The sequence below is a fragment of the Reyranella sp. genome, from assembly GCF_004297265.1.
Taxonomy (GTDB): Bacteria; Pseudomonadota; Alphaproteobacteria; order Reyranellales; family Reyranellaceae; genus Reyranella.
Genome location: NZ_SCUT01000026.1, coordinates 1 through 53,547, shown reverse-complemented (window position 1 = coordinate 53,547; position 53,547 = coordinate 1). Strand labels below are relative to the sequence as shown.

Here is a 53,547-nt window from a genome sequence, read left to right as displayed (position 1 = left end):
CTGGATCTCGTCGATCTCGGGCGGTGCGACCCTGAAGGCGAGTTGCACCGAGGCCGAGCCCGCAGGCGCGCCCGGCCCGTCCTGGAAGACGCCGTCGAGGCTGCGCGGCCGCAGGCAGAGCAGACCGGACCCGACATGGAAGCTCACCCAGCGCGGCGTCTCGCGCTCGACGCGGAACTTCATCACGTCGAGATAGAATTGCCGCGCGCGAACCAGGTCGTCGCAAAGCAGGACCACGTAGTCGAGGTTGCGGATCGAGCCGAGGCCCATGCCTCACACCAGACGCGTGACCGGCGCGAAGCTGCGGCGGTGATGCGGCGTGGGTCCCAGCAGCGACAGCGCCTCGAGATGCTCCTGGCTGCCATAGCCGCGATTGGTCTCCCAGCCATAGCCGGGATAGGTCCGCGCGAGCGCATGCATGTAGCGGTCGCGCGTCACCTTGGCGAAGATCGAGGCGGCGGCGATCGAGTAGGAATGCGCGTCGCCGCCGACGATGGTCTCGGCGCGGCAGCCCAGTTGCGGCGGCGCGCGGTTGCCGTCGATCAGCACGACTTCCGGCTGCTCGGTGAGCGCCTGCACGGCGCGTCGCATCGCCAGATAGGTCGCCTGCAGGATGTTGACCCTGTCGATCTCCTCGACGCTCGCCTCGGCGACGGCGAACTGCACGACGCCCGAGGCGATCATGGCCTCGTAGGCCTCCTCGCGCTGCTCCAGCGTCAGCTTCTTGGAATCGTCGATCATGCGCAGCAGCTTGCGCGCCGCCCGCGCACGATCGATCACGGCCGCCGCCGCATAGACCGGTCCGGCCAGCGGGCCGCGCCCGGCTTCGTCGACGCCGGCAACACGTCCTTCACAACGCAGTTCGAATCGAAAGCTTGGCACTATCCCCATCGAGGCCGGCTAGACTGGGCCATGTCCCTCATCGCCCGCATCATCGCAGAAGACGCCATCGCGATGGAACAGCTTCGTGCTGTGCGCAAACTCGATCTGCCGGACTGGTGTATTGCCGCGGGATTCGTACGCAATCGCGTCTGGGACCATCTGCACGGCATCGTGCCGGCGCGACTGCCTGTGGATATAGATGTCATCTATTTCGACGCGGACGACGTTTCAAAGGAAAGCGAGGCGGCCTTCGAGCGACGGCTCGACGCGCTCTTGCCCGGCCTGCCCTGGCAGGTGCGCAACCAGGCGCGCATGCATGTCTGGAAGGACCTGCCGCCGCATCGCGACACCGCGGACTCGATGGTCTACTGGCTGGAGACGGTGACGGGGGTCGGCGTGCGCCTCGAGGCCGACGACACGCTCACCGTCATCGCGCCGCTCGGCACCGACGATCTCCTGAACCTGCGCTGCCGCCCGACCCCGTTCGGCCGCACCCGGCGCCATGAATACGATGCCCGGGTAGAGGCCAAGCGCTGGCGCGAGCTATGGCCCCGGGGTGGAGTTCCTCGACTAGACTCCGGGCGAGATGATCGCTGCGTTCCTGCCTCTGGCCGCCATCGCCCTGCTGGGCGCCCTGCTCCGCCACTTCATTCCCGGCATGGAGCAGACCCGCCAGTCGATGAACAGACTGGTCCTCTATGTTTTCCTGCCGGCGCTGGTGTTCCGCACGGTCATGGACGGCACGATCAGCCGCCTGTTCCTCGAGATCCCCGCGCTCGCGGCGATCGGCACGCTGTCCTGCCTCGCCGTGGGCTTCCTGGTCTTTCACTTCCTGCCGATCCCCGGCCCGACCAAGGGCGCGATGATGCTGGGCGCGGCGTTCGGCAACGTCACCTATCTCGGCCTGCCGGTGCTGCTGGGCGTCTTCCCCGGCCAGGCCGACCAGGTTTCCGAGGTCTCGGTCCTGTTCGAGGTCACCAAGTCGTCGCTCAACCTGACGATCGGCGCCATGATCGCCATCGCCTATGGCAGCCAGGAGCCGATCACCTTCCGGCGGACCGCGCTGGAGGCGCTGAAGCTGCCGCCGATCTGGGCGCTGGTCGTCGCCATCCTGTGGAAGGTCTCGGGCGTTCCCTGCCCGACGATGGTCATGGATGCGGCGTCGATCCTCGCCGTGGCTGTCAGCGGCATCATGATGCTGTCGCTCGGCATGGCGCTGCGCTTCTCGGCCACGAAGCTGATGGCGCTGGCCATCCCGGTCTCCGCCATCAAACTCGCCTTCGCACCGCTGGTCGTCTTCGCAGCCGTCACGCCGCTCGGCCTCTCGGGCGTCTACGCCAACGCAGCCATCCTCGAGGCGGCGATGCCGAGCCAGCTCCTGTCCTTCATCATCGCCGGCAAGTTCAAGCTCGACGAGGAGACGCTGGCCTTCGTCATCATGGTCGACACGGTGCTGGCGTTCGTGACCCTGCCGCTGGTGCGCACGCTGCTGCTGTCGTGACGACCTGAATCATTGGAGCGCGCCACTCCAGTGGCGCTCGGAAAGCATGAGCGCCACTGGAGTGGCGCGCTCCATTGAGGCCACTTGCTAACTCGGCCTGAACGCTTCTCGCCTGGAAAAGCTTCATATGCCGTGCGTCGCGCCGCCCCTTCAGCTCGACGGAGCCAGGGAGGCCATGATCTTCGCCCCCTGTTCCTGCGCCCGCACGGACGCCGGACGTGCGATATGGCGTGCGACATAGGCTTCGAACACCGGCCGCTTCTCGACGCCGCCGAACATCATGCCCCAGTGCAGGAAAGACGCCATGTAGAGATCGGCCGCGGTGAAATGGTCGGCGGCGATGGTCGGGCGCTCCGCAACCGCCTGGGCCACCGTCTCCAGGGTGCGGTCATAGGAGCCGTAGCCGAACATCACCTGCAGCTTGGGCGTATCGGGACTCCAGCCGGCGGCCTTGTCGGCAAGGGCCGGCTCGCAGCAGCCGGCGGTGAAGAACAGCCAGCGATAATAGGCGCCGCGCTCGCCGGGCGGCGGCGCGAGCTTCGCTTCGGGAAACAGGTCGGCGAGGTAGCAGAGGATGGCGCCACTCTCCGTGACGACCGTGTTGCCGTGGCGCAGCGCCGGCACCTTGCCCATCGGATTGATGGCGAGATAGCCGGGCGACTTCATGTCGGGCCCGAATTGCTTCACTTCGAGCCGGTAGGGACAGCCGATCTCCTCCAGCATCCAGTGGATCATCGCGCCACGCGACTGCGGATGGGTAAACAGGATCAGTTCGTCGGCCATGATTTCTCTCCTCTAAAACAATCTCATCTGCCTTGCGTCGCGCCGGGCATCGACCAGGGCCGTGCGCGCGGCGGCGGGGACGGCGAAGCGCATCGTGTCGAGGCGATAGCGCACCCGGTTGAGGTCGAGGCGCTTCACCGAGGCCGCGAAGCGCTGGCTCAGCAATTGCGCGATGGGCCCCTCGCCCTTCATGCGCGTACCGAACTCGGCCTTGTAGAGCGCGCCGCCGCGCATCTGGCGCACCAGCGACAGCACGCGCTCGGCGCGGTCGGGCCGATTGGCGCGCAGCCATTCCTCGAACAGGTCCTTGATCTCGAGCGGCAGGCGCAGCGCCGTGTAGCCCGCGCGCGTGGCGCCGGCCGCCGCCGCCGCGTCGAGGATCGCTTCCATCTCGTGATCGTTGAGCCCGGGAATCATCGGCGCCGTCATCACGCCCACCGGAATGCCGGCCGCGGCCAGTTCGCGGATTGCGTCGAGCCTGCGATGCGGCGCCGAGGCGCGCGGCTCCATCGTGCGGGCAAGGTCGCGGTCGAGCGTGGTCACCGACAGGAACACCTCGGCCAGGTTGCGTTTGGCCATGTCGGCCAGGATGTCGATGTCGCGCGTGATCAGGTGGTTCTTGGTGACGATGCCCACCGGATTGTTGAAGTCGCTGAGCACGCGCAGGATCTGGCGCGTGATCTTGAGGTCGCGCTCGACCGGCTGGTAGGGATCGGTGTTGGTGCCCATCGCCACCACGTCGCAGCGATATTTCGGCGAGGCGAGTTCGGCCGTCAGCAGCGCCGCCGCATCCGGCTTGAACAGGATCTTCGTCTCGAAATCGAGGCCGGGCGACAGGCCGAGATAGGCATGGGTCGGCCGCGCGAAGCAGTAGATGCAGCCATGCTCGCAGCCGCGATAGGGATTGATCGAGCGGTCGAACGGAATGTCCGGCGAGCTGTTGCGCGCGATGATGGTGCGGGTGGCATCCTTCGTCAGCGTCGTCCGCAGCGGCGGCAGCTCGTCCTCGATGTCCCAGCCGTCGTTGGTGCGGACGCGCTTCTCGTCGTCGTAGCGGCTCGACGCATTGCTGAGCGCGCCCCGCCCGTTGTGCTGCGGCTCGGCGATCTGGTCGTCCGGATAGAGCGGCGGGGCGGGCTCTTTCATGTGCCGAGTCTTAGAACAAAAAGGGAACGAGTCAAGCCACTGTCCCTAGGGGTTCATTGTTTCCCGCTATGACCATCCCTAGAGAGAAGCCATGCAAGCCATCGAGTTACGCACCGCCCGCCCCGAAGACCGCGACTTCCTGTTGAGCCTGTCGCCGCGCCTGGCCGGCGTCCCCGGCCCCGCCTGGCACGACCTGGCCGCCATGGAGGGCTTCCAGGACCGCTACATGGAAGCGACCTTCGCCACCGTCGATCCGGCCGCGCAGACGCTTGTCGCCTGGTCGGCCGAAGGCAAGCGCCTGGGCTACATCCACATGCGGCCGTTCAAGGACGGGGTGACGGACGAGCCCTGCGGCTACGTTTCCCTGCTGGCGTTGGCCGAGGAGGCCGAGGGCCGGGGCATCGCGCACCTGATGATGCAGGAAGCCGAGACCTGGGCCCGCGCGCGGGGCTACCGCTTCCTCTGCCTCGACGTGTTCGCCGACAATCGCCACGCCGTGGAGTTCTACGAGCGCCGCGGCTTCCAGACCGAGACGCTGCGCATGGTGAAGCCGCTCTAGCCACTCGGCACATTTATACCATGGGTTGTACCCATATTGGATGATACAATCTAATGTGAGTGCTGACGCCTATCTTTTTGGGAGACAGCAGATGGCAGATATTGAGGTCAGGACTGCGAGTCACGATGACATCGATTTCATCGCCAGGCTCGCGCCGCCGGAGGATGAGGAGCTCACCTCGCAAGCCCGTCTCACCGTGGAAGGGGCCTCGACGGCCGATAATTCGGCGATCTTCATCGCCGTGGGCGGCGATGGACGGCGCCGGGGCTACATCCATTTATTCCCGGAGAGAGACGACTCAGAAGAAGAGCCTCGCCGCTATGTCATGCGAGTCGCCTCGATATATAACCCGGAGTACGACGTCGTGAGAGGCCTCCTCGCCGAGGCCAAGGCCTGGCTGAAAAAGCGCCGCGGTTCGCCGGTTCAGGTCCTGGTACACTCCGAGGACGAAAGTAGCGCCGCGTTCAAGGCGGAAACCATCAACCCTCCGAGGCCGTCATAGCCACTCGGCGCGAAGGGCGCGGATGGAGCCGCGGTCGAAGCACTGGTCGATCCGGGCCTGCAGATGGACCTTCATGGCAGGCTCGAGACCGGCGTCGCTCCATTGCGAGGGATCGGACGGATCGCGCGGCGCTTCCGTCTGAACTTTCCAGCGCGCCATGAACATGATCGTCCGCAGCCAGGTGAGCCGTCGCATCGGCTGCAGCCAGGGCAGCAGCTCGGCGGCGCGTATCTCACCGATCTTCGCGAGATAGGACTCGTAGAAGCCTTCGACCTCGGCTCGCGCGAGAATCTTGCCGACATCGGGATGCCAGACGGTCGACGTCGGTAGCGTCGCGTGCGCGAGGTCGATCGCCGGCGAGCCGACATGAACCTTTTCCAGATCGACGAACCAGGCGAGGCCGTCGCCATCGACGATGAAGTTGCCGGGATGCGTGTCGGCCAGCGCGATCGACAGCGGTTGCGGGCGACGCGCCACCGTCGCGGCCATGCCCCGCATGAGTTCGAGTTCTTCGACGATCTCGGAACGGGCGCCAGGGTCGGCAACGGCCTTGTCGAGAAAGCGCTGGGTCCCCTGCTCGACGACATCCAGCGTCGCACGGAACGGATTGTCCTGGCGCGGGATCGGCGAGCCCGCCACCGGCAACGGCAGAAAATGCAGGCGCGCCAGCGTCTCGGCCATGGCGTCGAGTTCGTCCGGCAGGCGCGGCGCCCGGCCCTCGATGAAATCGACGATCAAGGCCCCGCCGGGCAATCCGAGCCGTGGCTCGATCACCTCATGAAGCCTTGGCGTGCGCCCGGCCGGCGCGAGATGACGAAACGCTTCGGCCTGCAGGTGCAATCGCGCGGCAGCCGTCGGATCGTCTTCATAGGCATAGGCGATGCGCGCGAGCCGTCCGTCCTTCAACCGCACATGTCCATGCGCCGTGCCGGTCGCCGGCAGCGCCTCGCCCTCGCGCAAGGCTGCGAGGAGGTCAGCCACTGCGTGGCATCTTGCCTTCGTTGAGGCGCGGCATCAGCTCGGCGAAGTTGCAGGGGCGGAAGCGGATGTCGAGCTGCTGGCGCAGGATGTCGTCCCAGCCGTCCTTGCAGGCGCCGGTCGAACCGGGCAATGCGAAGATGTAGGTCGCGTTGGCGACGCCCGCTGTGGCCCGGCTCTGCATGGTCGAGGTGCCGATCTTCTGGAAGCTGATCCAGCGGAAGGTCTCGCCGAACCCCTCGATCTTCTTCTCGAACAGGGCTTCGAGCGCCTCGGGCGTCACGTCGCGGCCGGTCACGCCCGTGCCGCCGGTGGAGATCACGACCTCGATGCTTGGATCGTCGATCCACTTCTTCACCTGCGCGCGGATCAGCGCGATGTCGTCGGTGACGATGGCGCGGTCGGCCAGGACATGGCCGTCGCGCGCGATGCGCTCGACCAGCGTGTCGCCCGACTTGTCGGTCTCGAGCGTGCGCGTGTCGGAAACCGTGAGAACGGCGATGTTCACCGGCTTGAATGGCTTGGTTTCGTCGATGCGGTTCATGGGCTCACTATACCTCCGGAATCAGCAGCCTGCGATGTTTGCCCGGGCACGATCGGCAAGCTCGACGAATTTCATCTCGCTATAGCTCCAGATCTGAATCGAACTGCCCTTCCTTAGGATGGCGTGGACGAAGAATTGGGGCCAGGCGCCTGCAGCCCCCATCGAGTCCAGGAACGAACTCTGGCGCGAGCAGTCCGGGGCAATCTTAGAGATCGCCGCCTGCATGAGATGGCTGCGCCGCGATTCCGCCCAGACGAGGAACACACCGCCGAATATGGAAAGGAACACCGCCAGATGGACCACGAGCGGCGCGCGCCGGGCGATCACCCCGACCAAGCCGGCACAGATCACGGCAACACCCACCGCGCCAAGAAGAGGCGGACCGAGAAAATCGATATGTCTTTCAATGCCGTTGGCGAGGCCCCGCAGGGCAAAGACGAAGGCGCCACAGATCGCGAGGCCGACGACAGCAAGACGCATCCTCGCCGGTGCGCGCCAGAGGAACACCCCGATCGCCACGATGAGAACGGCTGCGATTCCGACGACACTTGCGGGCGATGGCAAGAAGGAATCCACCGCGCCGACGCGGAAGAGAGCGGCGAAGGGAGCGAGGACCAGAATGAGTCCCAGCGTCACGACCAGTGGCGCAGAGACGTTCAGGACGACGAGCACAGACCAGAAACCCATGCAGACGGCCAATACGCCCTTCCAGTCGAACCGGCGAGGCGCGCGTTCCTGGCTCCGTGAATAGAGCAGCCAGCAGATGACGACGAGGTCCGGAATCACAAATGCCGCCAAAGGATTTTTCCTCTTACCGCCGGAAAGGCATCAGGACTTTCCATTGACTCTCCAAGATGGAGATTTAGTGATTGCCCGCTGGAAATCAGCCGCAGAATCCCCTCATTGCTTCCGAACATCGACCACGGAAGCTGACATTCAAAGCTCGGAGACATCATGACCGGCCCCACCGACTGGAAGCACGACGGCGTGCGGGTCATCCCCGCCGGATCGCTCGACACCAACACCGCCCAGACCCCGGGCATGAACCGCGCCGCGGCGATCAATTTCGCCCGCGTCGGCGCCCAGAAGCTGTGGGCCGGCACGGTGACCATCCACGCCCACGCCAAGACCGGCGCCCACCATCACGGGCACCTGGAGAGCGTGATCTACGTCGTGAAAGGCCGCGCCCGCATGCGCTGGGGCGACCAGCTCCAGTTCGTGGCCGAAGCCGGTCCCGGCGACTTCATCTACGTGCCGCCCTACGTGCCGCACCAGGAGATCAACGCCTCGGACACCGAGCCCCTGGAATGCGTGCTCGTGCGCTCCGATAACGAGGCGGTCGCGATCAACATCGACATCACCCCGGCCGAGAAGGTCGAGGAAGTGTACTGGGTCGACCCGACGCATCCTCATCCGCACAAGCATTAGCTTGTGAGGATGGGCGGGCGGCAGCGCTTGTCATCAAGCGCGAGAGCCCGCTCCGCGCAGAATGGATAAGAACTCTTCCCGAAGGCGGCCCTAACCGGCCGCCTTCTTCCGTTTCGGCCACAGCCCCGCGATCAGAAGCCCGACCGCGACGATCGCGAAGCCTGTCGACAGATAGCTGTGCAGGAAGATCATCGGATCGCCGTCGGAGATGGCCAGGGACTGGCGCACCGAGCGCTCGAAGATGGGCCCCAGCACATAGGCCAGGATGACGATGCCGAGGTCGAAGCCGTGGCGGCGCAGGCCGTAACCCACGAAGCCGAAGATCACGGCGATCACCACGTCGGCGGGGTTGCCGTTCGACGAATAGACGCCGATCAGGCAGACCGCGAGGATCATGGGCGTGAGATAGGCGCGCGGGATGTCAAGGATGCGCACGAACAGGCCGATCAGCGGCAGGTTCAGGATCAGCAGCATCACGTTGCCGATATACATGCTGGCCACGACGCCCCAGAAGATCTCGGGCTGACGCTCCAGGATCGTGGGGCCGGGCGTGACGCCGTGGATGATGAAGGCGCCGAGCAGCAGCGCCGTAACGGCATTGGCGGGGATGCCCATGCAGAGCAGCGGCACGAAGGCCCCGGCGGTGCCGGCATTGTTGGCCGATTCCGGCCCGGCCAGTCCCTCGACGGCGCCCTTGCCGAATTCCTCAGGGTTCTTCGAGAGCTTGCGCTCCATGCCGTAGGACAGGAACGAGGCCAGCACCGCGCCGCCGCCGGGCAGCAGGCCGACCAGGAAGCCCATGAAGGTGCCGCGCACGACGGGACCGACCGACCGACGCGCCTCCTCGCGCGAGGGCATGAAACCCAGCAGGTGCGAGGGCGGCGGCAGGACCTTCATGTCGTCGGGCTTCTGGCGCGCCATGAACAGCACTTCGGAGAGGCCGAACAGGCCGATCGCCAGCGGCACGAGGTTCACGCCATCGCCCAGCGCCAGGATGCCGAAGGTGAGGCGCGGCGTCATGTTGAGCGGGTCGCTGCCGATCGTGCCGAGCAGCAGGCCGAAGGCCGCCATCAGCAGCGCGCGCGGCAGCGAGCCGCTCGACATGTAGGTGACCATGGTGAGGCCCGCGAGCATCAGCATGGCGTACTCGGCGGGTCCGAACTTGATGACCAGCTCGGCGAGCGGCGGCGACAGGAAGGAGATGCCGATGACGCCCACTGTGCCCGCGAAGAACGAGCCCAGTCCGGCGATGCCGAGGGCGGCGCCGGCGCGGCCCTTGCGCGCCATCTCGTAGCCGTCGAGGCAGGTCACGACCGAGGAGGCCTCGCCCGGGATGCGCATCAGCACCGAGGTCACGGTGCCGCCATAGGCCACGCCGTAATAGATGCCCGACAGCATGATGATGGCCGAGGTCACGTCCATCTTGAACGTGATCGGCAGCAGGATCGCGATGGTGGTGAGCGGCCCCAGTCCCGGCAGGATGCCCACGACGGTGCCCAGGAAGGCGCCGACGAAGCAGTAGAACAGGTTGTCGAGGGTCAGCGTGGTGGCGAAGCCACCCAGCAGCGCTTCCATGCTCCGGGCCTCAGCGAACGTAGGTGTAGAAGGTGCGCTCGATCGGCCCTTCCGGCAGGTCGACGCGCAGCAGCCAGCCGAAGCAGACGAGGCCCACGGCGGCGCAGGCGATGCCGTAGCCGATCGCGGAGAACCACGAGCGGCGTTCGGCGAAGCGCATGATGACGACGGTCACCGCCACTGTCGTGACGACGAAGCCGGCATACATCGCGCCCAGCGCAAACACCGCGAAGGTGGCGATATAGATCGCGAAGGTGCGGTTCGATTCCCTCGTCGCCTCGACGTCGTCGGTGTCGCCGCCCTCGGTCTCGCCGGCCTGTCCCGGGAAGAACAGGACGGCGAGGGCGAGCGCCACGCAGATGCCGGCCATGAGTTGCGGGAAGAAGCCGGGGCCGGGACCGTCGAAGCCCCAGCTGTCCAGCTCCAGCGCCTTCCAGAGCCCGACCAGCGCCGCGGCCAGCAGGCCGAGCGCGGCGATCCGCGTGCCGCTCAGCTGCATCACGCCGGCTTCTTGGCCATGCCGGTTTCCTTGAGGATCGGGACGAGTTCCGTCTCGATCTTCTTCAGGAGCGCGCCGTACTCCTTGCCGTCGCGATAGATCGGCTGGATGCCGAGCTTGGCGATCTGGCTGGTCACGGACTCGTCCTTCATGACGTCGGCCAGCGCCTTGTCCATGCGCTCCTTGATGGCCGGATCGACACCGGTCGGGAAGGCATAGCCGAACGGCCCGTTGCTCACCGCATCGTAACCCAGTTCGCGCAGCGTCTTGACGTCGGGATAGTCGGGCCAGCGCGCCTCGGCCGCCGAGGCGAGGAAGCGCAGCTTGCCGGCCTCGATCTGCGGCCGCATCTCGGCGACCGTCTGGATGACCGCGTCGACATGGCCGCCGATCGCCGCCGTCACCGATTCGACGCCACCCGGAAACACGACCCAGCGGAACTTGGCGCCGCTCAGCTTGGCCAGCTGGAACATCGCCACAACGTTGGTGACGTTGTTGGAGCTGTAGGTCAGCTGCTTCTGCTTGCCCTGGGTGACGAGGTCCTCGATCGACTTGATCGGGCCGTCGGCGCGCGCGCCGATGCCGTACCGAAGTGCGGCGACCTGGCCGATGATGTCGAACGCCTTCCACGGATCGTAGGGCACGTTCATCATGTTCGGCACGGCAACGTGGCTCGAGATCGCCACCAGGCCGATCGTATGGCCGTCGGGCGTCGACTGGGCGAGCGTCGTCGGTCCCAGCGCGCCCGCACCGCCGACCACGTTCTTCACGATGACGGTCGCGTTCAGCCGCTTCTCGAGCGCCTGCGCGATGATGCGCGCGGTCAGGTCGGTCGAGGCGCCCGGGGCGTTGGGATTGATCAGCGAGATCTCGCGCGCCGGCCACTTGGCTGACTGGGCGATGGCCGGCGTGGCGAGCGAAGCAGCGGTCAGGGCGGTGCCGCCCTTCAATACGGCTCGACGAAGCATCCTGTTTTCCTCCTTTTTCATGGAGGGCGACAGTGCTTGCCGGGTCCGCTTCAGGTCAAGGGAGCCGTGCCGGTACGCGAACCCTCAGGAAGCGGCGCGGACCTCGGCCGAGCGATCCCAGATGTTGGGCTGCTCGCGGTTGGTGTAGCCCGACACGAAGAGGTTGGGCTGGCCCGTCTTCACGTCGAAGGTGTGACGACGCACCGCGCCGATGTTGCCGCCATACACGTGAATGCTGATCGAGCCGCGATCGTCGAGCGCGTTGGTGACCTGATGGATGTCGCCCTTGGGGTTGCGCGGCGCCGGCACCAGCACCTCGACGTCGCCCGGTTCGAGCTTGGCGAGCTCGCCCGGCACCAGCACGCCGGTCTCGGGATCGCGCGTGAAGGCAAGCGAGGTCTCGGAGCCGCGCAGCATGCCGACCAGGCCCCACATCTCGTGGTCGTGCACCGGCGTGTTGGCCCTGGGCGCCCAGACGAAGCTCACGACGCAGAAGCGCTCGAACGGATCGCACCACAGGAGGTTCTGCGCATAACCGTGCGCCGGCACCTTGGCAGCCTGTTCGGGCAGCCAGTCGTCGTGCTTCACCAGCTCGCCCAGGAGCTTGGCGCCCACCTCGACGATGGCGTTCTCGTCCTTGTCCTGCCAGGCACCGCCCGTAAGAGACGTCATGTCGCCGATGAAGCGACGCAGGCGATCGATACTCATTTCGCGGCCTTTTGCTGGAAGGTGGTTCCGAAGACGTCCTCGGTGTCGGCGCCGAGCGCCGGCGGATCGCGTCGCTTGGAGATGTCGGTGGCGGAGATCCGAACCGGGCTGCCGAAGGTCTTGGTCTTCACGCCGGAGGGAAGCTCCATCTCCTCGACCCAGCCCATGTGTGCAACCTGCGGGTCGGCGAGGATCTGGCTGTAGGTGTTGATGCGGCCCTGCGGGACGCCCGCGGCCTCGAATGCGCCCAACCAATGGTCGACGCCGTTCTTCGCGAACTCGACTTCCAGCAGGTCCTTGAGCGCCCCCTGGTTGGCGGCGCGCGACTGGGTCGTGGCAAATCGCTCATCGGCCAGCAGGTCGGGGCGACCGACGACCTTGGTGACGGCCTCCCACAGCTTGTTGTTGCCGGCAGCGATGACGAAATGCCCGTCGGCCGCCTTGAAGGCCTGGTAGGGCGCGTTGCGTGGATGGGCCGAACCCAGCTTCTTCGGGTCGCGCCCGGTGCCGAAGAACTCGCTGGTCTGAAGTGCTGCCATGCCGAGGCTGCAGCCCAGCATCGAGGCGTCGATGTGCGCGCCCGGCCCGCCGCCCGCGACGCGGCGCAGGACCGACACCACGGTGAGCGCGGCATAGAGGCCGGTCCCGGTGTCGGAGACCGGCACGCCGCATTTCACCGGTGCGCCGTCGGGCTCGCCCGTCACGCTCATGATGCCGCTCATCGCCTGCACCGTGACGTCGAAGCCGCCCTCGCCCGAGCGCGGACCGCTCTGGCCGAAGGCGGAGATCGAGCAGTAGACGAGACCGGGCTTCTCGGCGCGGAAGGATTCGTAGCCGAGGCCGAGACGATCCATCACGCCCGGCCGGTTGTTCTCCAGCACGACGTCGGCCGACAGGATGAGCTGGCGCGCCGCCTGCTTCTGGGCCGGATCCTTGAGATCGAGCACGACCGAACGCTTGTTGCGGTTGATCGACGCGAAGTTTTCGCTGTAGCCCCCCTCGGAGCCTTCTGTGATCGGCGGCCACTGCCGCATCATGTCGCCTTCCGGCGGTTCGACCTTGATCACCTCGGCGCCTAGATCGGCCAGCAGCATTCCACAATAGGGACCGGCCAGGACCTGGCAGAACTCGACGACGCGTACACCTGAAAGCGGCAACATACTCAGCGGGTTCCATCCTGTGGGGTGTAACGGGGCCAGTCGTGCGAGGCGATCTGGTCGAGCGACGGTGTCGGCTGTCCCAGGCGAACCTGATAGATCCAGTAATTTGTCAGCACGCGCTGCACGAAGTCGCGCGTCTCGTGGAGCGGGATCAGCTGGATGTAGAGAAGCGGATCCTGCGAGGCATTCAGCGAATTGTCCCAGCGCATGACGTTGCCCGGCCCGCCATTGTAGCCGGCAGTCGTGCGGACGAGATTGCCGTCGGTCTCGTTCAGCAGCATCGAGATATAGGCCTCGCCCAGCGACATGTTGACCGACGGATCCCACGGATTGGCGCCCGCCGTCTCCGGCGCATAGCGCGCCGAAACGGCGCGGGCCGTCGCCGGCATGAGCTGCATCAGGCCCATGGCGCCGACCACGGAGCGCGCCTTGGGATTGAAGGCCGACTCCTGGCGCATGAAGGCATAGACCAGCGCGCGGTCGACGACCGCGCCGCTGGACGGCTGCCACGGCGGAATCGGATACATGCCGCCGTCATAGCCCTTGATGTTGTGGCGCTGGTCCCAGTTGGCGTTGCCGACGCGCACCGCGAGCGCGGGCAACTGCGCCTTCAACGCCAGCGCCATCACCGCCTCGACGTAGCGGGGATCGTTGTCGATCGACGCGGCGAACAGCTCGCGCTCCGCGGCCGTCGTGGCACCGAGCTGCAGCAGCGCCAGCGCCCGGCGTGCCGCACGGTCGTTGCGCAACAGGTCGGCGCGGCGCCGGTCGAGCGGCGGCACCTCGAAGTCGGGCTGGATCTGCATGCCCAGCGCCTTCTGGGCGACGAGCCCGTAGAAGGTGCTGCCGTGCAGCGCGGCCCGCTTCAGGTAGGGCGCGTACTTCTGCGGATTGCCGGCCAGCAGGTTGGCGCGGGCGGCCCAGAACGAGCCGGCGGCCAGGGTCCAGGACGACGCCCGGTCCGGCGAGGCATCGGCCACCAATTCGAAGCGGCGGGCCGCTTCCGCCATGTCGCCCCGGGTGAAGGCCGTCATGGCGGCAGTCCAGTTGGCGTCGGGCGGCATGCTGGCCTCGACCGGAACCTGCACGCTGCGCTGCGGATCGGCTTCGAGCTGGCGGGTGCGCAGGCGGCCGCGCCACAGCTCGACTTCCTGGGGCCCCAGGATCTCGGTCGACGACTTGCGGTCGAGCAGGACGAACGCGGCGTTGAAGCCGCCATCATCGGCCATGCTCTGCAGTCGCGAGCGCAGCTCGGCCGCGCGGCCGCCATCGGCGCCGTTCACGGTGCGGGCGGCCGCGAAGTTGGGCGAGCCCTGCGTGAAACCGACGAAGGTGGCGGGCGTCAGTTCCGTGCCGCCCGCCGGACGGCGCGCCAGCGCCAGCCGGTAGATCGCGGGCGCGTCGGGATTGTCGTTGTAGTCCTGCAGCCAGGCGGCAAGTTGCTCGTAACGCGCGGGATAGTTCGGGCTGAGCAGGCGCTGGGCGCCGACATACCCCATGAGGGTCTTGTCCGAGAGCTGCCGGATCTCGTCGTCGGCCTGTGCCCAGGCACCCGACTGCTGCGCCTGGAAGATGCGGCGATAGCGGTCGCGCGTCTCATTATCCAGAACGGTCGGCAGGTCGGCCACGACCGCGCGCTCGTCGAGTTCGACGACGGGCGGCGGCGGCACGTAGACCGGAGCGCGCGCGACGGGTCGTGCGGCCGGCCGGGCGGCGGGCCGCGTCACGGCGGCCTTGGTCGTCGCAGGCTTGGTCGCCTGGGTCTGGACTGGCTTCTTGGCGGTCTGCGCCGGGGCCGGGCCCGAGACCGCCATCAGGGCGGCTGCTCCGATCAGGACGGCGGGAAGGGTTGTTCGCATGGCGCACCGTAGTTTGACTCTGGCTGGGGCGACAAGACCCGGTGCGGCTATACTGCAGGGAACGGAGGACCGGAATGAACCTGCATCAAGAGCGTGCCGCGGCCGTGCGGCGTCTGATCGACGAGGCCCGCGCCATCGAGAAGCAGGGCGTCAACTACGCCAATCTCGACAGGATCGGCGGGCTTCTCTCGTCGCTGGCCCGCCGCACCGAGCTCTTTCCGCAGGAGGAATTCCCTCTGGGCGCCGACGGCGGGATCTATCGCCTGAGCGAGGATCCCGACCATCGCTTCGCGCTCTATGCCTCGGCCGGAGGCCCCGGCAAGAAGGTGCCGCCGCACAATCACACGACCTGGGCCATCATCGCGGGCGTCCACGGCGCCGAGCGCAACGTGGTCTACGAGCGGCTCGACAACGGGGCGCAGGAAGGCGTCGTGCGGCTGCGCGAGGCGCCCTCGAAGGAGAAGACGCTGAAGCGCGGCGACGTGATCGCTTTCCTGCCCGACGACTTCCACCACATCGAGACGCCGGTCGACTCGGGCAATGCGCTGCACCTTCATTTCTATGGCCTCAGCCTCGAGCATCTGCCCGACCGCGTGACGGTCGACATGGCCACCGGCACGGCCAGGCGCTTCATGGCCAGGGCAAAGATCCTGACGCCGCTGCTCACGGTTCAGCAGGTGAAGGAAATGCTGAAGTCCGGCGAGGTCTTCGCCTTCTTCGACGTGCGCGAGGAAGGCGAATTCTCGACCCAGGGCCATCCCCTCTTTGCCACGCCGCTCCCGCTCTCCCGTCTGGAGCCGCGGGCGCTCGCCCTGCTGCCCGATCCGCACACGCGCATCGTGCTGATGGACGAGGGCGAAGAGGGCCAGACCGGCCGCGCCAACCGGGCCGCCGCGAAGCTGTCTGGGCTGGGCTACACCAACCTCGCGGTCATGGCGGGCGGCCTGAAAGCGTGGCGCGACGCGGGTTATGAGGTGTTCACCGGCGTCAACGTGCCCAGCAAGGCGTTCGGCGAGGTGGTGGAGCACGGCAACGACACGCCGCGCATCGATGCCGCGGACGTCCAGAAGCTGATCGACGCCAAGGCCGACATGGTGATCCTGGATTCGCGGCCGCTGCCGGAATTCACCAACATGTCGATTCCCGGCGGCATCGACTGCCCCGGCGCCGAGCTGGTCTATCGCGTGAAGGACTTCGTGACGCGGCCCGAGACGCTGGTCGTCGTCAACTGCGCCGGCCGCACTCGCTCGATCATCGGCGCGCAGTCGCTGATCAACGCCGGCCTGCCCAACAAGGTGATGGCGCTGAAGAACGGCACGATGGGCTGGCATCTGGCCGGTCTCAAGGTGGCGCGCGGCGAGACCAAGAGCTTTGGCCCGCAGGGACCGGAGGCCGCGAAGTTCGCGAAGGCCGCCGCCGCGAACATCGCCGGCAAGATGGGAATCCGGAAAATCGACAAGGCCGGCCTTGCCGCGCTGGAGAAGAAGGGCGGCCCGCTCTATCGCCTCGACGTGCGCGACCCCGCCGAATATGCGCAGGGCCATCTCAAGGGCTTCCGCCATGCCGCGGGCGGCCAGCTGGTGCAGGCGACCGATCAATATGTCGGCGCCCGCAATGCCACGATCGTCCTGCACGACAATGACGGCGTGCGCGCCACCATGACGGCGCATTGGCTGCTGCAGATGGGCTGGAACGAGACCTATGTGCTCGACCATAAGCCCGCTGCCGCCGAACTCACGACAGAAGCCGAGCCGCGCTACCCGGCGGGCTTCACCGTGCCGAAGGTCCCGACCGTGGCCGCCGCTGACCTGCACAAGTCGCTGGCGACCACCCTGGTCGTCGATCTCGACACCAGCCTGAAATATCGCGATGGCCATGTGCCGGGCGCTTGGTTCGCGGTGCGCGCAAATCTCGCACGCACGCTGCCGGAAATGCTGGCCAAGCAGGCCGGCGTCATCCGGATCGTCATCTCAGCGCCGGATGCCGAGATCGGTGCCCTGGCAGCGGCCGAGGTCGCCGATCTGGCCGGTGCCCTGCCGGTTTCCGTCTTGGCAGGCGGCATGAAGGCGTGGCGGGAGGCCGGACTATCGCTGGAGACCGGCCACGTCCGGATGGCGGACCCGCCGACCGACGTCTGGTACCGGCCCTACGACTTCAAGGAGGATGTCGAGGCGGCCATGCGGCAGTACCTGGACTGGGAGGTCGACCTGGTCCCGCAGGTCCAGCGCGACGGCGACGCCCGGTTCTCCGTCCTGAAGCGGTAGAACGCGGAACGGCTTGCATTTCAGAGCCTTGTCACATCGTCGCGTACGCTTGACACCCCGCGGGCCTGCCCATAGGTTCCGGCGCGTTTTTCATTGTGACCGCATCGTGTTGGTGGGGTGGCGGTGGAAAGCCCGGAGCGGAGCATCCGGTTATGGCTGAGGACGATCGGAAATCGACGCCTGACGAGCTGGATCGGCGCCTCAAAGGCGTCCGGCAGGCCTACCAGGCGGGAACGGGACGGTCGTCGAGACCCGCAACAGGCGGCGCCGGTGGCGAAAAGCTCGGTGTCGGCATGCGGATCGCAGTCGAACTGGTGGCGGGCGTCGTTGCGGGGGCCTTTCTCGGCCTGATGGCTGATCAGTGGTTGGGTACGAAGCCCTGGCTGCTGATCGTGGGGTTCGTACTGGGGTGCTGTGCGGCGTTCTTGAACGTCTACCGGGTTGCGCAGGCTGAAGAGCGGCGCAGCAAGGCAGCCCAGGATGAAAAGAAGAGCTGATTTGGGGATAGAGTAACGTGGCCAGCCCGCTCGAGCAGTTTGCTATCCAGGACCTGACCGCCCCGCTGTTCAGCATCGGTGGCCACCATATCGCCGTCACCAACTCCGCCGTCTTCATGATGGGCGCGGTGGTCCTCTCCTCGGGCCTGCTGCTCGCGGGGGCTGGCAAGGGAGCGATGATCCCCGGCCGCATCCAGGCGATGGCCGAACTCTTCTACGAGTTCATCGCCAACATGATCCGGGACAATGTCGGCAGCGCCGGCAAGAAATTCTTCCCGTTCATCTTCTCGCTCTTCATCTTCACGCTGTTCGGCAACATCCTCGGGATGCTCCCCTACGGCTACACCTTCACGTCCCAGATCGCCGTCACCTTCTTCATGGCGATGGTGGTGTTCCTCGGCGTGACGCTGATCGGCCTGTTCAAGCACGGCCTGCACTTCTTCTCCCTGTTCTTCCCGCACGGCGCGCCGCTGTTCACCGCGCCGATCCTGATCCCGATCGAGCTGGTGTCCTATCTCAGCCGCCCGATCAGCCTGTCGGTTCGACTGTTCGCCAACATGACGGTCGGCCACGTGCTGCTGAAGGTCCTGGCCGGCTTCGTCATCGCGCTCGGCTTCTTCGGCGTCATCCCCCTCGTGGTGCTGGTGGCCATTACCGCGCTCGAGCTGCTGGTCGCGCTGCTGCAGGCCTACATCTTCACGATCCTCTGCTGCATCTACCTGAACGACGCGCTGCACCTGCACTGATCGCGGCGCCCGTACTCATCAATCCATCACGTCAAAGCCAAGAGAAAACAGGAGATAGAAATGGACGCTTCAGCCGCCAAGTTCATCGGTGCAGGCCTCGCCGCCATCGGCATGATCGGCGCCGGCATCGGCGTGGGCAACGTCTGGGCGAGCTACATCACGGCCCTGTCGCGCAACCCGGCCTCGAAGGCCGAAATCGGCGCCAACATCTGGATCGGCTTCGCCGTCACCGAGGCCATCGCGCTGTTCGCGCTGATCGTCGCGCTGATCGCCCTCTTCGCCTGAGTTCGATCGTGCCCGTTCAGGCACTCCGGACTTCGGTCGCCGCGGCAGCCCTGATCGGGCTGCCGTTTGCCGCGCAGGCGGCCGGCATGCCGCAGTTCGACCTCACGAGGTTCCCCACCCAGATCTTCTGGCTGGTGGTGTGCTTTGCCGTTCTGTACTTCCTCATGGCCAAGGCCGTCCTGCCGAAGATCGGCAAGACGATCGAAAGCCGCGAGCACAAGATCCAGGCGGACCTCGACGCGGCCCAGAAGGCCAACGATGCGGCCCGTGCCGCGGGTGTCGAGCAGGACAAGGCGCTCGCCGAAGCGCGCGGCCAGGCCTCCGGCCTGATCCGCGAGGCCTCGGAGGCCGCCGCGGCCCAAACCTCGGCCAAGCTGCACGAAGTCAGCGACCGGTTGGGTGCCGAGATCGCCGCCGCCGAAAAGCGGATTGGCGAGCAGCGCACGCAGACCCTCGCGGGCCTCGGCACCATGTCGACGGAAATCGCCACGGCCGTGCTGGGCAAGCTGGTGGGATCTGCCGATCCCGCGCAGGTCGCCCGCGCCGTCGACGAGGCAGCAAAGGCAGGCAAGCCATGATCGGTACCGCATGGGCAGCCGATGCACACGGCGGCGGCGGAGGCTTGTTCTCCGATCCGACGTTCTGGGTGGCGGTCGCCTTCTTCCTCTTCCTGGCGATCGCCGGCAAGCAGATCGTCAAGGGGCTGACCAAGCTCCTCGACGACCGCACCGCGCTCATCGCGCGCACGCTCGGCGAAGCCGAGAAGCTCCGCAACGAGGCGCAGAAGGCGCGTGACGATGCCCAGAAGAGCCTCGCCGACTCCGCCAGGCTCGCCCAGGAGATCGTGGCCCAGGCCAAGCAGGAGGCCGTGCGCCTCACGCAGCATGCCGCCGAGGAGCGCGAGGCGCTGATCGCCCGCCGCGAGCAGCAGGCCAAGGACCGCATCGCCCAGGCGGAGGCCCAGGCCTCGCGGGACGTGCGCAACATGGCCGTCGACGTGGCGCTCGCCGCCACGCGCACCCTGCTCAAGGAGCAGGTCGGCGCCGGCCGCACGCAGGCGATGATCGACGACGCCATCGCCGAACTGCCGCGCCGTCTGCACTGACCTTCAGAAAATTTGGGATCGCCCGCAAAAAACAAGAGCGGGCAACCTGGTGCCCCCGCCGCAAGGCGGGGGCTTTTTCTTTGCGCCGATGTATCGGAAGACCTCCCCATTCATTCAGATGGGGAGGTGGCGGCGTCTTACGCCGACGGAGGGGTCAATGGTCTTGAGGCGCCCATGACCCCATCGCCCTCGTAAGACGAGGGCACTTCCCCTTTGCAGAGCCCGCAAAGGGGAAGGGTTCGAACCTGCTATTCCGCCGCCTGCTTCAGCGGGTCGGTGCCCGGCGGATTGTTCGACGGCTTCCAGCGCAGGACCGGCTTGCGGGCCGCCAGCGTCTCGTCGAGGCGGCGGCGCGGCGCGTAGAGCGGAGCCGCCTTGAAGTCGTCGGCGGCGGTGCCGGTCCTGGCTTTCGCCGTGAGCGAGCGCAGGGCGCCGATGAACTGGTCGAGATCCTCCTTGGCCACGCTCTCGGTCGGCTCGATCAGCATCGCGCCATGCACCACCAGCGGGAAGTACATGGTCATCGGGTGATAGCCCTCGTCGATCATCGCCTTGGCGAAGTCGAGCGTGCTGACGCCCGTGTCCTTGAGGAAGCTGTCGTCGAACAGCGCCTCGTGCATGCACGGCCCCTCGAAGGCCGGGCTCATCACGTCCTTGAGCGCGGCCATCACGTAGTTGGCGTTGAGCACCGCGTCCTCGGCGACCTGCCTCAGCCCGTCGGCGCCGTGGCTCATGATGTAGGCCAGCGCGCGCGTGAACATGCCCATCTGGCCATGGAAGGCCTTCAGGCGGCCGAGCGGCATGCCGTCCACCTTCGCGCCGTCCTCGGCGATCTGCCACTTGTCGCCGTTCTTCACGATCCACGGATAGGGCGCATAGGGCGCCAGCGCCGCCGACAGCACCACAGGACCGGCACCCGGCCCACCGCCGCCGTGCGGCGTCGAGAAGGTCTTGTGCAGGTTGATGTGCATGCAGTCGACGCCGAGATCGCCCGGCCGCACCCGGCCGACGATGGCGTTGAAGTTGGCGCCGTCGCAGTAGAAGTAGGCGCCGGCCTCGTGCACGGCCTTGGAGATCTCGACGATCTCGCTCTCGAACAGGCCGCAGGTGTTGGGATTGGTCAGCATGATCGCCGCCACGTCGGGTCCCAGCGCCGCCTTGAGCGCGGCGAGGTCGACGCGGCCGCGGTCGTTGGCCGGGATCGGCTTCACGACGAAGCCTAGCGCCGCCGCGGTCGCGGGATTGGTGCCATGCGCCGATTCGGGCGCCAGCACGGTCCGGCGCTGGGCGCGCTCGCCCTTGGCCTCGAGGGCCGCGGCGATCGCCATCATGCCGCACATCTCGCCATGCGCGCCGGCGGCCGGCGACATCGCCACGGCCGGCATGCCGGTCAGGGTCTTGAGCCAGTGCGCCAGGCTGTCGATCAGCTCCAGCGCGCCCTGCACGGTCGAGACCGGCTGCAGCGGATGGAGATCGCCGATGCCGGGCAGGCGCGCGACCTTCTCGTTGATGCGGGGATTGTGCTTCATCGTGCACGAGCCCAGCGGGTAGACGCCCATGTCGATGGCGTAGTTCTTCTGGCTGAGACGCGTGTAGTGCTGCACCACCTGCGGTTCCGACAGGCCGGGCAGGCCGATCGCACCCTTGCGGCGCAGGCCGTTCAGACGGTCCTTCACCCCAGAGGACTTTGGGGGCGGCTCGGGCAGGTCGACGCCGCAGCGTCCGGCCTGGCCCATCTCGAAGATCAGCGGCTCCTCGATCTGGAGCGCACGGTTGCCGGTGAAGGTGCCATGCGTGTTGGCCGAGCCGGAGCTGATGCTCCCGGCGCGGCCCTGGCTACGGTCGAGCGACTGTACCATCACAGCACCTCCTTCAGCGCGGCGACAAGCGGGTCCATGCCCGCCTCGGTCGCCGTTTCGGTCGCCGCCAGGAGCAGCAGGTTCGCGACCGAGGGATCGTTGGGGATCAGGCGCGACACCGGCAGGCCGCCCAGGATGCGCTTGGCCGCCAGCGCCTCGACGACCTCGGCCGCGGGCTTCGGCAGCTTCACGGTGAACTCGTTGAAGAAGCTGTCGTTCAGCACCGTGACGCCGGGCACGGCAGCGAGCTTGTCGGCGAGCTGTGAGGCCTTGGCATGATTGAGCTCGGCCAGCCGGGCGAAACCCGCCTCGCCCAGCAGGGTGAGATGCACCGTGAAGGCCAGCGCGCAGAGGCCGGCGTTGGTGCAGATGTTGGAGGTCGCCTTCTCGCGGCGGATATGCTGCTCGCGCGTCGAGAGGGTGAGCACGAAGCCGCGCTGGCCGTCGGCATCGACGGTCTCGCCGACGAGGCGGCCCGGCATCTGGCGCATGTACTTGTCGCGGGTCGCGAACAGGCCGACATAGGGACCGCCGAAGCCCAGCCCGTTGCCGATCGACTGGCCCTCGCAGACCACGATGTCGGCGCCCATCTCGCCCGGCGGCATCAGCAGCCCCAGCGAGACGACCTCCGTCACCACGACGATCAGCAGCGCGCCGGCGGCGTGGCAGGCTTGCGCGAGCTTCGTGAAGTCGCGGACATGACCGAAGAAGCTCGGATTCTGCACGACCACGCAGGACGTGTCGCGATCGACCGAGGCGATCAGGTCTTCGAGGCCTTCTGCGTCGGTCTTCGCGAAATTCGCCGTGAAGCCTTCCCACTTGGCCGTGGTCTCGATGATGCTGCGATACTGCGGGTGCAGCCCGCCCGAGATCAGTGCCTTGTGGCGGCGCGTGACGCGGTTGGCCATCAGCACCGCCTCGGTCGTGCCGGTCGAGCCGTCGTACATCGAGGCGTTGGCGACTTCCATGCCGGTGAGCAGGGTCACCTGGGTCTGGAACTCGAAGAGGTACTGCAGCGTGCCCTGCGTGATCTCGGGCTGGTACGGCGTGTAGGAGGTCAGGAACTCGCCGCGCTGGATCATGTAGTCGACGGTCGCCGGCACGTGATGCCGGTAGGCGCCGGCGCCGATGAAGAACGGCGCCGCGGCCGGCGACAGGTTCTTCGCCGCAAAGCCCTGGAACGCGCGCTCGACCTCGAGCTCGCCCTGGTGATCGGGCAGGCCGCCGACCTTGGCCGCCAGCCGCGCCGAGGCCGGCACGTCGCGGAACAGCTCGTCGACCGACTTGGCGCCGATCACGCTCAGCATCTCGCGGCGATCGGCATCGGTGAGGGGGAGATAACGCATCAGGCTCTTGCTCCTTGAGTAATGCCCTCATCCTGAGGAGCATCGCGCAGCGATGCGTCTCGAAGGATGGGAACGAGCACCTTGTCCCTTGCCCATCCTTCGAGACTTGCCCTGCGGGCACTCCTCAGGATGAGGTCTGGTTGGCTAGCCGAGGCTCTTCACGAAGGCCTCGTAGGCGGCTTCGTCCATCAGGCCGGCGAGTTCGCCCTTGTCGGCGAGCTTCAGCTTGAAGAACCAGCCCTTGCCCGTCGGCTCGGCATTCACGTCGCCCGGCGAGTCGGCCAGCGCCGCGTTGCTCTCGACGACCTCGCCGCCGACCGGCGCGTAGATGTCGGAAGCCGCCTTCACCGATTCGACGACGGCGCAGGCCTCACCCTTGGCGACCGTGCGGCCGGCGGCGGGCACGTCGACGAACACGACGTCGCCCAGCTGCTCCTGCGCATATTGCGTGATGCCGATCGTGCCGACATCGCCCTCGACGCGGATCCACTCATGCTCTTCGGTGTACTTGGTCTCGGCCATCTTGATCTCCTATCCGCGGTAGTAGGCGTGTTTGACGAAAGGCATCGGCACGATCTCGGCCGGCACGGGCTTGCCGCGCACCATGAGATCGACCTTGGTTCCGTTGGCTGACTGGCTGCGCTCGACGTAGCCCATGGCGATGGCGCGCCCCAGGGTGGGCGAGAAGCCGCCCGAGGTGACGGTGCCGACGGGCTTGCCGGCGATGACGATCTCCGCGCCCTCGCGCGCGATCGCCTTGCCCTCGGGCAGCAGGCCGACCCGCTTGCGCGCCGAGCCCTCGGCGATCTGCTTCTGGATGGTCGCGGCGCCGGGGAACCCGCCCTGCACGCGCCGCTCCTTGCCGACGCTCCACAGCAGCACCGCCTCGACCGGCGTGGTGGTCGTGTCGATGTCGTGGCCGTAGAGGCAGAGCCCGGCCTCGAGCCTGAGCGAATCGCGGGCGCCCAGTCCGATCGGCTTCACCTCGGGATGGCTGAGCAGCTTGCGGGCGATCGCATCGGTCTGGTCGGCCGGCGTCGAGATCTCGTAGCCGTCGCCGCCGGTATAGCCCGAGCGCGTGACGTAGCAGCGCGCACCGTCGATCACGACATAGGCGCCGGTCATGAACTTCATGGTGGCGACCTGCGGCACCAGCCGCGACAGGACCGCGGACGCCTGCGGCCCCTGCAGCGCGAGAAGCCCGCGCGAAAACATCGGCTCGACCTCGCAGGTCGCCGAGAGATGCTTCTGCATATGCGCGAGGTCGGCGTCCTTGCAGGCGGCATTGATGACCACCAGCAGGTGATCGCCCGTGCTGGTCACCATCAGGTCGTCGAGGATGCCGCCGGCATCGTTGGTGAACTGGGTGTAGCGCTGCTGGCCCGGCTGCAGGCCGGCAATGTCGCCAGGGACCAGGGTCTCCATCGCCTTGGCCGCGTTCTGGCCGGGCTTCGCGGTGAGCCGCACCTGGCCCATGTGCGAGACGTCGAACAGGCCGCAGGCGGTGCGGGTGTGATTGTGCTCGACCAGGATGCCGGTCGGGTACTGGACCGGCATCTCGTAGCCGGCGAACGGCACCAGGCGCGCGCCCAGCTCGCGGTGAAGGTCATAAAGCGGCGTGCGCTTCAGGGGGCCGGCAGGTGCTTCGGTCAAAAAAGTCTCCGTCGAAGTCGCGTTGAACGCGACCGGAGTCGCGCCTTGGCGACGCAAGGACTGCGCCGCTCGCGACCCCCTCTGTCCGGAGACCTGAAAGATTCGCCGGAAAAGAGCCGGCTTACTTCGTCGGTGGGCGTGCGCCGAATGGGGCGCCCGCCGCTTTCCAGAGACCCATCCTCCTGCGGTCCGTTGGCCTGAGAGTTTCCGGGGCCGGTTGCTCCTTCGGCGCCATCCTCGCGGATGGTCTCTCCCACAGGGATCGTCTGGGTGGCCCGACCATAGGCAGGGCCCTCTTCGGCGTCCACGCACAAAGCCGACCCGGCAGCCCGAATCACGGGGAAAAGCAGATTGGCCCTTGAAATTGAGTGATCGCTCACTTAATTTATGAGCGCTTACTCACTTAAGGAGGTTGGCATGTTCATCCGCCGGTCTTTCGACGAATTTCTCAAGCTCCAGAGCGACGCTCATCCGGCATCGGGAGCGACCCGGGACTGGGTCATCGATTGGCGCTGGCTGTGCGACACCGAAGACGATGCTCCCGCTTTTCCGAGTGAGCGCTCCCTCATAGACTGCGCGGCATGGGCAAAGCCGAAGAGACAAAAGCCCGCGTAGAGCGCGCGGCCCTCACCCTGTTCGTGGCGCGCGGCGTCGCCGAGACCACGACCCGGGAAATCGCCATGGCGGCGTCGATCGCCGAGGGCACGATCTACCGCTACTTCCCCAGCAAGGAGCGGCTCGCGCTCGACATCTTCCTCGGCCATCACCGCGCGCTGGCCGAGGCGCTGACCGAGGCGCATCAGTCGGTCACGGACCTGCGCGGAAAAATCGACGCCATCGTCCGCTGCTACTGCGAATGGGCGGACAGGGACTGGTCCCTGTTCGCCTACCACCTGCTCACCCAGCATCTCTTCCTGGCGATGGTCCCCGACGGCACGCCCAACCCGGTCGATGTCGTACGCGGGGTCGTCGCCGAAGCGATGGTCGCGGGCGAGATCCCGGCGCGCGATCCCGACCTCGCCGCCGCGTCGGCCATCGGCACCGTGATGCAGCCCGCGACCTACAAGGTCTACGGCCGCTTCGAAGGGCCGCTCAGCGCCCACACGGCATTCTTCGCCGCTGCCGCCTGGGCGGTTCTGGCGGTGAAGTCGCAATAGGGACCGATTGCCCATGGTGTATAATGATCAACATGAGCGTCAGACAGTCTGATGTCCTTGATCGAATGGTCGCCCGCGTCGTGAGCGCGATGGCGCCTGAAGCCATCTATCTCTTCGGCAGCCGCGCTCGTGGTGATGCGAACGCCGACAGTGACTACGATCTGTTGGTCATCGTTTCAGATAATGCGCCTCCGGAATTGAGATCCCTGTCCGTTACCGCCGACATTCCTCGCGATCCGGGCATCTCCCTCGACATTGTCCCCTGCCGACGCAGCGTGTTCGAACGGCGGCGCAACGACATTGGGACTCTGAGCTATCTCGCGACACACGAGGGGCACCTCGTATATGGCCAGTGAGCCGGCCACCGCGTGGTTAGCTGTGGTTGATGACGATCTGCGCCAGGTCGTCAACAACCTCCATGGGCCGCTGCCATCCTTGGCGGGCGCGGCCTACCACTGCCAACAGGCTGCCGAGAAATTAGTCAAGGCAGTCCTTGTCGAAACCCGAATAGCCTTCCCGAAAACTCACGATATCGGCGCGCTGATTGGGCTGTTACCAGCGAGCCATCCTTTGAAGACCAAGCTTGCCGACCTCGCCAAACTTACCCCGTATGGCGTGGCCTACAGATATCCAGCGGAAGATATTTGGGAGCTTCCATCGACGGCGACGATCGAGACGTGGAAAGTCGTGATCGAGGAAATTCGGCAATCGCTATAGGATCAGCTGCCGTCAGTTGTATCGGCTAAGCTCCAGCTTGCCGATCTGGTTGCGGTGCACCTCGTCGGGGCCGTCGAAGATGCGCATCGAGCGGGCCGTGGCGTAGGTGTAGGCGAGGCCGAAATCGTCGGAGACGCCGGCGCCGCCGAAGGCCTGGATCGCCATGTCGGCGACCCGGGTCAGCATGGTGGGCACCGCCACCTTGATCATCGCGATCTCCGCGCGGGCGACCTTGTTGCCGACCGTGTCCATCATCCAGGCGGCCTTGAGCACCAGGAGCCGCGCCTGTTCGATCATGATGCGCGCCTCCGCAATGCGCTCCAGCGTCACCGTCTGCTCGGCGAGCGGCCGGCCGAAGGCCACGCGCGACTTCACGCGCTTGCACATCTTCTCGAGCGTGCGCTCGGCGGCGCCGATGGCGCGCATGCAGTGATGGATGCGGCCCGGCCCCAGCCTGCCCTGGGCGATCTCGAAGCCGCGGCCCTCGCCCAGCAGGATGTTCTCGACCGGCACGCGGACATTCTCGAACAGCACCTCGCCGTGGCCGTGCGGGGCGTCGTCGTAGCCGAACATCGGCAGGCTGCGCAGCACCGTGACGCCCGGCGCATCGCGCGGCACGAGGATCATCGATTGCTGGCGGTAGCGGTCGGGGCTGCGCGCATCCGTCTTGCCCATGAAGATCAGAATCTTGCAAAGCGGGCTCGTGGCACCCGTCGTCCACCACTTGCGTCCGTTCAGGACATACTCGTCGCCGTCGCGCACGATCGAGCTTTCGATATTGGTCGCGTCGGACGAGGCGACCGCGGGCTCGGTCATGGCGAAGGCCGAACGGATGGTGCCGTCGAGCAGCGGCTCCAGCCACTGCTTCTTCTGCGCCTCGGTACCGTAGTGGGCGATCGTCTCCATGTTGCCGGTGTCCGGAGCGGAACAGTTGAAGGCTTCCGGCGCGATCTTGGAACGGCCCATGATCTCGCACAGCGGCGCGTATTCGAGGTTGGTCAGCCCCGCGCCATGGTCGCCTGGCAGGAACAGGTTCCACAGGCCGGCCGCGCGCGCCTTGGCCTTCAGATCCTCCATGATCCGGCTGGGCTGCCACCTGTCGCCGTCCGCCACTTCGCGCTCGTAGCGGTCCTCGTTGGGATAGATGTGGGCGTCCATGAAGGCGCCGACCTTTTCCTGAAGCGCCTTCACCTTGTCGGAATGAACGAACTCCATGACGGGTCTCCTGCGGTTGGGTTGACCGCAAGCTAGGCGCACCCCGACAATGAGAGAAATGGTGGTTTGTCATGGGTATCCATTCACATGGTTCATGAACGGCGCGCCGATCTCGAACTCCTGCGCGTGCTCGATGCGATCCTCGGCGAGGGCGGCGTCACGCGCGCCGCGGAGCGGATGAACCTCAGCCAGTCGGCGATCAGCCACTCGCTGGCGCGCCTGCGCCTGATGTTCGGCGATCCGCTCCTCACCCGCGAGGGCCGCAAGCTGGTGCCGACACCGCTCGCCCGCGAGCTGGTCACGCCGCTGCGCCAGGGCCTGGAGACGCTGGACCGGCTGGTCGCCGGCGCCGGCCGCTTCGATCCCGCGATGTCGGAAGCGCAGTTCACTATCAGCCTGCGCGATCCCACCGAGACGCTGATGCTGCCCGCCATCATGGGCCGCATCGCCCGCGCCGGACGGGGCATCGACCTGCGCACCGTGCAGGTGCGCCGCCGCAACGTCGAGAGTGCGCTCGGCACCGGCACCGTGAGCCTCGCCATCGACATCGCCCTGCCGCTGACCGACAGCGTCCGCCGCCTGAAGATCAGTGCCGACCGGGCTGTGGTGGTGATGCGGCGCGGTCATCCGGCGCTGCGCAAAGGCCGCCTGACGCTCGACCGCTATCTCGAGCAGGACCACGTCATGGTGACCTCGCGCCGGCAGGGGCCGGGCCTGGAAGACGTCGAACTTTCCAAGCGCGGCCTCAGCCGCCGCATCCGCCTGCGCTGCCGCAACTATCTCGCCGCGCTGCGCGCCGTCGCGGCCAGCGATCTGGTGCTCACCATGGCCGAGCGCTACGCCCCGATCCTGTCGGCCGGCCTCCGGACCGAGACCGTGGCCTTTCCCTTCCGGATGCCGACCCTGGACCTTTACCTCTACTGGCACGCCTCGGCCGACGGCGACGCCGCCAACCGATGGCTGCGCGGGCTCGTGATCGACGCCTTCCGCAACGGCTGAGTAGTCAGCCCGGGCCGGTGCCCAGGTCGAGGGCGCCGAGACGATCCGGATCGGCCACCACGTCGATCGCGACGATCCTTCCGTCCACGACCCTCGGCAACAGAACGAGCAGCAGCCGCCCCTTGGGCGCGACCACGATGCCGGCGGCGCCATCGACCAGCGCGGCCCGTGCGAGCACGGCCTTGCCCTTGAAGAAGGTTGCAACCGCCGTCGCACCGCGCACCTCGGACGAATTGCCGAGCCGGACCGCCGTCGCATCGGCGCGAACCACGACCTCGGGATCGAGCAGGGCGAGAAGACCTTCGAAATCGCCGTCGCGCGAGGCTGTCAGAAAGGCATCGACGACGACGCGCTGGCGGGCGAGTTCAGCCTCGGGCACCGCGGGCGCGCCCTGGACGCGCCGCCGGGCGCGGCTCGCGAGTTGCCGGGTCGCCTCCGGCGTGCGGCCGACGACCGAGGCGATCTCGTCGAAGGAGATGTCGAACATGTCGTGCAGCACGAAGGCCACCCTCTCGGCCGGCGTCAGCGCCTGCAGCACCACGAGCATCGCGAGGCCGACCGAGTCCGCCAGCAGCGCCTCCTGCTCGGGCTCGAAGCCGCCGGGCACCTCGCCGGCCGGCGCCCGGTCGTCGAGCGCCTCCTCACGGCGCGATTTCCGGGAGCGCAACATATCGAGGCAGATGCGTGCCGTGACCGTGGTCAGCCAGCCGCCCAGATTGTCGACACCGCCGGTGTCGCTGCGGCTGAACCGCAGCCACGCCTCCTGCACCGCATCCTCGGCCTCCGCGGCTGAACCCAGCATGCGGTAGGCGACGCGCCGCAGATGGGGCCGATTGGCCTCGAAGCGCTCGGCCAGAAATTTCTGCTCGTCCATCGTCACATTCTCCCATCGCCGTCCGTCAACGCAATGACGGCCCGCTGAAGGCCGGTATGACATCCAGGAGAAGAAATCGTGCAACCCCGAATGAAGAATCCCGCCCTGGTCCTGCCCGAGGCGATGAAGTCCCTGCTGGCGCTGGGAGCGATCGCCCACAAGGCGGGCGTACCGCAGACCACGCTGTACATGGTCCATCTGCGGGCGAGCCAGATCAACGGCTGCAGCCTCTGCGTCGCCATGCACGCGCGCGAACTGAAGAAGGCGGGCGAAAGCGACGACCGGATCTACGCCATCGCCGCCTGGCGCGAAGCGCCGTGGTTCACCGACGCCGAGCGTGCGGCGCTTGCCCTCACCGAAGCCACGACGCGCCTCGCCGACAAGGAAGACGCCATCCCCGATCCCATCTGGGAAGAAGCCCGCAAGCACTATGACGAGACGGCGATCTCCGGCCTGCTGCTCGCCATCGCCAGCATCAACGTGTGGAACCGGCTGAACGCCGCGACCCGTCAGGTCGCGGGATCGTTCGGCTGAGGCTGCGGATCAGGCCGCGACGTAGACGAAGGCTTCGAGGCCGGACTTCAGGCGCACCGCGACGCGCTTGTAGTCCGAGACCTCGTAGGTGTCGGCGGCCGCAAGCTCGGCCGCCGTGATCTTCAACACGACGCCCGGCACTTCATCGCTTGCACGGCCCGACGGCTGCGCGATCAGATGGTGCGTCTTGCCACTGGTCTTCACGACCTCGGCATCCCTGATCGCGAGCAGCGAGGTCGAGTAACCCGGGAGCGCATCGACACGACCTTCGAGCCGCCGCCCGAAGGTCGCGAGCTGCACCTCTTCCTGCTGCAAGGTGCCGTAGGAGAAGAGCCAGACGTCGGTCACTGCGGTTCCTCACTCAATCCTTGTCATCCTGAGCGCAGCGAAGGATCTCGCGTCAGCTACGCAGTGCTTTGGTCATTCCGCCAGGTCCTTCGCTGCGCTCAGGACGACAGACCCTGTCAGCCCTCGCGGGCGAGCGCGGTAAAGGCTTCGACGAAGGCCTCGCGCGGGCCGCCGACGCCGGTTTCGTTGAAGATGTCGGCGGTCAGCGACTTCACGGCGTTCTCGTCGATGCGCACGCCGTTGTTCTCGAGGAAGCCGCGCGCGGCCGTCACGGCCTCGTCCATCGCGCCGCCGCGCCTGTAGAGCTGGTAGTAGTCGGGATGCCCGCCGCGGCCCAGCGCCTCGGCCAGCACGTCGGTGAAGTTCACGACCCGGAGCGAGGGATAGATCGCCTCGGCGCCGGACAGCGCGCGATGGCAGGAATGGTACATGGTGACAATCGTGTCGGCGCCGGCATCGACGGCACCCATGACCAGGTCGCGATGAATCGCCTGCTCGCGCGCCTTGAACTTCGCGGCCTGGCCGCCGCAGGCATAGGAGAAGCCGGAGTCCTGCGGCAACTCGACCAGTTCGAGGTTGGGCACGGCGCGCAGCAGGGTGCGGATGCTCTCGACCGTGGCGCCGATGCCCTGATGCTCGTGGATCACGACGCGGCGCCTCGGCTGCTCCGCCACGAAGCGCGCCTTCAGCGAATCGAGGTTGGCGGCGAGGAACTCACTGACATGGCCGAGGTCGAACGACGGCTCCTCGACGTCCTTCTCCAGCTCGTCGAAATTCTTGGTGCAGGTCGGGCACCAGGTGAGAACCTTCGAGGCGCCCGACTGGCCGAAGCGCTGGAAGGTGCGATGACCCATCCGCTCGTAGGTGGGAAGGTCGGCTTCCTGGAACTGATAGACGCCGCAGCAATGTGCGGTGCCGCCGACCACGTCGAAGTCGAGCTCCAGCGCGTCGAGGATGTCCATGACGTTCAGCACGATGTGCGGCGTGCGCAGCACGTTGCAGCCCGTGTAGAACAGCACGTCGGCGGTGCGCCGCTCGGCCGGCGCCAGGATCTTCTTCAGCGTCTCGGACGGAAGCTGCATGCTGGCCAGCAGCCGCACCGCCTGCGCCATGTGGCGGAAGCGGCCGGCCGCATTGGCCGCGCCTTCCTGCACCGGCCGCACCGCCTGCAGCGACTTCATCTTGGCGATGGTCACCCACTGGCGGACGTTGATGTCCTCCGGACAGGCGGCGCTGCACTGGGCGCTGCCGTCGCAGGCGCCCAGCCACTTGTCGAGCAGCGGCGCCGCGACGCCGCCGTCGCGCGTCAGGGAGACGAGTTCGCCGACCCGCTGCACGGCCTCGCCGGCATCGAGCCCGCTTTCGCGGGCCGTCGGGCAGGCCTCGAAACACTTGCCGCAGGACGTGCAACGATCGGCCGCCGCGGCGGCCAACGCTTCCAGCCTGTCGGCATAGGCGCTCATCAGCGCTGGCTCGCCCGCCGATTGTAGTCGAGCTCTTCCATCGACGGCTTGAGGCCGACGGCGATGCGGTAGCCGTTGAGCTCGGCAATCTTGTTGAACGGCAGGGTGAGCGTCAGCTCCTCCTGCGACTGGCCGCGCGGGTTGGCGCTCGACAGCTTGAAATCGGCGGTGAAATCCTGGCCCTGGACGACCTGGCCCGAGCTGCCGAGAACGCGCACGAAATACGGCACCCGGGTCTGACCGGCGGCGACCGAGGGCCCGGCACTGACGGCGACGCGCATGATCAGGTTCACGTCCATCCGATTGCGACGCAATGTGCAGGTCGCGCCGACGCCGGCCAGGGCCGCCTCATACTCGACATCGCGCGGATCGCGGCCCGGCCCCGCCTTGAAATGGGTCAGCCGGCCCGCATCCTGGACCGTGAAGGGCGCCGGGCAGTAGGCGGTCGCGGAGTCGTCGGACCCGCCGCCGCAGGCGGAGAGAACGAGCGCCAGCGCAACAGGCGCGGCGCGGAGATACATATTGAGGGTCATGCCAGGGTCTTGTGTGTGCCGTCGCAAAGCGGTTTCTTGGAGGAGTGCTTGCAGTCGCAGAGCCAGTAATCGCCGGCCTTCTCGACCGAGTACTTCATCGGGGCGAGGCCGGTGCCCTTGTGGCTGCCGTCGCAGAAGGGCTGGGACTTGCTCAGGCCGCAGGCGCACCACCAGTAGTCCTTGCCCGCCTCGAGAGCCACCTTCGATGGCGCCCTGGCCGCGACAACCGGTTCGGTCATGTTGCTTTCCCCGTTGCGGCGGCTTTGTTACGGTGCCGCGCCAAATCCGTACTGCACGGACTCTAGGCAATGGTCCGCAGGCCCGCAAGCGAACGGGTCGGCATCGCGTCGAACGAATTTCATGATTGCCCCGAAGAAGCCGCTCACGATCCTGCTCGCCAGCCCGCGCGGCTTCTGCGCCGGCGTCGACCGTGCCATCCAGATCGTCGAGCGTGCGCTGGAGCGTTACGGCCGGCCGGTCTATGTCCGGCACGAGATCGTCCACAATCGCTTCGTGGTCGAAAACCTGGAGGCCAAGGGCGCGATCTTCGTCGACGAACTCGACGAGGTTCCCGACGACCGGCCCGTTGTCTTTTCCGCGCATGGCGTGCCGAAATCCGTTCCGGCCGAGGCCGTCCGCCGCGACCTTCTCTATGTCGACGCGACGTGTCCGCTGGTCTCCAAGGTCCATCGCGAGGCCGAGCGTCACGCCCAGTCCGGCCGAACCGTCGTGCTGATCGGACATGCCGGCCATCCCGAGGTGATCGGCACGATGGGCCAGTTGCCGCCCGGCAAGGTGGTGCTGGTCGAGGACGTGACCCAGGCGGAAACGCTCACCGTCGCCGATCCGGATAATCTCGCCTACGCCACCCAGACCACCCTGTCGGTCGACGACACGACCGGCATCGTTTCCGCGCTGCGCCGCCGGTTCCCGTCGATCCAGGGGCCGAAGCTGGAAGACATCTGCTACGCCACGACCAACCGCCAGGCCGCGGTCAAGGCGATCGCCCAGCGCTGCGATGCGATGGTGGTGATCGGCGCGCCCAACTCGTCGAACTCGATGCGGCTGGTCGAGGTCGCCGCCAACTACGGCTGCGCCAAGTCGCGCCTGGTGCAGCGCGCCGCCGATATGGACTGGGACTGGCTGGGCGACGCACATCGCCTCGGCATCACGGCCGGCGCCTCGGCACCCGAGCTGCTGGTCGACGAGCTGATCGAGGCCTGCCGCACCCGCTACGACGTCACCGTCGAGGAAGTGCGCACGACCGAGGAAAACGTCGTGTTCAAACTGCCGCGCGCGCTGGTGGCCTGACGTGGCGGTCTACACGGAAGTCGGCGACACCGAACTCGAAGCGTTTCTGGCCGAATACGACATCGGCCAGGCCGATTCCTTCAAGGGGATCGCCGAGGGCGTCGAAAACACGAACTTTCTCCTCACCACGACGACGGGCCAGTTCATCGTCACGCTCTACGAGAAGCGCGTCGATCCCCGCGACCTGCCGTTCTTCCTCGGCCTGATGGACCATCTCGCCGCGCGAGGCATCACCTGCCCGCAGCCGATCCACGGCCGCGACGGCAATGCGCTGCGCACCCTGGCCGGGAAGCCGGCGGCGATCACCAGCTTCCTGCACGGCATGTGGCCGCGCCGCACGACGGTCGCGCATTGCGCACCCGTCGGCGAGGCGCTGGCCGCCATGCACCTCGCCGGCCAGGATTTTGCGCTCAGGCGGCCCAACGCCCTGTCGGTCGCCGGCTGGCGCCCGCTCTGGGAAGGCTCGCGCCGCGAGATCGATGCGCCGCTCGACCGCGAGCTGGGCGCCGAGATCGCGTTCTTCGAAGCCAACTGGCCGCGCGACCTGCCGGCCGGCGTGATCCACGCCGACCTGTTCAACGACAATGTCTTCTTCCTTCAGGACAGGCTCTCGGGCCTGATCGACTTCTACTTCGCCTGCAACGACCTGCTGGCCTACGACGTCGCGATCTGCCTCAACGCCTGGTGCTTCGAGATCGACAATTCCTTCAACGCCACCAAGGCGCGCGCCCTGCTGCAGGGCTATGAGCGCGTGCGCAAGCTGGGCGACGACGAGAAGCAGGCGCTGCCCCTGCTGGCCCGCGGCGCGGCGCTGCGCTTCCTGCTGACGCGGCTCTACGACTGGGTGCACACGCCGCCCAACGCGTTGGTGAAGCGCAAGGACCCACAGGAATATCTCGCCAAGCTGCGCTTTCACCGCGGCGTCACCTCCCTGTCGGATTATGGATTGTAAGAGAGGGCCTGTGAGCGAAGCGCCGAAAGTCGAGATCTTCACTGACGGCGCCTGCAGCGGAAACCCCGGCCCGGGCGGCTGGGGAACGATCCTGCGCATGGGCGACAAGGAACGCGAACTGTCCGGCGGCGACCGCGCGACAACCAACAACCGCATGGAGCTGATGGCGGCGATCCAGGGCCTCGAGGCGTTGAAGCGGCCCTGCCACGTCCGCCTCTTCACCGACAGCTCTTACGTGAAGGACGGCGTCACCAAGTGGATCCACGGCTGGAAGAAGAACGGCTGGAAGACGTCCGACAAGAAGCCCGTCAAGAACGTCGAGCTATGGCAGCGCCTCGACGCCGCCCGTGCCGTCCATCACGTCGAATGGCATTGGGTGAAGGGCCATAGCGGCCATCCCGAGAACGAACGCGCCGACGCGCTGGCCCGTGCGGCCATCACGACGATCAGGGCGTCGCGCTAAGAGATTTCTGCTTCAGGTTCACCCGCACCACCTCATCCTTCGAGACGCGTTCCGGCGGACCGCTCCTCAGGGTGAGGTGGTTTTTCACACGGGTGATTCTTTCTCGACCGGAATACCCTTAAGGCCGATCAGCTTCGCTTCGGCTGCGTCGGAACGGGCTTCTTCTCGACCGGCTTTTCCATCACGAGGTCGAAGCCCTCGCGCGTGCCGTCGCAGGGATTGTCGCCCTCGGCCAGGCGCCACACCTGCGACTTGCCGGAGCGGCGGAAGTTGAGCAGGCCCGCGACCTTGCAGGGCACGCCCTTCTCGACCTTGGCGACGCGGAATCCCACCTCGCCGCGGATCTGCACGACGTTCGCACCGATGCGCTCGACCACGCCGTCGATGAAGGCCCAGTCGCCCTCGGTGCCGGGCGCGACGCTGTCGATGCGACCCTTCACCACCCAGACATTGCCCTGCTTGGTCACCATCAGCTCGCCGGGCTTGGCGCCCTTGATCTTGGCATAGCGGCCCCAGCTGATCCTGCGGGCTTCGGCAAAGAGCTGCGCCTCGGCGTCGGAATCGATGATGGTGCGTTCGACCGCGTGCGGTGCGGTCGGCAGGGGCGACGACAGGTTCGACGTCGATGCGCCCTTTTCGATGACCGGCGCCCGGTCCGGCGGCGGCGCCGGATAGAAGGAGGATGGCGCCTGCGGCGCGGCGGCCGGCTGGGCGAAAGCCGGCGCGGCGAGGGCCAGCGCACCGACGAAGGCGATGGAGGAGAGGGCTTTATTCATTTGCAGGCATTTTACCCGAGCGCCTCTCGCGAGGCTATCGCTTCCCGGCCGGCGCCGGCGTCGGCGCAGGAGCCGTCGGCGCCCCACCGGCCAGCCCCGCCTCGGCGCGGCGGGCCGCCGGCGAGCCCGGCGGGACCAGCTTCAGCACGCGATTGAAGTCGGCGTTGGCGGCGTCACGCGACCCGCGGGCGAGATTGATGAAGCCGCGCTCGAGCAGCGCCTCGGAATGGTCCGGCGCGATCGACAAGGCACGATTCACGTCGACCAGGGCACGGCCGGGATCGCGGGCATTGCGCCAGGCCGCGGCGCGCAGCACCAGCGCGTCGATATCGTCCTGCCGAAGGCGGATGGCCCGGTCGAAGTCGGAGATGGCGCGCGGCCACGACTGCATCGCGGCGTAGGACAGGCCGCGATCGATCCAGAGGTCGGGATCGTCGGTCTTGAGTTCGAGGGCACGGGTCTGCGCCGCGGCGGCCTTGTCGGCGGCGCCGGCCTCCATCCAGGCCTGTCCGGCCTGGGCATAGAGTTCGGCGCGCAGGCCCGGCCGGTCCTGTCCCATGTCGCGGGCGATGGCCTCGAATTGTGCCGCGGCCTGCGCATGCTTGCCCGACTGGAACATGGCCACGGCGACGCAGTGACGGGCGCCCATGCCGCCGCCTTCGACGATCCACTTCTCGGCCGCCGGCAGGGCCTTCAGCGGCTCCATCCGCGCGAGCTGCATGCACTCGGTATAGCGGCGGACGTGATCCGGACGTGTTTCCAGCGCCGGCGGCCCGGGAAGCGACGTGACGGGAGCGGGAACTACGGGAATGGGCTGCGCGAGCGACGGCGACGCGGCGAGGAGGCCGAGCAGCAGCCACAGCGTCTTGCGATGAAACAACATGGTTGAAAAGAACCGCGCCGAGGCGTTCCTGACAAGATGACAAGACGACTTTTCATCTTCGGCCTGGGCTTCAGCGGCCTTGAAATCGCCAAGCTTGCGAGGGCGCAGGGTTGGGCGGTGGCCGGCACGTGCACCGGCGAAGAGAAAGCAGGCAGGCTGCGCGAAGCCGGCATCGAGGCTCACAGGTTCGATGGCTCGACCGCGCTCTCCACCGAAGCATTCGGCGACACGACGCACGTCATCTGCACGATCGCGCCGGGTGAGTCCGGTGATCCGGCGCTGCGCTCCTGCCGCGCGCTGCTCGGCCGGGCGCGATGGCTGGGCTATCTCTCCACCACGGGCGTCTATGGCAGTCACGATGGCGGCTGGGTCGACGAGACGAAACCGGCTCTGCCGACGCAGCCGCGCAGCCAGCAGCGCCTCGCCGCCGAACAGGCCTGGCGCGACCTCGCGTCGGAGACGAAGGCGTCGCTGCACATCCTGCGGCTTCCCGGCATCTACGGTTCGGGACGCAGCACGCTCGACCGCGTACGGGCGGGAACAGCGCAGCGCATCGTCAAGCCGGGCCAGGTCTTCTCGCGCATCCATGTCGAGGATCTCGCCGCCAGCGCCTTGAAGGCCATGACTCGCGAGGACGGGCGCGTCGAGATCTGGAACGTGGCCGACGACCTGCCGGCGCCGAACGCCGACGTCATCGCCTATGCCTGCGAGCTGCTGGGACGCCCGGTCCCGCCGGCCATTCCCTGGGACGAAGCCGCACCCACCATGTCGGCGATGGCGCGCTCCTTCTATGCGGAGAGCCGCCGCGTCAGGAACGACAAGCTCAAGCGCGAGCTCGGCGTCGTGCTGCGCTATCCGTCTTACCGTGAAGGACTCGCTGCGATTCTGGCTACGGAAGGTTAGGAGCCCGTCGCCTCGACCGGAGGCGAGCGTAGCGAGGCGAAGTGGAGAGGCCTTCTCTCCACCAAAAGCCGGCAAATCGTGGAGCGAAGGTCTCTCCGCTCCGCGCCTTCGGCGCTACGGTCGAGACGACGGGATTTCTTTAGCTCACCAGCTCCTCGACCGTCGCGATGAGGCGCGCGATATCGGATGGCGTGCTGAGGCGGTGGTCGCCGCCCTTGATGAAGGTGGTGACGACTTCCGGCGCGTCGAGATGCTTGGCGATCTGCAGCGAATACTCCCACGGCACGTCGGGATCGCTCTGGCCGTGCAGCAGCCGCACCGGACAGGGCAGCACGAGCGGCTTGTCGAGCAGGAGATGATTGCGGCCCTCCTCGATCAGCTTCCAGGTGAAGACCGAGGGCTCCGGCGAATACTGCGAGGGACGTTCGAGCCTGCCCTCGCGCTCCAGCGTCGCGCGATCCTCGGGCGAGAGGCCGTTCAGCAGCATGCGCTCGGTGAAGTCGGGGGCGGCGGCGATCAGCACGAGGCCGGCCAGCCGTTCAGGGCGCGCGCGCGCTGCCAGCAATGACAGCCATCCGCCCATGCTCGACCCGACGAGGACGAGCTTGCCCTTGGTCAAGCGGTCGATGGCGGCGAGCGAATCGTCCAGCCAGCGGCCGATGGTGCCGTCCTCGAAGCGGCCCGACGACTGGCCGTGACCGAAATAATCGAAACGTAGGAAGGCACGGCCGGTCTTCCGGGCCCAGGCTTCGAGCGCCACGGCCTTGGTCCCGGTCATGTCGGAACGAAAGCCGCCGAGGAAGACGACCGTCGGCGTGAGTCCCCCCTCTTTCGCCGCTTGCGTCGTTGCATAAGCGATGGTGTTGCCGTCGTCCCGCTGCAGCCGCTCGACCCTACCCACGTTGCGCCTCCCGTGTTACCTGCTGCCTCCCTTTGATGTAGCCAAAAGCCAAGCCCGTGTCCGCGCCCACCCTGCTTCAGATCGTTCCGACCCTGGCCGGCGGCGGCCTGGCCCGCGCCACGCTGGAAGCCGCGCAAGCCGTGATCGCGGCCGGCGGCTCGGCGATCGTGGCGTCGCCCGGCGGCAGCATGGTGCCCGACCTGCTGCGACTGCGTGCCAGCCACATCGAAATTCCGGCTCTGTCTCATCCGGTGTGGGGGCGGTTGACCCTGCCCGGCAAGCTCGCGTCCAGCCTGCGCGACGCCAGGGTCGACGTCATCCAGGCGCGTTCGCCCGCCACCGGCTGGGTGGCCCGCGCCCTCGCCCGCCGTCTCGGCATCAAGTGGATCGCGACCCTGCACCGGCCGTTCCTCGCCTCCGATCTCGCGGGCCGTTTCGTCGAGGCGCGCCAATCGCGCGCCGATGCGGTGATCGCCGTCTCGCAGCATGTCGCGCGCGATGCGCTGGAGCGCTTCCCGGCGCTGCAGGACCGGCTGGAAACAATCACTCCCGGCATCAACTTCGACCGTTTCGATCCTGCGCTCGTGCGCGCCGACCGGGTGATCCGACTCGCGGGCGAGCTGCGCGTGCCCGACGGCAGCCATCTCGTCCTCTGTCCCGGCCGCTTCGGCGAGGACAACGGACAGAAGATCCTGGTCGAGGCGATCAAGCGGCTGGGCCGCGACGACGTGTTCTGCCTGCTGCTCGGCTCGACCGGTGCGGCGACGCCGTTCGAGAAGGAGCTCGAGCGCGCCATCGAGGCGGCTGAGCTCAACGGCCGCGTGCAGATCGGCCCCTATGTCGACGACATGCCGGCGGCCTACATGCTGGCCGACGTCGTGGTGTCGACCGGCGGTGCGCGCCAGGGCTTCAGCCGGGCCCTGGTCGAGGCGCAGGCGATGGGACGGCCGGTCGTCGCCGAGGATGGCGGCGGGGCCGCCGAGACGATCCGGCCCGACGGCGTCACCGGCTGGCTGGCTCCCGCGGGCGATCCGGCGGCGCTGGCCGAAGCCTTGCAGGCCGCCCTGTCGCTTTCGATCGAACGGCGGGCGGAACTCGCGCGCACGGCGCAGGAGCATGTGCGCGGCACCTACAGCCTGGCGCAGTCCAACCAGCAGCTGCTGGCCCTCTACCACCGCCTGACAGACCGCTGACCTTGACTCAGCGTTGCCCGGCAACTATCTCCGGGCACATGGAACGCCGGTTTTTCACCGCTCCTGCCGTTATCACCACCGTCCGAACTTGATTCGGCCGGGCTCGCACTCGTGCGGCTTCCCGGCCTGCTGTCGTCCGACCGTTCGTGTCGGCGGATGAGCTTCGTTCGGAATTTCGTTAGCTGGTGAACAGAATGATCAATATTTCTTTGCCGGACGGTTCGGTCCGGTCCTTCGACAAACCGGTCAGCGGCGCCGAGATCGCCGCCTCGATCGGTCCTGGGCTCGCCAAGGCCGCTCTCGCGCTGCGCGTCGACGGCAAGATGGTCGACCTCGCCCACGTGGTCGATCGCGACGCCAAGATCGGCATCGTGACGTCGCGCGACCCCGATGCGCTCGAGCTGCTGCGCCACGACGCGGCGCATGTGCTGGCGCAGGCGGTGCAGGAACTCTATCCCGGCACGCAGATCACGTTCGGCCCCTCGACGGAGGACGGCTTCTACTACGATTTCGTGCGCGACCAGCCCTTCTCGCCCGACGACTTCGCGAAGATCGAGCAGCGCATGGGCGAGATCGTCGACCGCGACCTGCCGATCGAGCGCTCGGTGTGGGATCGCGCGCAGATCAAGGACTACTTCGTCCGGCACGGGGAGAAGTTCAAAGCCGAATGGGCCGACGAGCTGCCGAAGGACGAGGAGATCTCGGTCTACAAGCAGGGCGACTGGCTCGACATGTGCCTGGGGCCGCACCTGCCCTCGACGGGCAAGCTCGGCAAGGCGTTCAAGCTCACGAAGGTGTCGGGCGCCTATTGGCGCGGCGACAAGAACAACGCCCAGCTCCAGCGCGTCTACGGCACGGTCTTCTTCTCGGACAAGGACCTGAAGGCCTACCTGCACCGCATCGAAGAGGCCGAGAAGCGCGATCATCGCCGCCTCGGCCGCGAGATGGGCCTCTTCCACCAGCAGGAAGAAGCCGCGGGCATGGTGTTCTGGCACCCCAAGGGCTGGACGTTCTGGCGCACGCTGGAGAGCTACCTCCGGCGCAAGCTCGACGCCGCCGGTTACCAGGAAGTGAAGACGCCGCAGCTGGTCGATCGCAAGCTGTGGGAGGCGTCGGGCCACTGGGAGAAGTTCCGCGAGAACATGTATCTCAGCGAGAACGAGGAAGGCCTGCGCGAGTTCATCGCCGACGACGACAAGCGCATCTTCGCGCTGAAGCCGATGAACTGCCCCTGCCACGTGCAGATCTTCAACCAAGGCCTTCGCAGCTACCGCGAGCTGCCGCTGCGCATGGCCGAGTTTGGCTCGTGCCATCGCTTCGAGCCGTCGGGCGCGCTGCACGGCATCATGCGCGTGCGCAACTTCACGCAGGACGATGCCCACATCTTCTGCAGCGAGGAGCAGATCGAGAGCGAGACGATCCGCTTCTGCGAGCTGCTGGGCTCGATCTACAGGGACCTGGGCTTCCCGGATTATTTCGTGAAGTTCTCGGATCGTCCGCCGGTCCGCGCCGGCACGGACGCGGTGTGGGACCAGGCCGAGGGGGCACTCAAGGCGGCGTCCAAGGCGGCCGGGCTCGACCTCATCCTGAACCCCGGCGAAGGCGCGTTCTACGGGCCCAAGCTGGAGTTCGTGCTGCGCGACGCGATCGGCCGCGACTGGCAGTGCGGCACCTTGCAGGTCGATTTCGTGCTCCCCGAGCGCCTGGACGCGAGCTACGTGGCCGAGGACGGATCGCGAAAGCGGCCCGTCATGCTGCACCGCGCCATCTTCGGCAGCTTCGAACGGATCATCGGAATCCTGATCGAGAACTATGCCGGCCGGTTCCCGCTCTGGCTGGCGCCGACGCAAGCGGTTGTGGTCACGGTCGTGAACGACGCCGATGGCTATGCCGGGGAGGTCGCGGCCGCCCTGCGCGCCGCCGGCATGCGGGTCGACACCGACCTGCGCAACGAGAAGATCAACTACAAGGTCCGCGAGCATTCGCTGGCCCATGTGCCCCTGATCCTCGCGGTCGGCCGGCGCGACATGGAAGCCCGTACGGTGGCGGTCCGCCGCCTGGGCTCGGAAAAGCAGGAGGTCCTTGAACTCGGGGCCGCCGTCACTAAACTTTCAGAGGAGGCCCGGCCGCCCTTCTAGGGCGGTCCGGGCCCCATACCCGCCCCGCAACCGGGGCTTCAGCACAGGAGAAAGACATAGCAAGACCTGCCCAACAGACTGCGCCCACCCGCGAGGGTCCGCGCGTCAACAACGAGATCCGCGCGGCGCAAGTCCGACTGATCGACGAGAACGGCGACATGGTCGGCGTCGTGAGCACCCGCGAGGCCATCGAGATGGCCGAAGAGGCAAACCTCGACCTGATCGAGATTTCGCCCAATGCCGTACCGCCGGTCGCCAAGATCTCCGACTACGGCAAGTACAAGTACGAGGCCCAGAAGAAGGCCCACGAGGCGCGCAAGCACCAGAAGGTCATCGAGGTCAAAGAGATCAAGATGCGCCCGAACATCGATGAACACGACTACGAAGTGAAGATGCGCGCCATGAAGCGGTTCATCGAGGAAGGCGACAAGGTGAAGGTCACCCTGCGCTTCCGCGGCCGCGAGATGGTGCACGCCAACCTCGGCATGGAAGTGTTGAACCGCGTCCGCGGTGAGATGGACGAGCACACCAAGATCGAGTCGATGCCGCGCATGGAAGGCCGGCAGATGATCATGGTGCTGGCGCCGAAGTAACGGCGCCGAGCCGCGCGGCCCCTACTTCTTCGGGGGCCGCTGCCGCAGCGTCACCGTTCCGGCGGTACGCTGCTCGTCGGGGTTGAAGCGCCCCGTGGTCGCGACAGGGTCGTCCGGCCAGCTCACGCTGTAGACGGTCTCGCCGGCGAACGACATCGGCCCGTCGCCCTTTGCCGACTGCCAGTAGTCGCAGCGCACCCCGTCGCCGGGGTCGATCTGCTGCGCGAGGCAGAATTGGTGCAACACGTAGGGAATGAAGCGGGCGCGGCCGCCTGGCGGCGCCGTCGCGACGTTCAATCCGAACGATGACGGCTGCCAGTTGCAGCGCTCGCGCGCCACGATCTCCGAGGTGCCCGGCGTCCGCATCTGCAGCCCTTGGAGTTCGGCCCGCAGGCCCTCGAAGGCGCGGGCGCGGGCGGCCTCGGCGAAGTTGGCGGCCACCAGCGTGGCCTCGTATCGGCCGATTGCCTCCGCGACCGGCCCTTCGGGATAGCCCGCCCGAGCGAGATCGCGCGACCACGAAAGGGATTCGAGGGCCCGCACGACCATTTCGCCCGTGGGACCGGAGCTTTCGCCCCAGTCGCCCAGCACGTTGGCCGGCGTCCAGCAATACTTCAGGAGATTGTAGCCGCCCGCCTCGACGGGCAGGGCCCGCGTTTTCTGAACCCCGATCGATTTCGCGACCACCGTCTTCATGAGCAGGTACTGCACACCGGGATTTTCCCGGACCTTCTCGGAACTCGACAACGCCGTCAGCGGCGTTGCCGCGGCCTGCGCATTTGCGGGCGGGGCCGAGGGGTCCACCCGGAGGCTGGAGACGGGCGGCGCCTGCAGCTGGGCCTGCGCCGGCACCGCCGCCAGGAGCGCCAGGAGAACGAAGGCTGCAGTCTTGATCATGCCGGGATTCCTAGGGAGGTCGGGGCGGAGAATGCTAGCCTTCGCCCGTGATCCAACGCTTCAGGACCTTCATCGTTGCGGTCGCGTTCGGAGCGGCCGGGGTCGCCCAGGCGCAGACGCCGGCACAGACACCGAACAGCGAGGCGGCCCGATCCCTCTCCGAGTTCCAGAATTTCGGACCGCACCGCGCCTTCGTCGTGTCGCCCGACGGGCGGGCGAGCTGGTGGGCCGGCTCCAGCGGCGCCGACCCGGCGCACGCCATAACGTCGGCCCTGAAGCGCTGTCAGGAGCGCACCAAACAGGAGTGCAAGCTCCATATCGTCAACAACTACACGGTGACCGGACACGACTGGCGCGAGCTGGTGCCGGCCCGTTCCGTGGGGGCGGTCGATATCGGGCGGCTGCGCCCACAGCCCTATTGGTCGATGCGCGGACCGCAGCTCGCGACCGGGCTGCTCGTCTGGAGCCACGGCTACATGGCCGGCCGGAACTCGACCGAGAGCGCCCCGCAGCCCTGGGTCGGCCAGTTCACGCGCCGGGGCTACGACCTCTACCGCTTCGATCGCGAGTGGATCGCCGACTGGGCGAGCGACGCCACGTCCCTGGCAGACGCCGTCACCAAGGCCCGGGCGATGGGGTACCGGCGCGTCATCCTCGCCGGCCAGTCGGCGGGCGCCTGGGTCTCCCTGGCGGCGCTGCAGCGCGGCGCGGCGGCCGACGGCGTGATCTCGATCGCCGCCGCTCATCACGGGACGGTAGAGAAGATGCGCGACCAGACACGCGCGCGCTCGGAGTGGCAGCACATGCTCGAAGGCATCAAGCGCGGGCCCCGCCTGGTCATGGTGAACTTCGCCGACGATGCCTACGATGTCGGCGGCCGCATGGACGACGCGCGGTCGATCTTCGCCCGGACCGGCGTCGATGCCGACATCATCGACGCGCCCGACGGTTTCAAGGGTCACAACGCCGCCGATTCCACCTTCGCCCGCAAGTTCGGCCCCTGCTTCTCAGCCTTCATCGAAACGGGAAAGAAGCAGCCGCCCTGCTAGCGGCAGGCCGGCGCCTCTGCCTGCCCGCCCAAGGATTCCGGCCGGTGCCCGCTTTACTTCCCGTTCGCGTGACAGAAATCCGACTTGTCGGTGGAACTCACCACCGTCTTTGCTTTGAAATCATAGGTTTCCTTGAAGGCGGGCTTCATGGCGGCGCTGACCTTCTTCCAGAAGACGGTACGCTCGAGGGTCGTGCCATTGACCGTATGGGAGGCGAAGGACTCCGTGCTGGTGCCGTCGGCTTCCTTCGACATGCCAAGGGAGACAGGGGTGCCGGCCTGCGAGAGCTTCGTCCTGATCGGGCCGCTGATCCCGTAGAGTTCGGCGCCGATGACCTGATAGGTGGTGGCCTCCTTCATCGGTACGCCACGATAGAGAAGATGACAGTTCATCGAGAGCGATGGAGCAGCAGTTGCTGAAGGCGCGCTCGCCTGCGCGGGCGGATTGGCCTGTGCCTGTGCTTGGATCGAAAGGGCCATGGCGGCAATAAAGGCGACGCAGCGCCACAGTGTCAGCTTCATGCGCATCTCCCGGACAACCTCTCTGGAGATAATCATTGAAGACAACGAAGGTTGCGGCGGAAGGGCCGCAAGGCCCGTGAGCTACTGACGGGCGGGCTTGACCGTTCGAGTCGACTGAACGGTGGCGCAGGCGGGCGAACCATCATCCGCGGTCCCATTCACTGCAATCTCGATCCCACCTTCCCCTTCAGTCGCCAGAGCGAGCAGGGCGTCGCCCACGTCATGGATATCAATCTTCATGCGACGCGACCAAGGTGACGACGCGTCGCCCGCCAACTGGCCAATGCGAACATAGACGAACCGCCGCTCTGGCCCCTCACGACGAACCTGATCACCGGAGAACTTCGGGCCGGGAGCAACGCCAACGGGAAAACTAAAAGAAAGGGGTTCGCCCTTCCGCGACGACTTCGGATCGAGTGGCTGGCCGTCCTTCGCTTGAAGGCTGTAGGCCACTCCGGGGACCGGCTGATTGATGACAATCCGGAATGTAACGAGCGTGGGGGTGACCCTGGTCATGGCGATTGCTTCTTGCGAGCTGAATGGACCGCGATGCTACGGCATGTACGATCCGCCGTTGACGTGCAGGACCTGCCCCGTCGTGGCGTCCGAATCGTCCGACGCAAGGAAGACCGCGGTGCGGGCGATCTGTTCGGGCGTGAGCAGCTTGCCGCCCAGCGGGATGTTGGCGCGGGCCATCTCGATCAGCTCGGCATCGGTGTTGCCGTAGCGCGGCTGGGCGGTGTCGGTGGTGCCCGGCGCAATTGCGTTGACGCGGATGCCGTGGGGCGCCAGCTCGAGGGCCATCGCGCGCGTCATCGAGACCACGCCGCCCTTGCTGGCGCTGTAATGGACACCGCGCACGGCGCCGCGCACCGACTGCGAGGAGAGATTGATGATCGAGCCGCCCTTCTTGCCCGAAGCGATCAGCGCCTTCGCGACGGCGATGGCGGCGAAGCAGCCGGCCTTCAGGTTGATGTCCATCAGATAATCCCAGTCGGTCTCCTGCATCTCGAGCAGGGGCACCCGCGGATAGACGCCGGCATTGTTCACCAGGATGTCGGGGGCGCCCAGGACCTTCACCGTCTCGGCGACCATCGCCTCGATCTCGGCGACCTTCGAGACGTCGGTTTTCAACAGATGGGCCCGGCGGCCAGCCCGGGCGATGTCGCCCGCCACCGCCTCGGCGCCGGGCCGGTCGTCGAGCCAGCTCACGGCCACGTCGGCCCCCTCGCCCGCCAGCGCCCGCGCGATCGCGGCCCCGATGCCCTGCTGTGCGCCCGTCACCAAAGCCACCTTGCCTGCCAGTTTCATGCAAAAAACCCCGTCTGAAGGCCATTTGGCCCGGTCCCGGCGTGCTTGCACGTATCGGGCCGCCTCTGTATAAGCCGCGTTCCTTCGGGTGGCTTGGCCAATAAGGGCATTGCCTCGGCTGCTTCGTAAGGACCTTCCGGCCGTCTGATTACACAGGGGGTCGGGACCGGCGCGCAAGCGCTAACCCTTTGAAAAGGAACAAAAATGCCCAAGATGAAGACCAAGAGCGCGGCCAAGAAGCGTTTTCGCTTCACGGCGTCCGGCAAAGCGAAGCATGGGGTCGTGGGCAAGCGCCACGGCATGAGCAAGCGGGGCAACCGCTTCCTCCGTCAGGCGACCGGCATGGCCATCGTGTCCGAGCCGGATACCCGCATCCTCACGCGCAACTTCTTCCCGTACGAGAGGTAGACCATGGCACGCGTCAAGCGGGGCGTGGCTGCACACGCTCGTCACAAGAAGGTCCTGAAGCTCGCCAAGGGCTATCGCGGCCGCGCCAAGGCGGCATTCCGCGTCGGCATCGAGAAGGTCGAGAAGGGCCTTCAGTACGCCTATCGCGATCGCCGCAACAAGAAGCGCGCGTTCCGCGGCCTCTGGATCCAGCGCATCAACGCTGCGACCCGCGAGCATGGCATGACCTACTCGCAGTTCATGAACGGCATCATCAAGGCCGGGATCGAGATGGACCGCAAGGTCATGGCCGATCTCGCGTCGCGTGAGCCGGCTGCGTTCAAGGCTTTGGTCGATCAGGCACAAGCGGCTCTCAAGTAGGTCCGCCCTCAAGTAACGTCTTCTGCGCGTCACGCGCGGCTGGCAGAGATCGCAAAGAGGGAGCCTGGACCACAGGCTCCCTTTTTTCGTGTTCGGTTTCGAAAGTGGGAAAGATGGACGATCTTTCGACGATTCGCAGCGAGGCGCTCGACGCCGTGCAGGCCGCCGCCGATCTCGGCGCGCTGGAAGCCGCCCGCGTGGCGGTGCTCGGCAAGAAGGGTAGCGTCACCGGCCTGATGAAGACGCTGGGCGGGCTCGCGCCCGAGCAGCGCAAGGAATTCGGCGCGCGGGTGAACCAGCTCAAGGGCGAGATCGAAGCGGCGCTCGAGGCCCGCAAGGGCTCGCTCAGCGCCTCGGCGCTCGAAGCCCGGCTCGCGGCCGAGAAGATCGACGTCACCCTGCCGGTGCGGCCCGAAGGACAGGGCACGCTGCATCCGATCGGCCAGGTGATGGACGAGATCGGCGCGATCTTCGGCGAGATGGGCTTCACCTGGGCCGACGGTCCCGACATCGAGGACGACTGGCACAACTTCACCGCCCTCAACATTCCGCCCGACCATCCGGCGCGCCAGATGCAGGACACGTTCTACCTGCCGCCGCGCGCCGACGGCACCCCGATGGTGCTGCGCACCCACACCTCGCCGGTGCAGGCGCGCACCATGCTGAACAAGGACGTGCAGAAGCGCCTGGCCGACGGCGGCTCGCTGCGCATCATCGTGCCGGGCCGCACCTTCCGCATCGACAGCGACGCCACGCACACGCCGATGTTCCACCAGGTCGAAGGCCTGGTGATCGACCGCACGACGCACATGGGCCATCTCAAGGGCTGCCTGGTCGATTTCTGCCGCGCCTTCTTCGAGGTCGACGACCTGCCGCTGCGCTTCCGGCCCTCCTACTTCCCCTTCACCGAACCGTCGGCCGAGGTCGATATCGGCTGCTCGTGGAAGGACGGCGAACTCCGGATCGGCGCCGGCGATTCGTGGCTGGAGATCCTGGGCTCGGGCATGGTCCATCCCAACGTGATCGCCAATTGCGGCCTCGATCCCGCCGTCTATCAGGGTTTCGCCTTCGGCATGGGCATCGATCGCATCGCCATGCTGAAATACGGCATTCCCGACCTGCGCGCCTTCTTCGACGCCGACCTGCGCTGGCTGCGCCACTACGGCTTCTCGGCTCTGGAGGCCGTGAAATGAAGTTCACCCTGTCCTGGCTCAAGGAGCATCTCGACACCGACGCGACGCTCGTGCAGGTGCGCGACACGCTCACCATGCTCGGCCTCGAGGTCGAGGGCATAACGAATCCGGCCGAGACCCTGAAGGGCTTCGTCGTCGGCTACGTGGTCGAGGCGGTGCAGCATCCCAATGCCGACCGGCTGAGGGTGTGCAAGGTCGATACCGGCGCCGGCATCCTCCAGGTCGTGTGCGGCGCGCCCAACGCGCGCACCGGCATGAAGGGCATCTTCGCGCCGACCGGCAGCTACATCCCCGGCACCGGCATCACGCTGAAGGCCAGCAAGATCCGCGGCGAGGAGAGCAACGGCATGCTCTGCTCCTCGCGCGAGCTGCAGCTCGGCGACGACCATAGCGGCATCATCGACCTGCCGGCCGAGACCGTGACCGGCCAGTCGGCGGCCGAGGCGCTCGGCCTCGACGACGCGGTGATCGAGATCAAGGTGACGCCCAATCGCGGCGATTGCCTGGGCGTGCACGGCATCGCGCGCGACCTCGCCGCGGCCGGCCTCGGCACGCTGAAGCCAGTGAAGGCCGATGCGATCAAGGGCACGTACGCGAGCCCGATCAAGTGGACGCACGACTACACGCCCGCGCCCGACAGCCCCTGCCCCATCGTGGTTGGCCGCCACTTCCGCGGCGTAAAGAACGGCCCCTCGCCCGACTGGCTGCAGCGCCGGCTGAAGGCGATCGGCCTGCGCCCGATCTCGGCCCTGGTCGACATCACCAACCTCGTGACCTTCGACCTCGACCGGCCGCTGCACGTGTTCGATGCCGCCAAGCTCTCCGGTGACCTCGTCATGCGCCAGGCGCGCGAGGGCGAGCAGATCCTGGCGCTCGACGGCAAGACCTACACGCTCGATCCCGCCGTGTCGGTGATCGCCGATTCGAAGGGCGTGCACGGCATCGGCGGCATCATGGGCGGCGAGGATACCGGCGTTCAGGAGGACACCACCGAGGTGTTCCTCGAGGCCGCCTACTTCCAGCCCATCGGCATCGCCGCCTCGGGCCGCAAGCTCGGCATCCTGTCCGACGCGCGCTACCGCAACGAGCGCGGCATCGATCCGGAATCGTGCTGGTGGGGGGCCGAGGTCGCGACCCGGCTGATCCTCGACCTGTGCGGCGGCGAGTGCAGCGAGCTGGTGTCGAGCGGCGTCATGCCGAAGTGGCAGCGCAGCTACGACCTGCGCAGCGATCGCGTGAAGACGCTGACCGGCATCGACGTACCCGGCACCGATACGGCCTCCATCCTGAGGAAACTCGGGTTCGAGGTGAGCGGCAGCGGCCCATGGACCGCCGCCGTGCCGTCCTGGCGCCCGGACATCGTGGGCGAAGCGGACCTCGTGGAGGAAGTGACCCGCGTCTTCGGCTTCGACAACATCCCGACGACCTCGCTGCCCAGCCTGTCGGCGACCTCGAAGCCGGCGCGCGACGCCCTGCAGCGACGCACGCCGCAGGCCCGCCGGGCGCTCGCCGCGCGCGGCATGAACGAGGCCGTGACCTGGTCCTTCCTGCCGCTGAAGAAGGCCGAGCGTTTCGGCGGCGGCGGTGCGGACGTGCGGCTGCTCAACTCGATCGACGCGACGCTCGACACGATGCGGCCCTCGATCCTGCCCAACCTGATCGACGCGGCCTCGCGCAACGAGGCGCGCGGCCTGTCCGATCCGGCGCTTTTCGAGGTCGGCCCGCAGTACAAGGACGCGACGCCCCAGGGCCAGCGCACCGTGGCCGCCGGCATCCGCCACCACATGGCGGTGCCGCGCAACTGGGCGGGCCCCGCTCGCACCGTCGATGCCTTCGACGCCAAGGCCGATGCGCTGGCGGTGCTCGGCGCCATCGGCGCGCCGGACACGCTGTCTGCGCAGCCGGGCGCGCCGAACTGGTATCATCCCGGCCGCTCGGGCGCGCTCAAGCTCGGCGATCGCGTGATGGCCTATTTCGGCGAGTTGCATCCCGAGATCGTCACGGCCGCCGACCTCAAGGGACCTGTGGCCGCCTTCGAGGTGTTCCTCGATGCGCCGCCGCTGCCCAAGGCGAAGGCCACCAAGGCGCGGCCGAAGCTCGTCCTGTCGCCGTTCCAGCCGCTGGAGCGCGACTTCGCCTTCCTGGTCGATGCTGAGGTCGAGGCGGAAAAACTGGTGCGCGCCGCGCGCAACGCCGACAAGGTGATGATCACGGCCGCCCGCGTGTTCGACCTCTATGCCGGCAAGGGCGTGCCGGAGGGCAAGAAGTCGCTGGCCATCGCCGTCACCCTGCAACCGGTCGAGCGTACCTTGACCGATGCGGAGATCGAGGCGGTGTCCGGCAAGATCGTGGCGGCTGTCGCCAAGGCGACGGGTGCCGTGCTGCGTGGATAGGACAAGGGTGTCTTTCTCGAACAAGCGTAGGCGTCAGCAGAAATGACCGACCTGTCGTTGATCCGTAACTTCTCGATCATCGCCCATATCGACCACGGCAAGAGCACGCTGGCCGACCGGCTGCTGCTGCGCTGCGGCGCCGTGACCGAACGCGAGTTCCAGGACCAGATGCTCGATTCGATGGACATCGAGCGCGAGCGCGGCATCACCATCAAGGCACAGACCGTGCGCCTCAACTATCCGGCGCAGGACGGCAAGACCTACGTGCTGAACCTGATGGACACGCCCGGCCATGTCGACTTCGCCTACGAGGTCAGCCGGTCGCTGGCGGCCTGCGAAGGCTCGCTGCTGGTGGTCGACGCCAGCCAGGGCGTCGAGGCGCAGACCCTGGCCAACGCCTATCACGCGATCGATTCGAACCACGAGATCATCCCGGTCCTGAACAAGATCGACCTGCCGTCGGCCGACCCCGAGCGCGTCTGCACCGAGATCGAGGACGTGATCGGCATCGACACGTCGGAGGCGGTGAAGGTCTCGGCCAAGACCGGCCTCGGCATCGACGACCTGCTGGAGGCGATGGTCAAGCGCCTGCCGGCGCCGACCGGCGACCGCAATGCGCCGCTGAAGGCGCTGCTGGTCGACAGCTGGTACGACCCGTATCTCGGCGTCGTCACCCTGGTGCGCGTCAAGGACGGCGTGCTGAGGCGCGGCATGCGCATCCGCATGATGGCGGCCGCGGCGGCCTACGACCTCGACAAGGTCGGCGTCTTCTCGCCCAAGGCAACCGACGTGGCCGAACTCGGCCCGGGCGAGATCGGCTTCATCATCGCCGGCATCAAGACCATCGCCGACTGCAAGGTCGGCGACACGATCACCGACGACCGCAAGCCCGCGCCCGAGATGCTGGCCGGCTTCAAGCCCAGCGTCCCGGTGGTTTTCTGCGGCCTGTTCCCGGCCGACGCCGCCGAGTTCGAGACCTTGCGCGAATCGCTGTCGAAGCTGCGCCTCAACGACTCGTCGTTCCACTTCGAGCCGGAATCGAGTGCGGCGCTGGGCTTCGGCTTCCGCTGCGGCTTCCTCGGCCTCCTGCATCTCGAGATCGTGCAGGAGCGGCTGGAGCGCGAGTTCAACCTCGACCTCGTCACGACCGCGCCGTCCGTCGTCTACAAGATCCGCATGTCCGACGGCACCGAGATCGAGCTGCACAATCCGGCCGACTATCCCGACCCGTCCAACATCGAGAGCATGCAGGAGCCGTGGATCAAGGCCACGATCATGACTCCCGACGAGCATCTGGGCTCGGTCCTGACGCTCTGCCAGGAGCGGCGCGGCCAGCAGGTCGAGCTCACCTATGCCGGCTCGCGCGCCATGGCGGTCTACCGCCTGCCGCTGAACGAGGTGGTGTTCGACTTCTACGACCGGCTGAAGTCGGTGACGCGCGGCTATGCCAGCTTCGACTACGAGATGGTGGGCTACGAGGAAGGCGAGCTGGTGAAGCTCACCATCCTGGTGAACGGCGAACCGGTCGATGCGCTGTCGATCATCGTCCACAAGAACCAGGCCGAGCAGCGCGGCCGGGCGCTGTGCGAGCGGCTGAAGGACCTGATCCCCCGCCAGCTCTTCAAGATCGCCATCCAGGCAGCCATCGGCGGCCGCGTGATCGCCCGCGAGACGATCAGCGCCATGCGCAAGGACGTGCTGGCCAAGTGCTACGGCGGCGACATCAGCCGCAAGAAGAAGCTCCTGGAGAAGCAGAAGAAGGGCAAGAAGCGCATGCGGCAGGTCGGCGACGTGGAGATCCCGCAGTCCGCCTTCATCGCCGCCCTCAAGATGGACAGCCGCTGAGCGGAGTCATCTTCCTCCCCATTCAGATGGGGAGGTGGCGCCGTCTTACGGCGTCGGAGGGGTCATGAGGCGACCGTTCGTCCTTCGGCGCTCTCGGACATTGCAGGCAATGTCCTGTCGCTCAACGGGCTGAGCTGCGCTGAGCCCATGACCCCATCGCTCCGTATGACGGGGCACTTCCCCATTTGAATGGGGAAGCAATTGATACTAGCCCTAGGAAAGCCCGCCGCGCCGCCGGCGCGGGCGCGAGCCCATCAGGAAACCGGGCTCCCCGCGGCCGGTGTCCCGTCGGCCGATCCAGACCAGGACGAGGCCCAACACCAGGAAGGCCGGCACCGCCGGCACGGTGAGCAGCGGCCGCATCATCCAGGTCCACAGGATGCCCGACAGGTGGCGACGCGCCGATGTCTGCGTATTGCCGAGCGACGCCGGGTCGAGATGCGCCCACAGGCTGCCCAGGGTCGAGAAGGGATAGCTGCCCTGCGACCACCAGGTCAGCAGGTCATGCACGATCACTGCGACAGCGAGGGCCAGAAACAGCCAGCCCAGGGCCCGAAACACGACCATTACTCCCCCAAGCGCCGGTCAGGTACCGCCCCGACCCTAGCCAAGCGGGCGGCGGTGGGGAAGGACGTTGCCCAAACCATCCACCGCGCTATAAGAGCGGCCGACCGCGCTTCCCGGACAGGTGGCCGAGCGGTTTAAGGCACACGCTTGGAAAGCGTGCGTGGTGTAACAGCCACCGCGGGTTCGAATCCCGCCCTGTCCGC

59 protein-coding genes, 1 tRNA gene, 1 pseudogene and 2 riboswitches (1 of these 63 only partly in view) are annotated in these 53,547 nt (G+C 67.1%); of the genes and pseudogenes, 30 read left to right on the top strand and 31 right to left on the bottom strand.

Features of this window, described 5'->3' with window-relative positions:
* Positions 1–270: the 5' portion of a VOC family protein gene (locus EPO41_RS12000; protein ID WP_296325172.1), read on the bottom strand. The gene continues 126 nt to the left of window position 1, outside the view; 270 of the gene's 396 nt are visible here — the first part of the coding sequence; the start codon lies at positions 268–270; its stop codon lies off the left edge, out of view.
* A 3-nt stretch (positions 271–273) separates the two neighbouring features.
* On the bottom strand, positions 274–882 hold the full coding sequence (locus tag EPO41_RS11995; RefSeq protein WP_296325170.1) for a ribonuclease HII: 609 nt from the start codon (positions 880–882) through the stop codon (positions 274–276).
* A gap of 30 nt (positions 883–912) precedes the next feature.
* On the opposite strand from EPO41_RS11995, the pseudogene EPO41_RS29750 reads away from it, so the two are divergent.
* Positions 913–1,425 (top strand): annotated as a pseudogene (locus tag EPO41_RS29750) (nucleotidyltransferase family protein); the annotation flags it as partial.
* A gap of 43 nt (positions 1,426–1,468) precedes the next feature.
* A complete protein-coding gene (locus tag EPO41_RS11990) occupies positions 1,469–2,383 on the top strand; it encodes an AEC family transporter (protein WP_296325168.1) in 915 nt (304 codons plus the stop codon).
* A 150-nt stretch (positions 2,384–2,533) separates the two neighbouring features.
* On the opposite strand, the gene EPO41_RS11985 is transcribed toward EPO41_RS11990, so the two are convergent.
* Together EPO41_RS11985 and EPO41_RS11980 are read right to left on the bottom strand one after the other, a co-directional pair.
* Positions 2,534–3,166 (bottom strand): glutathione S-transferase family protein, encoded by a 633-nt coding sequence (locus tag EPO41_RS11985; protein ID WP_296325166.1) that lies wholly within the window; start codon positions 3,164–3,166, stop codon positions 2,534–2,536.
* A 12-nt stretch (positions 3,167–3,178) separates the two neighbouring features.
* Positions 3,179–4,312, bottom strand: coding sequence for a PA0069 family radical SAM protein (locus tag EPO41_RS11980; protein ID WP_296325163.1), 1,134 nt, complete (start codon positions 4,310–4,312; stop codon positions 3,179–3,181).
* A gap of 91 nt (positions 4,313–4,403) precedes the next feature.
* On the opposite strand from EPO41_RS11980, the gene EPO41_RS11975 reads away from it, so the two are divergent.
* Positions 4,404–4,871 (top strand): GNAT family N-acetyltransferase, encoded by a 468-nt coding sequence (locus EPO41_RS11975; protein WP_296325161.1) that lies wholly within the window; start codon positions 4,404–4,406, stop codon positions 4,869–4,871.
* Between the two features lie 91 nt (positions 4,872–4,962).
* Complete coding sequence (locus EPO41_RS11970; RefSeq protein WP_296325159.1) at positions 4,963–5,373, top strand: hypothetical protein; 411 nt, start codon at positions 4,963–4,965, stop codon at positions 5,371–5,373.
* On the opposite strand, the gene EPO41_RS11965 is transcribed toward EPO41_RS11970, so the two are convergent.
* Genes EPO41_RS11965 through EPO41_RS11955 form a run of 3 tightly spaced genes read right to left on the bottom strand, consistent with a single transcriptional unit; the run spans position 5,368 to position 7,693 of the window.
* Complete coding sequence (locus EPO41_RS11965) at positions 5,368–6,354, bottom strand: phosphotransferase (RefSeq protein WP_296325158.1); 987 nt, start codon at positions 6,352–6,354, stop codon at positions 5,368–5,370. The two genes, EPO41_RS11970 and EPO41_RS11965, sit on opposite strands and share 6 nt — an antisense overlap.
* Positions 6,347–6,895: a molybdenum cofactor biosynthesis protein B gene (moaB, locus tag EPO41_RS11960; RefSeq protein ID WP_296325156.1), complete on the bottom strand. Its 549-nt coding sequence runs from the start codon at positions 6,893–6,895 to the stop codon at positions 6,347–6,349. Before moaB ends, EPO41_RS11965 begins: the two co-directional genes overlap by 8 nt.
* Before the next feature lie 21 nt (positions 6,896–6,916).
* Positions 6,917–7,693 carry a hypothetical protein gene (locus tag EPO41_RS11955; protein WP_296325153.1) on the bottom strand — a complete coding sequence of 259 codons (777 nt, stop codon included), beginning with the start codon at positions 7,691–7,693 and terminating at the stop codon, positions 6,917–6,919.
* A gap of 156 nt (positions 7,694–7,849) precedes the next feature.
* Here EPO41_RS11955 and EPO41_RS11950 point away from each other — a divergent pair, with 156 nt between their 5' ends.
* On the top strand, positions 7,850–8,323 hold the full coding sequence (locus EPO41_RS11950; RefSeq protein ID WP_230550681.1) for a cupin domain-containing protein: 474 nt from the start codon (positions 7,850–7,852) through the stop codon (positions 8,321–8,323).
* Between the two features lie 90 nt (positions 8,324–8,413).
* Here the strand turns inward: EPO41_RS11950 and EPO41_RS11945 are convergent, their stop codons facing one another.
* The 6 genes from EPO41_RS11945 to EPO41_RS11920 all read right to left on the bottom strand — a co-directional run bounded on the left by EPO41_RS11945 (position 8,414) and on the right by EPO41_RS11920 (position 15,092).
* Complete coding sequence (locus EPO41_RS11945) at positions 8,414–9,898, bottom strand: tripartite tricarboxylate transporter permease (RefSeq protein WP_296325148.1); 1,485 nt, start codon at positions 9,896–9,898, stop codon at positions 8,414–8,416.
* Between the two features lie 10 nt (positions 9,899–9,908).
* On the bottom strand, positions 9,909–10,397 hold the full coding sequence (locus EPO41_RS11940; protein WP_296325281.1) for a tripartite tricarboxylate transporter TctB family protein: 489 nt from the start codon (positions 10,395–10,397) through the stop codon (positions 9,909–9,911).
* Entirely contained in the window at positions 10,397–11,365 is a 969-nt protein-coding gene (locus tag EPO41_RS11935) for a tripartite tricarboxylate transporter substrate binding protein (RefSeq protein WP_296325146.1), read from the bottom strand. Before EPO41_RS11935 ends, EPO41_RS11940 begins: the two co-directional genes overlap by 1 nt.
* An 84-nt stretch (positions 11,366–11,449) precedes the next feature.
* Positions 11,450–12,073 carry a cysteine dioxygenase gene (locus tag EPO41_RS11930; protein ID WP_296325144.1) on the bottom strand — a complete coding sequence of 208 codons (624 nt, stop codon included), beginning with the start codon at positions 12,071–12,073 and terminating at the stop codon, positions 11,450–11,452.
* Positions 12,070–13,233, bottom strand: a complete 1,164-nt coding sequence (locus EPO41_RS11925; RefSeq protein ID WP_296325142.1) for a CoA transferase — start codon at positions 13,231–13,233, stop codon at positions 12,070–12,072. The genes EPO41_RS11930 and EPO41_RS11925 overlap by 4 nt, the downstream gene beginning before the upstream one ends.
* 2 nt (positions 13,234–13,235) lie before the next feature.
* Complete coding sequence (locus tag EPO41_RS11920; RefSeq protein WP_296325140.1) at positions 13,236–15,092, bottom strand: transglycosylase SLT domain-containing protein; 1,857 nt, start codon at positions 15,090–15,092, stop codon at positions 13,236–13,238.
* 74 nt (positions 15,093–15,166) lie between these two features.
* On the opposite strand from EPO41_RS11920, the gene EPO41_RS11915 reads away from it, so the two are divergent.
* The 6 genes from EPO41_RS11915 (at position 15,167) to EPO41_RS11890 (ending at position 19,989) form a co-directional block, all read left to right on the top strand.
* Entirely contained in the window at positions 15,167–17,356 is a 2,190-nt protein-coding gene (locus EPO41_RS11915) for a rhodanese-like domain-containing protein (RefSeq protein WP_296325138.1), read from the top strand.
* A 152-nt stretch (positions 17,357–17,508) separates the two neighbouring features.
* Positions 17,509–17,853, top strand: coding sequence for an AtpZ/AtpI family protein (locus tag EPO41_RS11910; protein WP_296325135.1), 345 nt, complete (start codon positions 17,509–17,511; stop codon positions 17,851–17,853).
* Between the two features lie 17 nt (positions 17,854–17,870).
* Positions 17,871–18,599: a F0F1 ATP synthase subunit A gene (locus EPO41_RS11905; RefSeq protein ID WP_296325130.1), complete on the top strand. Its 729-nt coding sequence runs from the start codon at positions 17,871–17,873 to the stop codon at positions 18,597–18,599.
* A 60-nt stretch (positions 18,600–18,659) separates the two neighbouring features.
* Positions 18,660–18,884, top strand: a complete 225-nt coding sequence (locus EPO41_RS11900; RefSeq protein WP_020698011.1) for a F0F1 ATP synthase subunit C — start codon at positions 18,660–18,662, stop codon at positions 18,882–18,884.
* Between the two features lie 8 nt (positions 18,885–18,892).
* A complete protein-coding gene (locus tag EPO41_RS11895) occupies positions 18,893–19,462 on the top strand; it encodes a hypothetical protein (RefSeq protein ID WP_296325128.1) in 570 nt (189 codons plus the stop codon).
* Positions 19,459–19,989: an ATP F0F1 synthase subunit B gene (locus EPO41_RS11890; RefSeq protein ID WP_296325125.1), complete on the top strand. Its 531-nt coding sequence runs from the start codon at positions 19,459–19,461 to the stop codon at positions 19,987–19,989. Before EPO41_RS11895 ends, EPO41_RS11890 begins: the two co-directional genes overlap by 4 nt.
* 248 nt (positions 19,990–20,237) lie before the next feature.
* On the opposite strand, the gene gcvPB is transcribed toward EPO41_RS11890, so the two are convergent.
* From gcvPB to gcvT, 4 genes are all read right to left on the bottom strand, one after another.
* On the bottom strand, positions 20,238–21,848 hold the full coding sequence (gene gcvPB, locus EPO41_RS11885; RefSeq protein WP_296325121.1) for an aminomethyl-transferring glycine dehydrogenase subunit GcvPB: 1,611 nt from the start codon (positions 21,846–21,848) through the stop codon (positions 20,238–20,240).
* Positions 21,848–23,194: an aminomethyl-transferring glycine dehydrogenase subunit GcvPA gene (gcvPA, locus tag EPO41_RS11880; protein ID WP_296325118.1), complete on the bottom strand. Its 1,347-nt coding sequence runs from the start codon at positions 23,192–23,194 to the stop codon at positions 21,848–21,850. Before gcvPA ends, gcvPB begins: the two co-directional genes overlap by 1 nt.
* Positions 23,195–23,338: 144 nt before the next feature.
* Complete coding sequence (gene gcvH, locus EPO41_RS11875) at positions 23,339–23,716, bottom strand: glycine cleavage system protein GcvH (RefSeq protein ID WP_296325115.1); 378 nt, start codon at positions 23,714–23,716, stop codon at positions 23,339–23,341.
* A gap of 9 nt (positions 23,717–23,725) precedes the next feature.
* Entirely contained in the window at positions 23,726–24,847 is a 1,122-nt protein-coding gene (gcvT, locus tag EPO41_RS11870; RefSeq protein ID WP_296325111.1) for a glycine cleavage system aminomethyltransferase GcvT, read from the bottom strand.
* Positions 24,848–24,926: 79 nt separating this feature from the next.
* A riboswitch (glycine riboswitch) is annotated at positions 24,927–25,019 on the bottom strand.
* Between the two features lie 3 nt (positions 25,020–25,022).
* Positions 25,023–25,113, bottom strand: a riboswitch (glycine riboswitch).
* Positions 25,114–25,428: 315 nt separating this feature from the next.
* Between gcvT and EPO41_RS11865 the strand changes: the two genes are divergently transcribed.
* From EPO41_RS11865 to EPO41_RS11855, 3 genes are read left to right on the top strand one after another with little or no spacing between them, the layout of a single operon-like run.
* The gene (locus EPO41_RS11865) at positions 25,429–26,004 is read left to right on the top strand and encodes a TetR/AcrR family transcriptional regulator (protein WP_296325109.1); all 576 of its coding nucleotides are present in this window, start codon (positions 25,429–25,431) and stop codon (positions 26,002–26,004) included.
* Between the two features lie 32 nt (positions 26,005–26,036).
* Positions 26,037–26,360 (top strand): nucleotidyltransferase domain-containing protein, encoded by a 324-nt coding sequence (locus EPO41_RS11860; protein ID WP_296325106.1) that lies wholly within the window; start codon positions 26,037–26,039, stop codon positions 26,358–26,360.
* Positions 26,350–26,721, top strand: a complete 372-nt coding sequence (locus EPO41_RS11855; protein ID WP_296325104.1) for a HEPN domain-containing protein — start codon at positions 26,350–26,352, stop codon at positions 26,719–26,721. Before EPO41_RS11860 ends, EPO41_RS11855 begins: the two co-directional genes overlap by 11 nt.
* A gap of 12 nt (positions 26,722–26,733) precedes the next feature.
* Here EPO41_RS11855 and EPO41_RS11850 read toward each other — a convergent pair whose 3' ends face one another.
* Complete coding sequence (locus EPO41_RS11850) at positions 26,734–27,936, bottom strand: acyl-CoA dehydrogenase family protein (RefSeq protein WP_296325102.1); 1,203 nt, start codon at positions 27,934–27,936, stop codon at positions 26,734–26,736.
* A gap of 87 nt (positions 27,937–28,023) precedes the next feature.
* Between EPO41_RS11850 and EPO41_RS11845 the strand changes: the two genes are divergently transcribed.
* Positions 28,024–28,935 (top strand): LysR family transcriptional regulator, encoded by a 912-nt coding sequence (locus EPO41_RS11845; protein ID WP_296325099.1) that lies wholly within the window; start codon positions 28,024–28,026, stop codon positions 28,933–28,935.
* A gap of 4 nt (positions 28,936–28,939) precedes the next feature.
* Here EPO41_RS11845 and EPO41_RS11840 read toward each other — a convergent pair whose 3' ends face one another.
* Positions 28,940–29,809 (bottom strand): sigma-70 family RNA polymerase sigma factor, encoded by an 870-nt coding sequence (locus EPO41_RS11840; RefSeq protein WP_296325095.1) that lies wholly within the window; start codon positions 29,807–29,809, stop codon positions 28,940–28,942.
* 78 nt (positions 29,810–29,887) lie between these two features.
* Here EPO41_RS11840 and EPO41_RS11835 point away from each other — a divergent pair, with 78 nt between their 5' ends.
* A complete protein-coding gene (locus EPO41_RS11835) occupies positions 29,888–30,343 on the top strand; it encodes a carboxymuconolactone decarboxylase family protein (protein ID WP_296325092.1) in 456 nt (151 codons plus the stop codon).
* Between the two features lie 9 nt (positions 30,344–30,352).
* Here EPO41_RS11835 and EPO41_RS11830 read toward each other — a convergent pair whose 3' ends face one another.
* From EPO41_RS11830 to EPO41_RS11815, 4 genes are all read right to left on the bottom strand, one after another.
* Complete coding sequence (locus EPO41_RS11830) at positions 30,353–30,691, bottom strand: gamma-glutamylcyclotransferase family protein (protein ID WP_296325088.1); 339 nt, start codon at positions 30,689–30,691, stop codon at positions 30,353–30,355.
* Between the two features lie 116 nt (positions 30,692–30,807).
* Positions 30,808–32,154 carry a (Fe-S)-binding protein gene (locus EPO41_RS11825; RefSeq protein ID WP_296325086.1) on the bottom strand — a complete coding sequence of 449 codons (1,347 nt, stop codon included), beginning with the start codon at positions 32,152–32,154 and terminating at the stop codon, positions 30,808–30,810.
* Entirely contained in the window at positions 32,154–32,687 is a 534-nt protein-coding gene (locus EPO41_RS11820; RefSeq protein ID WP_296325083.1) for a hypothetical protein, read from the bottom strand. The genes EPO41_RS11825 and EPO41_RS11820 overlap by 1 nt, the downstream gene beginning before the upstream one ends.
* Positions 32,684–32,926: a CDGSH iron-sulfur domain-containing protein gene (locus EPO41_RS11815; RefSeq protein ID WP_295145037.1), complete on the bottom strand. Its 243-nt coding sequence runs from the start codon at positions 32,924–32,926 to the stop codon at positions 32,684–32,686. Before EPO41_RS11815 ends, EPO41_RS11820 begins: the two co-directional genes overlap by 4 nt.
* 121 nt (positions 32,927–33,047) lie before the next feature.
* On the opposite strand from EPO41_RS11815, the gene ispH reads away from it, so the two are divergent.
* The 3 genes from ispH to rnhA are packed head-to-tail and all read left to right on the top strand — an operon-like array spanning position 33,048 to position 35,413.
* Positions 33,048–33,998: a 4-hydroxy-3-methylbut-2-enyl diphosphate reductase gene (gene ispH, locus EPO41_RS11810; RefSeq protein WP_296325080.1), complete on the top strand. Its 951-nt coding sequence runs from the start codon at positions 33,048–33,050 to the stop codon at positions 33,996–33,998.
* 1 nt (position 33,999) lies between these two features.
* Positions 34,000–34,950 carry a homoserine kinase gene (locus tag EPO41_RS11805; RefSeq protein WP_296325077.1) on the top strand — a complete coding sequence of 317 codons (951 nt, stop codon included), beginning with the start codon at positions 34,000–34,002 and terminating at the stop codon, positions 34,948–34,950.
* Between the two features lie 10 nt (positions 34,951–34,960).
* Positions 34,961–35,413 (top strand): ribonuclease HI, encoded by a 453-nt coding sequence (rnhA, locus tag EPO41_RS11800; RefSeq protein WP_296325075.1) that lies wholly within the window; start codon positions 34,961–34,963, stop codon positions 35,411–35,413.
* Positions 35,414–35,541: 128 nt separating this feature from the next.
* On the opposite strand, the gene EPO41_RS11795 is transcribed toward rnhA, so the two are convergent.
* Positions 35,542–36,189 (bottom strand): hypothetical protein, encoded by a 648-nt coding sequence (locus EPO41_RS11795; RefSeq protein WP_296325072.1) that lies wholly within the window; start codon positions 36,187–36,189, stop codon positions 35,542–35,544.
* A 34-nt stretch (positions 36,190–36,223) separates the two neighbouring features.
* Positions 36,224–37,072 carry a tetratricopeptide repeat protein gene (locus EPO41_RS11790; protein ID WP_296325069.1) on the bottom strand — a complete coding sequence of 283 codons (849 nt, stop codon included), beginning with the start codon at positions 37,070–37,072 and terminating at the stop codon, positions 36,224–36,226.
* 36 nt (positions 37,073–37,108) lie between these two features.
* On the opposite strand from EPO41_RS11790, the gene EPO41_RS11785 reads away from it, so the two are divergent.
* Positions 37,109–37,975: an SDR family oxidoreductase gene (locus tag EPO41_RS11785; RefSeq protein ID WP_296325067.1), complete on the top strand. Its 867-nt coding sequence runs from the start codon at positions 37,109–37,111 to the stop codon at positions 37,973–37,975.
* 139 nt (positions 37,976–38,114) lie between these two features.
* On the opposite strand, the gene EPO41_RS11780 is transcribed toward EPO41_RS11785, so the two are convergent.
* Entirely contained in the window at positions 38,115–38,876 is a 762-nt protein-coding gene (locus EPO41_RS11780; protein ID WP_296325065.1) for an alpha/beta hydrolase, read from the bottom strand.
* A 56-nt stretch (positions 38,877–38,932) separates the two neighbouring features.
* Here EPO41_RS11780 and EPO41_RS11775 point away from each other — a divergent pair, with 56 nt between their 5' ends.
* From EPO41_RS11775 to infC, 3 genes are all read left to right on the top strand, one after another.
* Positions 38,933–40,069, top strand: coding sequence for a glycosyltransferase (locus tag EPO41_RS11775; protein ID WP_296325063.1), 1,137 nt, complete (start codon positions 38,933–38,935; stop codon positions 40,067–40,069).
* 194 nt (positions 40,070–40,263) lie between these two features.
* Positions 40,264–42,207, top strand: a complete 1,944-nt coding sequence (gene thrS, locus EPO41_RS11770) for a threonine--tRNA ligase (protein ID WP_296325059.1) — start codon at positions 40,264–40,266, stop codon at positions 42,205–42,207.
* Positions 42,208–42,263: 56 nt separating this feature from the next.
* Positions 42,264–42,800 (top strand): translation initiation factor IF-3, encoded by a 537-nt coding sequence (gene infC, locus EPO41_RS11765; RefSeq protein WP_296325277.1) that lies wholly within the window; start codon positions 42,264–42,266, stop codon positions 42,798–42,800.
* Positions 42,801–42,821: 21 nt separating this feature from the next.
* On the opposite strand, the gene EPO41_RS11760 is transcribed toward infC, so the two are convergent.
* Positions 42,822–43,697: a hypothetical protein gene (locus tag EPO41_RS11760; RefSeq protein WP_296325056.1), complete on the bottom strand. Its 876-nt coding sequence runs from the start codon at positions 43,695–43,697 to the stop codon at positions 42,822–42,824.
* Between the two features lie 47 nt (positions 43,698–43,744).
* Here EPO41_RS11760 and EPO41_RS11755 point away from each other — a divergent pair, with 47 nt between their 5' ends.
* Entirely contained in the window at positions 43,745–44,746 is a 1,002-nt protein-coding gene (locus EPO41_RS11755; protein WP_296325053.1) for an alpha/beta hydrolase, read from the top strand.
* Between the two features lie 53 nt (positions 44,747–44,799).
* On the opposite strand, the gene EPO41_RS11750 is transcribed toward EPO41_RS11755, so the two are convergent.
* The 3 genes from EPO41_RS11750 to EPO41_RS11740 form a co-directional block, all read right to left on the bottom strand.
* A complete protein-coding gene (locus EPO41_RS11750; protein ID WP_296325050.1) occupies positions 44,800–45,267 on the bottom strand; it encodes a hypothetical protein in 468 nt (155 codons plus the stop codon).
* A gap of 81 nt (positions 45,268–45,348) precedes the next feature.
* On the bottom strand, positions 45,349–45,783 hold the full coding sequence (locus EPO41_RS11745) for a DUF5990 family protein (protein WP_296325047.1): 435 nt from the start codon (positions 45,781–45,783) through the stop codon (positions 45,349–45,351).
* Between the two features lie 36 nt (positions 45,784–45,819).
* Entirely contained in the window at positions 45,820–46,578 is a 759-nt protein-coding gene (locus EPO41_RS11740) for an SDR family NAD(P)-dependent oxidoreductase (protein ID WP_296325044.1), read from the bottom strand.
* A 204-nt stretch (positions 46,579–46,782) separates the two neighbouring features.
* Here EPO41_RS11740 and rpmI point away from each other — a divergent pair, with 204 nt between their 5' ends.
* The 5 genes from rpmI to lepA all read left to right on the top strand — a co-directional run bounded on the left by rpmI (position 46,783) and on the right by lepA (position 52,777).
* Positions 46,783–46,986 (top strand): 50S ribosomal protein L35, encoded by a 204-nt coding sequence (gene rpmI, locus EPO41_RS11735; protein WP_295145073.1) that lies wholly within the window; start codon positions 46,783–46,785, stop codon positions 46,984–46,986.
* A gap of 3 nt (positions 46,987–46,989) precedes the next feature.
* Positions 46,990–47,346 (top strand): 50S ribosomal protein L20, encoded by a 357-nt coding sequence (gene rplT, locus EPO41_RS11730; RefSeq protein WP_295145076.1) that lies wholly within the window; start codon positions 46,990–46,992, stop codon positions 47,344–47,346.
* Between the two features lie 113 nt (positions 47,347–47,459).
* Positions 47,460–48,539 (top strand): phenylalanine--tRNA ligase subunit alpha, encoded by a 1,080-nt coding sequence (pheS, locus tag EPO41_RS11725; protein ID WP_296325040.1) that lies wholly within the window; start codon positions 47,460–47,462, stop codon positions 48,537–48,539.
* Complete coding sequence (gene pheT / locus EPO41_RS11720) at positions 48,536–50,932, top strand: phenylalanine--tRNA ligase subunit beta (RefSeq protein WP_296325036.1); 2,397 nt, start codon at positions 48,536–48,538, stop codon at positions 50,930–50,932. Before pheS ends, pheT begins: the two co-directional genes overlap by 4 nt.
* A gap of 42 nt (positions 50,933–50,974) precedes the next feature.
* Entirely contained in the window at positions 50,975–52,777 is a 1,803-nt protein-coding gene (gene lepA, locus EPO41_RS11715) for a translation elongation factor 4 (RefSeq protein ID WP_296325033.1), read from the top strand.
* A gap of 213 nt (positions 52,778–52,990) precedes the next feature.
* Here the strand turns inward: lepA and EPO41_RS11710 are convergent, their stop codons facing one another.
* Complete coding sequence (locus tag EPO41_RS11710; RefSeq protein ID WP_296325031.1) at positions 52,991–53,344, bottom strand: hypothetical protein; 354 nt, start codon at positions 53,342–53,344, stop codon at positions 52,991–52,993.
* Positions 53,345–53,459: 115 nt separating this feature from the next.
* On the opposite strand from EPO41_RS11710, the gene EPO41_RS11705 reads away from it, so the two are divergent.
* Positions 53,460–53,546: transfer RNA gene (locus EPO41_RS11705), tRNA-Ser, on the top strand.
* Position 53,547 lies beyond the last annotated feature (1 nt).

Coding starts and splice junctions, on each gene's coding strand:
- EPO41_RS11760 (WP_296325056.1), bottom strand. CDS start 43,697: ATGATCAAGACTGCAGCCTTCGTTCTCCTGGCGCTCCTGGCGGCGGTG.
- EPO41_RS11785 (WP_296325067.1), top strand. CDS start 37,109: ATGACAAGACGACTTTTCATCTTCGGCCTGGGCTTCAGCGGCCTTGAA.
- EPO41_RS11990 (WP_296325168.1), top strand. CDS start 1,469: ATGATCGCTGCGTTCCTGCCTCTGGCCGCCATCGCCCTGCTGGGCGCC.
- EPO41_RS11710 (WP_296325031.1), bottom strand. CDS start 53,344: ATGGTCGTGTTTCGGGCCCTGGGCTGGCTGTTTCTGGCCCTCGCTGTC.
- EPO41_RS11865 (WP_296325109.1), top strand. CDS start 25,429: ATGGGCAAAGCCGAAGAGACAAAAGCCCGCGTAGAGCGCGCGGCCCTC.
- EPO41_RS11750 (WP_296325050.1), bottom strand. CDS start 45,267: ATGAAGCTGACACTGTGGCGCTGCGTCGCCTTTATTGCCGCCATGGCC.
- EPO41_RS11840 (WP_296325095.1), bottom strand. CDS start 29,809: ATGGACGAGCAGAAATTTCTGGCCGAGCGCTTCGAGGCCAATCGGCCC.
- EPO41_RS11930 (WP_296325144.1), bottom strand. CDS start 12,073: ATGAGTATCGATCGCCTGCGTCGCTTCATCGGCGACATGACGTCTCTT.
- gcvPB (WP_296325121.1), bottom strand. CDS start 21,848: ATGGTACAGTCGCTCGACCGTAGCCAGGGCCGCGCCGGGAGCATCAGC.
- pheS (WP_296325040.1), top strand. CDS start 47,460: ATGGACGATCTTTCGACGATTCGCAGCGAGGCGCTCGACGCCGTGCAG.
- EPO41_RS11890 (WP_296325125.1), top strand. CDS start 19,459: ATGATCGGTACCGCATGGGCAGCCGATGCACACGGCGGCGGCGGAGGC.
- EPO41_RS11985 (WP_296325166.1), bottom strand. CDS start 3,166: ATGGCCGACGAACTGATCCTGTTTACCCATCCGCAGTCGCGTGGCGCG.
- EPO41_RS11925 (WP_296325142.1), bottom strand. CDS start 13,233: ATGTTGCCGCTTTCAGGTGTACGCGTCGTCGAGTTCTGCCAGGTCCTG.
- EPO41_RS11920 (WP_296325140.1), bottom strand. CDS start 15,092: ATGCGAACAACCCTTCCCGCCGTCCTGATCGGAGCAGCCGCCCTGATG.
- rplT (WP_295145076.1), top strand. CDS start 46,990: ATGGCACGCGTCAAGCGGGGCGTGGCTGCACACGCTCGTCACAAGAAG.
- ispH (WP_296325080.1), top strand. CDS start 33,048: ATGATTGCCCCGAAGAAGCCGCTCACGATCCTGCTCGCCAGCCCGCGC.
- EPO41_RS11820 (WP_296325083.1), bottom strand. CDS start 32,687: ATGACCCTCAATATGTATCTCCGCGCCGCGCCTGTTGCGCTGGCGCTC.
- EPO41_RS11940 (WP_296325281.1), bottom strand. CDS start 10,397: ATGCAGCTGAGCGGCACGCGGATCGCCGCGCTCGGCCTGCTGGCCGCG.
- EPO41_RS11795 (WP_296325072.1), bottom strand. CDS start 36,189: ATGAATAAAGCCCTCTCCTCCATCGCCTTCGTCGGTGCGCTGGCCCTC.
- EPO41_RS11945 (WP_296325148.1), bottom strand. CDS start 9,898: ATGGAAGCGCTGCTGGGTGGCTTCGCCACCACGCTGACCCTCGACAAC.
- pheT (WP_296325036.1), top strand. CDS start 48,536: ATGAAGTTCACCCTGTCCTGGCTCAAGGAGCATCTCGACACCGACGCG.
- gcvPA (WP_296325118.1), bottom strand. CDS start 23,194: ATGCGTTATCTCCCCCTCACCGATGCCGATCGCCGCGAGATGCTGAGC.
- EPO41_RS11900 (WP_020698011.1), top strand. CDS start 18,660: ATGGACGCTTCAGCCGCCAAGTTCATCGGTGCAGGCCTCGCCGCCATC.
- EPO41_RS11915 (WP_296325138.1), top strand. CDS start 15,167: ATGAACCTGCATCAAGAGCGTGCCGCGGCCGTGCGGCGTCTGATCGAC.
- rpmI (WP_295145073.1), top strand. CDS start 46,783: ATGCCCAAGATGAAGACCAAGAGCGCGGCCAAGAAGCGTTTTCGCTTC.
- moaB (WP_296325156.1), bottom strand. CDS start 6,895: ATGAACCGCATCGACGAAACCAAGCCATTCAAGCCGGTGAACATCGCC.
- EPO41_RS11910 (WP_296325135.1), top strand. CDS start 17,509: ATGGCTGAGGACGATCGGAAATCGACGCCTGACGAGCTGGATCGGCGC.
- lepA (WP_296325033.1), top strand. CDS start 50,975: ATGACCGACCTGTCGTTGATCCGTAACTTCTCGATCATCGCCCATATC.
- EPO41_RS11815 (WP_295145037.1), bottom strand. CDS start 32,926: ATGACCGAACCGGTTGTCGCGGCCAGGGCGCCATCGAAGGTGGCTCTC.
- EPO41_RS11975 (WP_296325161.1), top strand. CDS start 4,404: ATGCAAGCCATCGAGTTACGCACCGCCCGCCCCGAAGACCGCGACTTC.
- thrS (WP_296325059.1), top strand. CDS start 40,264: ATGATCAATATTTCTTTGCCGGACGGTTCGGTCCGGTCCTTCGACAAA.
- EPO41_RS11935 (WP_296325146.1), bottom strand. CDS start 11,365: ATGCTTCGTCGAGCCGTATTGAAGGGCGGCACCGCCCTGACCGCTGCT.
- EPO41_RS11845 (WP_296325099.1), top strand. CDS start 28,024: ATGGTTCATGAACGGCGCGCCGATCTCGAACTCCTGCGCGTGCTCGAT.
- EPO41_RS11790 (WP_296325069.1), bottom strand. CDS start 37,072: ATGTTGTTTCATCGCAAGACGCTGTGGCTGCTGCTCGGCCTCCTCGCC.
- EPO41_RS11855 (WP_296325104.1), top strand. CDS start 26,350: ATGGCCAGTGAGCCGGCCACCGCGTGGTTAGCTGTGGTTGATGACGAT.
- EPO41_RS11850 (WP_296325102.1), bottom strand. CDS start 27,936: ATGGAGTTCGTTCATTCCGACAAGGTGAAGGCGCTTCAGGAAAAGGTC.
- gcvH (WP_296325115.1), bottom strand. CDS start 23,716: ATGGCCGAGACCAAGTACACCGAAGAGCATGAGTGGATCCGCGTCGAG.
- EPO41_RS11950 (WP_230550681.1), top strand. CDS start 7,850: ATGACCGGCCCCACCGACTGGAAGCACGACGGCGTGCGGGTCATCCCC.
- EPO41_RS11970 (WP_296325159.1), top strand. CDS start 4,963: ATGGCAGATATTGAGGTCAGGACTGCGAGTCACGATGACATCGATTTC.
- EPO41_RS11745 (WP_296325047.1), bottom strand. CDS start 45,783: ATGACCAGGGTCACCCCCACGCTCGTTACATTCCGGATTGTCATCAAT.
- EPO41_RS11980 (WP_296325163.1), bottom strand. CDS start 4,312: ATGAAAGAGCCCGCCCCGCCGCTCTATCCGGACGACCAGATCGCCGAG.
- EPO41_RS11860 (WP_296325106.1), top strand. CDS start 26,037: ATGAGCGTCAGACAGTCTGATGTCCTTGATCGAATGGTCGCCCGCGTC.
- EPO41_RS11740 (WP_296325044.1), bottom strand. CDS start 46,578: ATGAAACTGGCAGGCAAGGTGGCTTTGGTGACGGGCGCACAGCAGGGC.
- EPO41_RS11825 (WP_296325086.1), bottom strand. CDS start 32,154: ATGAGCGCCTATGCCGACAGGCTGGAAGCGTTGGCCGCCGCGGCGGCC.